Origin of the sequence: Roseateles terrae, assembly GCF_014192155.1 — a bacterium.
GTDB lineage: Bacteria > Pseudomonadota > Gammaproteobacteria > Burkholderiales > Burkholderiaceae_C > Roseateles > Roseateles terrae.
The window spans coordinates 920,282-976,727 of the sequence record NZ_JACHXO010000001.1; the positions used below are offsets into that span (position 1 = coordinate 920,282).

Consider the following 56,446-nt stretch of genomic DNA (forward strand, 5'->3'; position numbering starts at 1 on the left):
ACCGTCGCGCAGCCGAGCTCTCGGCCCACCAGCGACCCATCAAGTGTTTCAATCGGTACGCGGCGCAACAAGGCGAGCAGCGCGCCGATGATGAACTCGGCTTCTGCCGATGCCGTCGCGGTCGGCGCCCGCACGACCTCGATGTTTGCAAGTCGACACGCTTCCGTATCGATGTTCTCCGCACCTGCATTGATGCGGCCCACAGCCCGCAGCCGCGGGGCGTGTTGGATGAGCGGGAGATCCAGGGCGACGGAGGCGGGCAAGAGAATTGCCTGGGCCTGCCGGACCTGATCTCTTAATGCGACCGGATCTGCCGCAAGCTCCGGCGCCACCTGGAGCGGATGGCGTTCGGCCAGCCATTCCAGGATGTCTGCTTCCAGCGGTTCCAGGACGAGCACTGACATGAGGGGATTGGAGATGTTTGTTTGACTTTCTTGCAATGCTGCCATGCAACAATGCCAGCGCAACAACCGTGGGAGTTTACGTAAATGGCCCTGATCAACAAGGCAATCTTTCCCGTCGCAGGTTTGGGGACGCGCTTTCTGCCCGCCACCAAAGCCCAGCCCAAGGAGATGTTGCCGGTGGTGGACAAGCCACTGATCCAATATGCAGTGGAAGAAGCCTATGCTGCGGGCATTCGTCAGATGATCTTCGTGAACGGCCGCAACAAGCGCGCCATTCCCGATCACTTCGACACGGCCTTCGAGCTGGAAACCGAGCTCGAAAACGCCAACAAGCGTGAACTGCTGTCCCTCGTGCGTTCGATCAAGCCGGACGACATGGAGTGCATCTACATCCGCCAGCCGAAGGCCATGGGCCTGGGCCATGCGGTGCTTTGCGCCCAGTGCGTGGTGGTGAACGAGCCTTTCGCGGTGCTGCTGGCCGACGACCTGATGGTCGGCAAGCCGCCGGTGCTCAAGCAGATGGTGGACCAGTTTGCCGAATGGCAGGCGTCCATCCTCGCCGTGCAGGAAGTGCCGGCCGAGCACACCAAGCGCTACGGCATCGTCGCCGGCTCCGCCATCAGCGACCGCCTGATGGACCTGACCCACATGGTGGAGAAGCCGGCACCGGAAGAAGCCCCGTCGCGCCTGGGCGTGGCCGGCCGCTACATCCTGACGCCGGGTGTCTTCCGCGAGATCGCCACGCAGCCGCGCGGCGTCGGTGGTGAGATCCAGCTGACGGACGGCATCGCCGCCCTGATGCGCCGCGAGAAGGTGTTTGCCTATCGCTATGAAGGCAAGCGCTATGACTGCGGCAGCAAGGAAGGTTTCCTGCAGGCCAACGTCGAACTGGCCCTGCAGCATCCGGAACTGGGTGCTTCGTTCCGCGAGTACCTTCAGGCGCTGGATTTCTGAACCACTGGTTCTTGATCCGCTGTCTCCTAAGCCGTTGCATGACGGTTCAGTGACCTAGAAAAAAGGCCACGCAGTGCGTGGCCTTTGTCATTCTTGCTGCAACGCTGTGCGGCGGCTGTGCGCCGCATGCGGCATGCACCGCCGCTGGCCAGCGCCGGTGATCAGCGACGGCGCAGCACGTGGATGAACTCCTCGCCTTCCGTGACCTGCTCGACCAGCTCATTGCCGGTCTGGCGGGCGAAGGCCTGGAAGTCGCGATTGGAGCCGGGGTCGGTGGCGACCACCTTCAGCAGCTGGCCGCTTTCCATTTCCGCCAGGGCCTTCTTGGCCTTGAGGATGGGCAGTGGGCAGTTGAGCCCGCGTGTGTCGAGTTCCTTGTGGATGGTGTCCATGGATCAATCCTTGTCGCAGGCGATCGATTCTACGACCGGGGCGCCATCCAGCGCGGCTCCAGCCCCTGGCCGCGCAGCCAGTCGGCCAGCGCCTGACCGGTGCCAGCCGGCCAACACTCGAGTTGCTCGGGCGGTGTGAGTGTGTAGTCCACCAGTTCGGGTGAGAGCTTCACCGCCCCACGGGCGGGGACGTGATAGGCGATGAGCACCTGGTTCTTCTTCTGGAAATCGTAGACACCGATCAGGGTGCAGCCGAGGGCTTCCAGCGAGGTCTCTTCCAGCACCTCGCGGCGAATGCCCTCTTCCGGCGTTTCGCCCGCTTCCATGAAGCCGGTGATGAGACCGTAGAACGGCATCGGCCAGGCGGCATTGCGGGCCAGCAACACCTGGCCCTGCTGGTCCACGCACTGCACCACGGCGGCCAGCACTGGCGTCGGATTGTTCCAGTGGGTGAAGTCGCAGGCCGGGCAGCGCAGGCGGGTCTTGGGGCCGCCGTCTTCCGGCAGCTCGATCCACTGAAGTTCAGTGGCGCATTGAGGACAGAACCGGAAGGTCATGGGCGGGGGCGCTCCAGATCAGGATGAAGAACTCCGCGGAAGGCGCCGCGGAGCGCGGTGGCGTGGCGTGGCGTGGCGTGGCGTGTCGACGGCGCAGCTTGCCTGTGAATCAGGCCGGGAAGACGCCCGTGGACAAATACCGATCGCCGCGGTCGCACACCACAAACACGATGGTGGCGTTGCTCACATGGCGCGCGGTCTGCAGCGCAACCCAGCAAGCGCCTGCGGCGGAGATGCCGGCGAACAGGCCTTCTTCACGCGCCAGGCGCCGTGCCATGTCTTCCGCATCGGACTGGCTGACGAGCACCAGCTCGTCCACGGTCTCAGGGCGGTAGATCTTGGGCAGATACGCCTGCGGCCATTTGCGGATGCCGGGGATGCGCGAGCCTTCGGACGGCTGTGCGCCGATGATGCGGATCTCGCTGTTCTGTTCCTTGAGGAAGCGGGACGTGCCGGTGATGGTGCCGGTGGTGCCCATCGCGCTGACGAAGTGGGTGACGCGGCCCTGGGTATCGCGCCAGATTTCCGGGCCGGTGGTCTCGTAGTGGATGCGCGGGTTGTCGCTGTTGCCGAACTGGTCGAGCACCCGGCCCTTGCCGTCCCGCTGCATCTGCTCGGCGAGGTCACGGGCGTATTCCATGCCGCCGGAACGCGGGGTCAGGATGAGTTCAGCACCAAAGGCCTTCATCGTCTGCGCGCGTTCGATGGAGAGGTCTTCCGGCATGATCAGCACCATGCGGTAGCCGCGGATGGCGGCGGCCATGGCCAGCGCGATGCCGGTATTGCCGGAGGTGGCTTCGATCAGCGTGTCGCCGGGTTTGATTTCCCCGCGTTCTTCGGCGCGGCGGATCATGCTGATGGCAGGCCGGTCCTTCACCGAGCCGGCCGGATTGTTGCCTTCCAGCTTGGCCAGCAGCACATTGCCGCGCGCGGCCAGCTCTGGGCCCAGCACGCGCTGGAGCCGAACCATCGGCGTGTTGCCGATCACATCCTCCAGCGTCGGATAGCTGGGTCCCTCGAAAGCAGGTGCGTCACTCATGGGCCGCATTCTCTCAGTGAGCCTATGGCTTTGCATGGCATAATGGCTTTCTTTTCTGACGTCGCCCGGATGGCGAAATCGGTAGACGCAGGGGACTCAAAATCCCCCGCCGCAAGGTGTGTCGGTTCGAGTCCGACTCCGGGCACCACACGACGCAGAAACTGTGGCCGCAGCGATGCCGGCCCACCATCCCCAGCTCTTTGCGGCCTTCTCTTTTCGGCCTTCTCTTTTCGGTCTTCTCTCTCCGGCCTTCGCTTTTCGGCCTTCTCTTTTCCGAATTCATCCGCTCGTCCTAGCACAGCGAGAATTGCCCGGAGATCGCCCCGGTCGCACCTGCCCGGCGCCCATCGACCGCACGGGCCGGCTCTGCTCCCGGCTACACTGTGTTGCGGAAATTTCCCGACGCAGGAGCCATCGGACCAATGCCATTCATTCCTCCGGTCACCAAAGCCTTGATGCTGCTGTGCGTCGGCCTCTTCTGTCTGTTCAGCCTCTTGCCGCAACTCGCGCCCTTGCAGAATGCACTGGCCTTGTGGCCGTTGAACACCGGTCTGTTCAACGTCTGGCAGCCGCTCACTTACGGGTTCCTGCATGGCGACCCGCTGCACCTGTTTTTCAACATGCTGGGCCTGTGGATGTTCGGCTCGGAGCTGGAAACGGTCTGGGGCGGCAAGCGCTATTCGCAGTTGCTGGCGGCCAGCGTGCTCACAGCGGCCGTGGCGCAACTGGTCTTCACCCTGGTCGTGGGCACCGCAGCGCCGACGGTGGGCATTTCCGGCGGCCTCTTCGGTCTGCTGCTGGCCTATGGCCTGATGTTCCCGGACCGGATCATCATGCCGCTGTTCCCGCCCATTCCGATGAAGGCCAAGATCTTCGTGGCCATCTTCGGCGCGCTGGAACTGCTGCTGGGCATCACCGGTTCCACCGGCATCGCCCACTTCGCCCATCTGGGCGGCATGCTCGGCGCCTGGCTGATGATCAACTACTGGCGCGGCGGCCGCCGTCGCTGACCCGCTTTGCACGCCCCTGGCGTTCAGACGCCTGGGGCGGGTGCGCTTTCAGCGGGCAACGCGCTCACCGACGCCTTGTTTCAGCCAGCGCTTCCTCGAGCGCCTCGCGCGGCGTCGGGTACTTCAGCTTCAGTCCCAGCTCGCGGGTCAGGCGGCGGTTGATCAACCGGCGCGACTCGCCCAGGAAGCTCATCTGCATCGGTGAAAAGTGGCTGGCGGCTTCGTCCCGCGCAATGCGCACCGGCACCGGCAGGCCGCTCATCTGCGCCACCATCGTGTAGTAATCCCCCATCTTCATTTCACTGCTGTCGCTGGCGTGCACCACGCGCTGCGGGCGGCCTTTGAACAGCGCGCGCAGGCAGGCCCGCGCCAGATCGTCGGCATGAATGTGGTTGGTGTAGACATCGTCCTCCGGTCGCAGTACCGGCATGCCGCGGGCGACTCGGTCGCGCGGGTCGCCGCCGTCGCGGTCCAGGGCATAAATGCCGGGCACGCGCAGGACGGTCACGGCACAACCACTGCGCCGCCCCCAGGCGCGCAGTTGGGCTTCCGCATCCACCCGTCGCCAGGCCCGGTCGTTGCGGGGATTGACGGTGCGGGTTTCGTCAAACTGCGCCCCGCCACAATCGCCGTACACGCCGGTAGTGCTGGCATACACCAGATGCAGCGGCGGCGCCTGACGCGACAGCGCTTCCAGCAGGTGACGGGTACGCCCGTCCTGATGGCCCTCGCGTCCCGGCGGCGCGAGGTGCAGCACCCGATCCGCCAGTCCGGCCAGCCGCGCCAGCGTGGCGGGTTCATCCAGATTGCCCACCAGCGGAATCGCCCCGAGGGCGCGCAGTTCCGGCACCCGCGCCGCCTGACTGGTCAGCGCATAAACCGTCCACCGGCCTTGCAGCAGACGCAAGACGCGCTGCCCGACATCTCCGCATCCGACGATCAACAGGCGCTCGCGACGCTGGCGGGTCTGACGGGAAGTCGTGTTGTGGAACATGAAAGCATCGGGAGGTCTGAGGAAGCCGCGAGTGTAGAAGCGTCCACGGGCCCGCAAGGACGCGGGGCATCAGGCAAAATGGCGGATTGGCCAGGTGCTGCCTGGCGTGTGTTTTCTTTTTGCCTCACCTCTTTGCCATCATGAGCTTTCAGGTCACCGTCCTGCCCAGCGGCCGCGTCTATTCCGTCGATGACGACGAAACCCTGCTGGGCGCCGCCATCCGCCAGGGCATTGGCCTGCCCTACGGTTGCAAGGACGGCGCCTGTGGCTCCTGCAAGAGCAAGCTGGTGGAAGGCAAGGTCACGCACGGCGAGCATCAAAGCAAGGCCCTGTCAGATGAAGAAGAAGCGCAAGGCTTCGTGCTGACCTGCTGCGCCCGCCCGCATACCGATTGCACTGTGGAAGCCCGTACCGTGCCGGGCGCCGGCGAGTTCCCGGTGCTCAAGCTGCCCAGCCGCGTGCTGACCATCGAGAAACCCGCGGCGGACGTGGCTGTGGTCCGGCTGCAGCTGCCGGCCAATCAGCAACTGCAATACCGCGCGGGCCAGTACGTCGAATTCATCCTGCGGGACGGCGCCCGCCGCAGCTATTCCATGGCCAATGCACCGAGCCGCCTGGGCACGCCGCCCGCCATCGAACTGCACATCCGCCACATGCCGGGCGGCAAGTTCACCGACCATGTCTTCGGCGCTCTGAAGGAAAAAGACATCCTGCGCATGGAAGGCCCCTTCGGCAGCTTCTTCCTGCGCGAGGACAGCGACAAGCCCATCCTGCTGCTGGCCTCCGGCACCGGCTTTGCGCCGATCAAGGCCATCATCGAGCGGCTGCAGGACGAAGGCATCACCCGCCCGGTGCATCTGTACTGGGGCGCCCGCGCCCGCGCCGACCTGTATCTGCACGATTGGGCCGAGCAGGCAGCCGCGGCGATGCCCAGCCTCACCTATATCCCGGTGCTGTCCGAGGCCAGGGCGGAAGATGGCTGGACAGGCCGCACCGGCTTCGTCCACCAGGCCGCGATGGCGGACTTCCCCGATCTCTCCCACCATCAGGTGTATGCCTGCGGCGCGCCGATCATGGTGGAGTCTGCGCAGCGCGATTTTGTCGCGCAGTGCAAGCTGCCGACGGAAGAGTTTTACGCGGACGCCTTCACCTCCGAAGCGGACAAGCACGCCGCCTGAAGCGGCGCTGATCTGGCGCACCTGCTGGCCGCACAGACAAATCCCGACTGTCGTCGCGGAGGGTGCTGGAAGCGGCCGGCCGGTCCATACTGACGGTCATGAAGCATTTCCCGCCGCCCTACTCCAGTGCCGCCCAGTTTGAGCAGCAGCTCTCCGATCTGGGTCATACGGTCATCGCGCCGGAGAGTCTGACGCACTGGCTGCACTGCCAGGCCAACGACCTGCGGCAACTGCAGACCTACTGGAACGACCTGCCCCCGGACACCTACCTGCGTGATGGCGGCCGCTACCGGTTCCGCCGCCACAGCAGCTTCGTCGTCGACGCGCAGGCGGATCCGGCGGTGCGTCTTGCGCCGCACCGGGCCCACTGGCAGCCTCTGGACTACAACGCCTTGCACGGCGGCATCGAACGCATGTTCGAGCCGATGGCGCCCGCTGCCATCGACCTCCCCATCTGGCCCCGCTTGCTGCTGGGCCTGGCGAGCGTCGCCGACCGCCTCAAGGGCGCCCGCCCCTGGTTCGTTGAAGCGCACCAGTTCCGCATCGACACGGCGGGCGGCATTGGCCGGCCGACACCCGAGGGCGCCCACCGCGACGGCGTCGATCTCGTCGCGGTCTTCATGCTGAGCCGCAGCGGCATCAAGGGTGGCGAGTCCCGCGTTTTTGAGGCGGACGGTCCCCGCGGCCAGCGCTTCACGATGATGGAGCCGTGGACCCTGCTGCTGCTTGACGACGAGCGTGTCATCCACGAAACGACGCCGATCCAACCCATGGATCCGCACCACGCAGGCCACCGGGACACCCTGGTGGTGACCCTGCGCGCTGACTCGTTCATGGGACCTTGACCGTACAAAAACCTCCCCAAGCGATGCAAAAGTTGCATCAGCCGCCACTCACCGAAGCGCCCCGGAAAACCGGCATCTCCTACACTTCCGACACCCGCATCGCGCCACAAGCGCCCCCGCGGCCTCCCGGCCCGACTTCCCGCAAGCCTGGCCATTTCTTCAAAGCATCACAAGTGCAGGCCCTCGTATGAACGCCCTCACCGACATCGCCCGTGCTCTGGCAGCCGGCGCCACTGATTCCCTCCCCACGTCGCTTTTTGGTCTGCCCGACCAGGCTCCGCATGAGCAGGTGCTGCTGGCGGCCGATCCGGAAACTGGCCTGCGCGCCATTCTGGCCGTGCACAGCACCGCCCGCGGCCCGGCCTTTGGTGGCTGCCGCTTCTGGAGCTACGACAACGAGCTGGCGGCACTCAACGATGCCCTGCGCCTGTCCCAAGGCATGAGCCTGAAGAATGCCCTGGCCAACCTGCCTTTTGGCGGTGGCAAGGCGGTCATCATCAAGCCGGCGGGCGACTTCGACCGCCCCGCGCTCTTCGCCGCCTTCGGCCGCGCCGTGCAATCGCTCAACGGTGCCTATATCACCGCTGAAGACGTCGGCACCACCACCGCCGACATGAAGGGCATGATGGCCACGACGCAGTACGTGTCCGGCATCCCCCGCGAAGGTGCCTTTGGTGGCGACCCCAGCCCCAAGACCGCTTTCGGCGTCTTCGTCTCCATCGACGAAGGCGTGCGCCGCGTCATGGGCCGCGACTCGCTGGAAGGTGTGCGCGTCGCCCTGCAGGGCCTCGGCGCTGTGGGCTGGCACCTGGCCGAATACTTGCACAAGGCCGGCGCCAAGCTCGTCGTCGCCGATGTCAACGCTGAGAAGGTCAGCCGCGCCCAGGCCGAATTCGGCGCCACGGCCGTCAGCGTCAGCGACATCCTTGGCGCGGACGTCGATGTCGTCGCCCCCTGCGCCCTGGGCGCCGTGCTGAACAGCACCACCATCCCGGCCCTGCGCGCCCGCCTCATCGCCGGCGCCGCCAACAACCAGCTGGCCACCGCCGCCGACGGGGACGCCCTGCAGGCCCGCGGCATCACCTATCTGCCGGACTACCTGGTCAATGCCGGCGGCATCATCAGCGTCGCCCGCGAATTCCGCGGTGAAGGCGAAGAGACCGCAGTCATGAACGAAGTCGCGCAGATCCGTGGCCGCGTGTCCGAACTGCTGGACCGCATCAAGACCAGCGGCCAGACCCCCGCACGCGAAGCCGACGCCTGGGCGCGCTCGCTGCTGGTCAAGCCGGCCAAGGCCTGATGAATCCGCCGCGCAGACGGCGGTAGGAGACAAAAAGAAAGGGGCTGCCCATAGCGGGCAGCCCCTTTTGACGTTGGTGCGACTATTCGCCGAGGTAAGCCGCGCGCACCTTCGGATCGCTCAACAGCGCACGGCCTTCGCCCTGCATCGTCACCAGACCCGACTCCATCACGTAACCGCGATTGGCCAGCTCCAGCGCCCGGCTGGCGTTCTGCTCCACCAGCAGCACGGTCACGCCCTGCTGGTGAATGTCGTTCACCACCTCGAAGATCTTGTCCACCATGATCGGGGACAGGCCCATCGACGGCTCGTCCAGCAACAGCAACTTCGGGCGCGCCATCAGCGCACGCCCCATCGCCAGCATCTGCTGCTCGCCGCCTGACATGGTGCCCGCCAGCTGGCTGCGACGCTCCTTCAGACGCGGGAACAGCGCGAACACCTTCTCGATGTCGTCCTGGATTTCCTTGTCCCGCCGGATGTGCGCGCCCATCTGCAGGTTCTCGGTGATGGTCATGCGGGTGAAAGTGCCGCGGCCTTCCGGCACCATCACCAGCCCCTGCTTCACCAGGTCCCAGGCCCCCCGGCCCTTGATGGACTGGCCCAGGAACTTCACATCGCCAGTCTGCAGTCCCTGCAGCCCGGTGATCGCCTTCAGCGTTGTTGTCTTGCCCGCGCCATTGGCGCCGATCAGGCTCACCAGCTCGCCCTGTCGCACCTCGAAATCCACGCCCTTGACGGCCTGGATGCCGCCGTAAGCGACTGCCAGCCCCTGGACCTGGAGCAGGATGTTGTCTGCCATCTTGTTCGTTTCCTTGTCAGTCTGGCCGCGTCAGTGCGCCGCATGCGCCGCGTGGGCGCCCAGGTAAGCCTCGATCACCTTCTCATTGCGCTGCACGTCTGCCGGCGTGCCTTCCGCAATCTGCTTGCCGTAGTCCAGCACCGTCACCCGGTCGCACAGGCCCATCACCAGCTTCACATCGTGTTCGATCAGCAGGATGGTGCGGCCGTCATTGCGGATGCGGTCGATCAGCTCGCGCAGCACCACCTTCTCGGTGGCGTTCATGCCGGCGGCCGGCTCATCCAGCGCAATCAGCTTCGGGTCGGTCGCCAGCGCACGGGCAATCTCCAGGCGGCGCTGGTCGCCGTAGGACAGGGTGCGGGCCTTGAAGCGGGCATAACGCCCGATGCCCACATAGTCCAGCAGCTCCTGCGCGCGAGCGGCAATCGCCGCTTCTTCCGCCTTGAAACCCGGTGTGCGGAAGACCGCACCGAAGAGTCCGGAATGGGTGCGCACATGGCGGCCCACCATCACGTTCTCCAGCGCCGTCATGTCGGCGAAGAGACGGATGTTCTGGAAGGTCCGGGCGATGCCGGTCTTGGCCACCTGATGCACCGCCTGCGGACGATACGGCTGGCCGCCCAGCTCAAAGGTGCCAGAGTCCGGCGTGTACAGGCCGGTGATCACATTGAAGAAGGTGGTCTTGCCGGCACCGTTCGGGCCGATCAAGCCATAGACCTGGCCTTTTTTGATGTCCAGACCGACTTCGGACAGCGCCTGCAGGCCGCCGAAGCGCTTGGACACACCAGCCACTTTCAGTACGGATTCACTCATGGGTTCTTGCTCCTGCGGGTGTCACTGGGCTGCTTTGGCGGCGGCTGCGGCGGCGGCCGCTTCATCCGCCTGCGACTTGCGCAGCACTTCGCCATGGTCCTTGGCCGGCCACAGGCCGCGCGGACGCACCAGCATGATCACGATCATCGCCAGCGCAATCAGCAGCTGACGCAGGATGGCCGCATCCAGGCGACCATCGGTCATCTGCTGCAGCGGGCCGGCGACATAACGCAGCGCCTCCGGCAGCGCGGCCAGCAGCAGCGCACCGACGATCACGCCCGGGATGTGGCCGATACCGCCCAGCACCACCATGGCCACGATCATCACCGACTCCTGCAGGCTGAAGGACTCCGGCGACACAAAGCCCTGGAACGCACCGAACATCGAGCCCGCCACGCCGCCGAAGGTGGCGCCCATGCCGAAGGCCAGCAGCTTCATGTTGCGGGTGTTGATGCCCATCGCCTTGGCGGCGATTTCGTCTTCACGGATGGCCATCCAGGCGCGGCCGATGCGGGAGTTCTCCAGGCGATAGCAGATGATCACCGAGCCGATCACCAGCGCCAGGAAGAGGTAGTAGTACATCGAGACCGACTGGACATTGAAGCCGAGGATCTCGTGCGACTTGCTGAACTCGAAGCCCAGGAAGTGGATGCCGTCGATCTGGCCGATGCCGCGCGGGCCGTTGGTGACGTTCAGCGGATATTCCATGTTGTTCAGGAACACCCGGATGATTTCACCGAAGCCCAGCGTGACGATGGCCAGGTAGTCCCCGCGCAGCTTCAGCGTGGGAGCGCCGAGCATCACCCCGAAGAAGCCTGCAATCAGCGCCGCCAGGGGAATGACCACCAGCAGCGGCATGTGCAGCCCTTGCGGGAAGGAGGCAGCGATGTGCTCGAAGTTGTCGGTCAGATGCGGACTGTTGAGTAGCGCAAAAAGATAGGCGCCCACCGCATAGAAGGCGACATAGCCCAGGTCCAGCAGACCGGCATAACCGACCACGATATTCAGCCCGAGGGCCAGCAGCACATACAGCAGTGCCAGGTCGATGATGCGCACCGGCGCATTGCCGCCCTGCTGCGCCACCAGCGGCAACGCCAGCAGCAGCACACCCGCAATCAGGAAAACAAACAGCTTGTTCTTTTGACTTTGCATGTTGGGCACCTCAGGCTCGATCGGCCACGCGCTCACCCAGCAGGCCGGACGGTCGCAGGGTCAGCACCAGGATCAGGGAGAGGAAAGCGAAGATGTCGGAGTAATGGCTGCCCAGCACGCCGCCCGTCAGGTCGCCGAGGTAGCCGGCGCCGATGGCTTCGATCAGGCCCAGCAGCACCCCGCCCAGCATGGCGCCGGAGAGGTTGCCGATGCCGCCCAGCACGGCGGCGCAGAACGCCTTCAGGCCCGGTGTGAAGCCCATGTCGTGCTTGACGGTGCCGTAGTTGGCGGCCCACATCAGGCCCGCGACGGCGGCCAGTGCGGCGCCGATGACGAAGGTCATCGAAATCACCGCATCGGGCTTGATGCCCATCAGCGAGGCCACGCGAGGGTTCTCCGCGGTGGCGCGCATGGCGCGGCCGACGCGGGTGTGGTTCACCAGGAAGACCAGACCGGCCAGCATCACCACCGTGACCACCAGAATGACGATCTGCGTCATGGTGATGGTGGCGCCGAAGACGGGGATCGGGTCATTCGGCAGCAGCTGCGGGAAGGACTTGGGATTCGGCTTCCAGATGATCATGGCCAGCGTCTGCAGCAGCAGCGACATGCCCATGGCCGTGATCAGCGGCGCCAGCCGCGGCGCATTGCGCAAGGGCCGGTACGCGATCTTTTCAATCACAAAGTTGAGCAAGGTACACACGACCACCGCGCAGACCAGCGCGACAAGCATGAGCGCCCAGCCGGGCAGGCCACTGTCGGCCAGCACCGTCACGACGGTCCAGCTCACGATCGCCCCGACCATCAACACCTCGCCGTGCGCGAAGTTGATCAGGCTGATGATCCCGTAAACCATCGTGTAGCCCAGTGCCACGAGCGCATACATGCTGCCCAGCACCAGACCATTGATGATCTGCTGAATAAGTATCTCCATAAGGCCCCAGCAATCTGTTTGAAGAACGCGTCTTGGAATGACCGGCGCAAAGGTGCAACCCTCGTGCCAACCGGGACGTTTCAAGGGTATTCACCGACCGAAATCCCCCTGGGGACCCCGCTCGATGCGATGCTTGCAGTCTCGGTGACGCCAGGGTGGGCGAAAATCCGCACAAACCGCCTCAACTTCTGGGCGATTCCCCGCCAGTCCCCGCCATGAGTGGACGTGGGCTGCACGAAGGTCGGTCTTTTCGGCACACTTGCGGCCCTGAGCTCCTCCGCCACACTTGAGTGGCGGCGGGCTCGTGTGGCGGTCATTCTGCCAGCGCTGACCCTGGGTTCCATGCGGTTTCACCCCCGGGGAATCACACCCCCCAGACTGCTTGTTTTCCTCGTCTTTCTGACTTCTTTCTGCCGAACCCGTTCCCTTGCTGTTCCCACACTCCCCCTCGGACCCGGCCGTGACGTCCGCCGCTTCCGCCCGTGATCCGGTGCCTCGCCCCGCCAGGGATCGCGCGCCGCGGCGGTGGCGGCATCGGCTCTCGACCGCGCTGAGCCGCCCGAGTTTTTATCTCTATCTCACCGGGGTGCTGATGGTGCTGGGCCTGGTGCTGGGCCACCGGTGGAGCGAGCGGGCCAGCCTGGACCAGCTCTCGGCACTGGCGACCGAACGGCTGGAGCTCTATGCCGCCAACCTCTCCACCGAACTGAGCCGCCACGCCTATCTGCCCAGCCTGCTGGCCATTGATGAGGATGTGGGCCGGCTGCTGGAGCATCCGGGGGACGAGCGACTGCGGCATCAGGTCAGTCAGTCCTTCGCACGGGTCAATGTGCGGGCCGGCACCACCCAGATTTTTGTGGCGGATGCCGAGGGATCGGTGCTGGCGGCCAGCGAGCCTCTGCTAGCACCGCCGCGCCTGGCGGAGGCGGTTGCGCAGGAGCGGCATCACATCTTTGCGTCGGATGCCAGTCCCGTGGATGGCACGGCCACCGGCAGCACCAACTTCTTCCTGCTGCAGACGGTGCGACGCCAGCAGCGGGTGCTGGGCGTCATCGTCGTCAAGCTGAACCTGGCGCCCCTGGAGGCCACCTGGGTGGACCTGGGCCTGCGCTCGCAAGGGGAGCGGATCCTGGTGGCGGACGACCAGGGCGTGGTCATCATGAGCAGTGTGCAGGCCTGGAAGTATGCGGTGCTGAGCGAAGCGGACGAGGCCCAGCGCGCGCAGCTTCAGGCCAGTGCCCGTTATCCGCAGGCCGTGGGGCCCAACCTCGGTCTGCCTGCTGTCCTGGAGGCCTACAACAGCCTGCTGGTGCAGGCGCCTCCGCCGGCGAGCACCACGGTGTTGGCGCAGGAGCGGCAGCTGCTCCCGCTGGGGCTGCGGCTGCTGGCCCTGTCCGACCTGACGGAAGTACGGCGCCAGGCGCGTCTCGCGGCGTGGAGCGGCGCGGCGTTTGGCGCGGCAGTCGGCATGCTGGCGCTGTATCTGGCGGCTCGTCGCCGGGCGGTGCGGCAGCTCTTCGTCGCCAAGACCGAACTGCAGGACGCCCATGCACGGCTGGAACGCACGGTGGATGAACGCACAGCGGAACTCCGCCAGTCCAACGATGCGCTCAAGGAGCAGATCGCCCAGCGGGAGCAGACCGAAGGGGAACTGCTGCAAGCCAGCAAGCTGGCCGTGCTGGGGCAGATGTCGGCCGGCCTCTCCCACGAGGTGAATCAGCCGCTGACGGCCTTGCGCGCCCTCGCCCGCAATGCGCAGCGCCTGCTACAGAACGGCCGCACCCAGGCGGTGGCGGACAACCTGCAGGCCATGGACGACATGGTGGAGCGCATGGGCCGCATCACCCGGCAGCTCAAGAGCTTCGCGCGCAAGGCCGAAGGGGTGGACTCGCCCTCCCCGCTGCTGGCCAGCGTGCGCAACGCCTATCTGCTGCTGGAACACCGCACGCGCGGCCAGCCGTTGTCCTTTGAAGTGGACGTGCCGGAGAGCCTGCGGGTGCGGGCGGAGGCCAACCGTCTGGAGCAGGTGCTGGTGAATCTGTTCGCCAATGCGCTGGACGCGATGCTGGAAGATTCGAGCAGTCCAATGCTGCTGCGGGTGCAGGTGGAACCGCTGGACGGCGGGCAGCGGGTGCTGGTCAAGATTCAGGACAGCGGCCCGGGCCTGGACGAAGCTCTGCTGCCGCGGCTGTTCGAACCGTTTTTCACCACCAAGCCGGCGGGCGAAGGCCTGGGGCTGGGCTTGGTGATTTCATCGAAGATCGTGCATGAGTTTGGTGGCCAGCTTCGCGCTCGCCGGCTGGACCCGGGTATGAGCCTGGAGTTCGACCTCGCGGTCGACACCTGGAATGTGGAGGAACAAGGGCATGTTTGAAGGCTACAAGGTCGTGTTTGTGGAAGACGACCTGCCAGTGCGGGTGAGCCTGACACAGACGCTGGAACTGGAAGGACTCGAAGTGCTGCCCTGCCGCAGTGCAGAAGAAGCGCTGCCGCACATCCAGCCGGGTGCTCAGGTGGTGATGGTCACCGACGTGCGCCTGCCCGGCATGGACGGACGGGCCTTGCTGGACCATGTGCGGGCGACGGACCCCGGCATTCCGGTCATCCTGATCACCGCGCATGGCGACGTGCAGATGGCCGTGCAGGCGATGCGCACGGGTGCGTATGACTTCATTGAAAAGCCGTTCGCGCCGGAGCGATTGATCGAAGCGGTGATGCGGGCGCTGGACCTGCGCATGCTGCGGCATTCCGCGGAAGAGCTGCGGGCACAGTTGCAACGGGCCAGTGGCATTGAGGCGGTGCTGCTCGGGCGCTCGGCGGCGATGCAGCAATTGCGGCGGCAGATTCTCAATCTGGCGGGCACCTCGGCCGATGTGATGATCCTGGGCGAGACGGGCACCGGCAAGGAACTGGTGGCGCGTTGCCTGCATGACCAGAGTCCAAGGCGGGATCGTCACTTTGTGGCGATCAACTGTGGCGGCTTGCCGGAGGCGCTGTTCGAGAGCGAGCTGTTCGGGCATGAGCCGGGCTCTTTCACCTCGGCGGCGAAGCGGCGCATTGGCAAGATCGAGCATGCCAATGGTGGCACGCTGCTGCTGGACGAGATCGAGACGATGCCCGTGCCATTGCAGATCAAGCTGCTGCGGGTGCTGCAGGAGCGGCGGATCGAGCGGCTGGGGTCGAATGAAGAGTTGCCGATCAATGTGCGCTTCATTGCGGCGAGCAAGGCGGACCTGAAGGAGCTGGGCGATCGCGGGCAGTTCCGGAACGACCTGTACTACCGGCTCAACATTGCGACGCTGCAATTGCCGCCGCTGCGGGAGCGGCGGGAAGACATTCCGCTGCTGTTTGAGCATTTCGTGGCTCAGGCCTGCGCGCGGTACGAGCGCCCCGCCCCGGAACTCACGCCAGAAAAGCTGCGTGAGTTGATGGCACACGACTGGCCTGGCAATGTGCGCGAGATCCGCAATGCAGCCGACCGATTTGTGTTGGCGCTGGATGATCTGGACAGCCAGGCGGCACTGCAGGATCTGCCGAGCCTGAATCTGGCGCGGCAGATGGAGCTGGTGGAGAAGGCGTTGATTGAGCAGGCGCTACGACGCACGCAAGGCAAGGTGCCGGCGGCGATGGAGCTGCTGGGGACGCCACGCAAGACGCTCTATGACAAGCTGCATCGGCATGGGATTCAGCTGGATGATTTCCGCTGATGTCACTCGTCGTGAATGGGCCTGGGTAGTGGCGCGCGCCATCCATGGAAGATGGCCATCATGCGCAGGAACATGCACAGGCCGGCACCTGCCAGCACCGGATAGACCGGCGGCAATTGGAAGGCATGGCCGAGCGCCACGACCGCTCCCGCCATCAGGGCGGCCAGTGCGTAGAGGTCGGCGCGCAGCACAAAGGGAATCTCCCCGCTGAGCACGTCCCGGATCATGCCCCCGCCGATGCCGGTGATCATGCCCATCAGCGCACTCATCACCGGATGAATGCCGAACTGGATGGCCTTCTGGGTGCCGACGACGGCAAAGAGCGCCAGGCCGAGCGCGTCCAGAAACTGCATCAATCGCTGGTAATGGACGATGTGGGCGGACCAGAAGAACGTCGCCAGCCCTGACAGCACGGCAATGACGAAGTAGTGGATCTCCGTCATCGCGGCGGGCGGGATGGCGCCGATCAGCACGTCACGGATCATGCCGCCGGCCACAGACACCACAAAGGCCAGGAAGAGCACGCCAAAGAGGTCGAAACGCTTACGCACGCCGACCATGGCGCCGCTGACGGCAAACGCAATGGTGCCGAGCCAGTCGAGCAGTTCAAGAATGATGGCCTGGAGGTCGTAGCCCATAAAGCAGCTGGGAGGACGGGAGCGTGATTGTCCCCCAGCCTTGGTGGCGCCAGCGGCTAGACCAGACCCAGAGGCCCGGGAAGGCCCGACGGACGCAGACGCTCCACCGATGCTTCGGAAGTGGATTCATCGAACTTGCGAGCAAAAAGGATCGGCCCGTCGCCGTAGGCACTCCCTTCCGGGTGCCAAGGATGGGCGAGCAGCGCGTCTACATCCTTGGGGCCGAGCACATCGGGGCTGGCCGCCCCGGGTCGCCAACAGGTGAAGGTCAAAGCACGGGCCACCTTCGAGGCGAATCTTGAATTGCCGACAAGCGTCTGAATCAAGGTTTCGTCTGCACAGGAAATGCCCCGGATGAATCGCACGAGCGCGGGACGGGCCGCCACCTCAGACAGGAGGGTTTCACAGCAGTCCCGCGTCAGCGCCCACCACTGGCTCCCGCCAAATGGCCTGAGGTCCGCAAAGGCCGGTCGGTAATCGCGTTGGGCGCGTAGCAGCCCGTGGCGCAACAGGCGGCGCTGGATCTTGCCAATCAGCGTCGGTGGGAACCACCGGGCCGTGAGGCGCTCTTCGCTCTTGTTGGCTTCCACGCTCGGAATGGGCACGAGGTTGATGAACTCCCGGTCCGGGTTCGCTGCGAAAAAGGTTTGCAAGGCTTCGGCGGACCGCAAAGGAAGATCCATGCCGCTGAGCAGCACGAGACGGTCATACCGCTGCGGCGCAGCGAGAGCGGCGCGCATCAGGGAGAAGCTGGCTTCCAGCTGGGAGTAGTCCCCCCAATGCACGGCGACCCGATCGGCGCCGGTGCAGAAGTGCACGCCCAGCGCGCGGAGGCTGTCGAAGGGAGCGGCGTCTGCCTTGGCATCGACATGAATGAAGATGCCGGCATTGGGATGCGACAGCAACTCGACCAGACGACGCAACTGTGCCGGCGCGGTGTGCGCCTGGATCAGATAAGCAATGTTCACGGGGCCCTCGCGAGGTGGATCCGGCTTCTTCAGGAAGTGGGCCGCCTGCGCAGCGTCAGGCGAAGCCATCCCATGCGCCTTCGGGCGTCTTGATGGCCGGTTGTCTCAAGGCGAGGATACGCGGCAATCGTGACCAAACGTCACACGCAGCGCGCCAACCCGCATGAATAGGGGGCAAGGGAATGCCGGCTCGATCAAGAAGATCACCCGTATTGCCGACTGGTCTGGGGTCCGCCTCCCGGCGGCCAGAAAAACGAAATTGTCGGCTGAAACGGCCGACCCGCGGAGGACCTCACGCCGGATCGATGGCCGTGAGCGACGACCCTCAGCGGCGGCTGTCGGACTTCCCCAGCGTCCGGATGACTCATCGCCGGCATCCGCGGGGGCTCCCCCTCACACCTTTTGCGCCGCCTTGTCCAGCACCGCCTTGAGCTCGTCAATCGTCGCCGGCTTCACCAGATACGCCGCCGCACCGCGACGCAGCGCTTCCTTCGCATCCGCTGGATCCGACAGCCCGGTCAGCAGCACGATGGTGATCGGCCCGTGGCTCAGGGCCTCGGCAATGAAGTCCATGCCATGCCCGTCCGGCAGCGTCCGGTCCAGCACCATCACATCCGGCACACGCTCGGCAATACGGGCCCGCGCATCCTTCAGGGAGGCCGCCATGGCAGTCTCGTACCCTTCCATTTCCAGGAGGATGGACAGGGTTTCACTCGATTCAAGGTTGTCGTCGACCAGGACGGCGTAAGGCATGGCAGTCGGGTGGCACAACACGCCACCCCCTATGTGAAAGAGGGAACAGGAAGCGCCGGAGTGTCCCCCGGAAGCTGCCCACGGCAAACTTTCTCGTGCGAGAAACGGATCGGATTCGAGGGCAAATACCGCTCCCAACCCACTCCAAGGAGTGGTGCTGGCGCCCGTTCGACGCGCTTAAACTTGCCGCAGATACTTTCTTTCCCTCACCGACGCCACAGCCGCCCATGAAGAGTCCCAAGACCGCCCGCCCATCCACCAAGGTGACCCTGGGCATGGTGGCCGAGGCCAGCGGCGTTTCGCCCAGCACCGTCTCCCGCATCCTGAACGGCACCGCTGTCGTCAGTCAGGACAAAAAGGACGCCGTAGACCGCGCCATCGCCGAACTCGGTTTTGTGCCCAACCCCATCGCCCGGCTGCTGGCCGGCGGCCGCTCGCTCAGCGTCGGCGTGGTCACCCAAAGCCTGGACAGCCCGTATTACGGGGTTGCCCTTCGGGGCATCGAGGAAGTGCTCGCCGCCGCCGGTTATTGCCCGCTGTTTGCCAGCGGTCATTGGAGCGCCAAGGAAGAGCAGCGCTGCATCGACACCCTGCGCTCCCGCCGGGTGGACGGCATGATCGTGCTGACCGGCCGCCTGTCGGACGAGGCACTGCGCAAGATGGCCAAGGAGATGCCGGTGGTGGTGACCGGCCGTTCGCTGAAGGCGCCGGGGCTGTTTTCCCTGAATTTCAACGACTTTGAAGGCGCCCGCCTCGCCACCGACCATCTGCTGGCCCAGGGCCACCGCAAGATCGCCTTCATTTCTGGCGACCCGGTCCACCCGGATGCCCAGGAGCGCCTGCGGGGTTACCGCACCGCCCTGGAGGCGGCCGGCATCAAGTACAAGCCGGCGCTGGTGCTGCCCGGCCTGTTCCATGAAGACAGCGGCGTGCTGGCGGTGGAACAGCTGATCAACAGCCGGGAACCCTTTACCGCCATCTTTGCCGCCAATGACCAGATGGCCTTCGGCGCCTCCCTGGCGCTGTACCGCAGGGGCATCAAGGTGCCGGAGGATGTCTCCATCGTCGGCTTCGACGATCTGGCGGGCGCCGCGCACAGCATTCCGCCGCTCACCACCATCCACCAGGCCGGCCTGGAGCTGGGTCGCTGTGCCGCGCAGGCCCTGCTCGACCTGCTCGGCGGCACCAAGCCGACGGTGCAGCTGCCCGAGCCCAAACTCATCGTGCGATCGTCAACCCGGGCGGTCTGACAGCAGCCCCCTGACGCGCCTCCGCATTCCGTCTCCGCACTAACCCTGATCTCTGCCAGGCGGCTTCCGCATTACGATGAAAGCGCTTTCATAACAAGATCATTCACGGAGACACGCTCAATGCGGCGGTGGGTTCATTCTTTGTCAGCCTTGTCGCTGGCCCTGCTCGGCAGCGCCCTGGCGCTACCCCTGGCTCGCGCCGCCGACAGCACCGGCGCCGCAGCCCCGACGGTCACATTGACCGTTGCCGCCTTCCCCGCCATTGACGAGATCGTGCGCGCTGCCGTGCCCGCGTGGCGCGCGCAGCACCCGAACGTTGACGTGAAGGTGATCAGCCGCGAGGTCAACGACCATCACACGGCCATGACCACCGCACTGTCCACCGCCAAGGGACTGCCGGATGTGATGGCGCTGGAGGTGCCCTACCTGGGCCGCTTCTCGCAAGGCACCGGCCTGCAGGACCTCTCCCAGCCGCCCTATTCCCTGGTGCAGGACCGCGACCGCTTCGTCCACTACGCCTTCGACCAGGCGACCACCGCACAAGGCGCCGTGGTCGCCGTGCCCACCGACATCGCCCCGGGCACCCTGCTCTACCGCACCGACCTGCTCACCCGCGCCGGCCTCACCGAAAAAGACCTGACCACCAGCTGGGAAGGCTTTGTGCAGGCGGGCGTGCGCATCAAGGCCACCACCGGCGCCTACCTGCTGGCCCATGCACGGGACATGAAGGACATCCTCATCCGCACCGGCATCCAGCCCGGGGAAGGCCTTTACTACGACGCGCAATCCCGTCCGCTGGTCACTTCGGCCCGATTCGTCCGCGCCTTCGAGCTGGCCCGCGCGGTGCGCCGCCAGAAGCTGGATGCGCGGGTGGCGGCCTGGTCCTCTGACTGGACCGAGGGTTTCAAGCGCGGCGGCATTGCAGCGCAGATGTCCGGCTCCTGGCTGGCCGGCCACTTGAACAACTGGCTGGCGCCCGACACCCGCGGCCGCTGGCGTGCCGCCCAGTTGCCGGAAGGCGCCTTCGCGGCCTACGGCGGCACCTACTTCGCCATGCCGCGTCTGTCCGATCCCTCACGCAAGGCGCTGGCCTACGAGTTCATCCGCTTCATGACCCTGAACCGCGACCAGCAGCTGGCGGCCTTCAAGTCCCAGGACGCCTTCCCGGCGCTGGTGGACGCGCAGACGGACCCCTTCTTCGACCAGACCCTGCCCTTCCTCGGCGGCCAGAGCGCCCGGCGCGACTGGCGTGACGCGACCCAGCACATCCGCGCAGTGCCGGTGCACAAGCAGGATGCCTTTGCTCGCGAGGTGATCGACACCGAGCTGGACAAGGTGCTGGACCGCAACAAGGACATCTCCACCGCTCTGGCCGATGCCGAGCGACTGCTGCAGCTGCGCGCGCACCGCTGAAAGGATTCCGACTCATGCGCCTTGCCCTGCCCGCCTGGATGCGCCTGTCGCCACGTTATGCGCCATATGCGCTGCTGGCCCCGTTCCTGATCCTCTTCGTCGTCTTCGGACTCTTCCCGCTGCTGTTCTCGCTGTACCTGTCCTTCCACAGCTGGGAGCCCACCAGCGGCCTGGGCGCCATGCACTGGGTCGGCCTGGACAACTTCCGCTTTGCGCTGGCCGATGCCTGGTTCTGGAAGTCACTGGGCAATACCGCCTGGCTGGCCGTGGCCTCCGGCGTGCCGCAGCATCTGGTGGCCATTCCGCTGGCCACCTTCCTGCACATTGCATTTCGTCGCTCGCGCAATGCGGTGGTGGGTGCGTATTTCCTGCCCTACATCACCTCGTCGGTGGCCATTGCCATCCTCTTCAGCTCGCTGTTCTCCACCGATTACGGCCTGGTCAATCTGGCCATTGCCCATCTGCGGGAATGGCCGCTGGTCGGCGCCCTGATGCCGGCGCAAGCGGTGGACTGGCTCAACGACCCGGACTCGCTCAAGCCCGCCATCGCCACCCTGGTGTTCTGGCGCTATGTCGGCTTCAACGTGGTGCTGTATCTGGCCGCCTTGCAGACCATTCCGCCGGACCTCTACGAGGCCGCCACGATGGACGGCGCCGGACGCTTCCAGCAGTTCTTCCACATCACCCTGCCCAGCCTGCGGCCGATGATTTTCTTCGGCGTGACGCTGAGCATCATCGGCGGCCTGCAGCTGTTCGAGGAGCCCTTCATCCTCACCGGCGGCAAGGGCGGCTCGGACCAGGCAGGCATGACTGCCGCGGTCTACCTCTACCGCAATGCCTTCGACTTCAACGACTTCGGGGCCGCCAGTGCCATGTCCTGGCTGCTGTTCCTGATCGTGGCCGCGCTGACGTGGCTGACCCACCGCGCCTTCCGCCGCAAGGACGACTGAGCCCCATGAGCACCACGATGCCCACCCCGATCGATGCGGGCCTGCGCCGCCGCCCGGCCTCCGCCCCCGCCGCCATGAGCACCTGGGCCGCCTACCTGCTGGTGGGGGTCGGTGCGCTGCTGATGCTGGCGCCGTTCTACTTCATGTTCGTGTTCGCCACCCATTCGCGTACCGAGATCTTCAACCTGCCGCCGCCGATGTGGTTCGGGGGCGACCTGCTGCACAACATCGAGCTGCTGACCAAGAAGGTGCCCTTCTGGCGCAACCTCGGGCTGAGCCTCTATGTGGGCCTGTGCAACACCGGCCTGACGCTGCTGTTCTGCTCGATGGGCGGATATGCCTTCGCGATGTACGAGTTCCGCTTCAAGAAGGCGCTGTTCGGTCTGGTGATGGGCACCATGCTGCTGCCCAGCTTCATGAACATGATCCCCAGCTTCATGATCATGGACCTGCTGGGCTGGATCGACCAGCCGCGCGCCCTCTACATCCCCGGCGCGGCCAGTGCCTTCGGCATCTTCCTGATGCGTCAGTTCATCTCGGCGTCGGTGCCGCGTGAACTGGTGGAAGCCGCCCGCATCGATGGCTGCGGCGAACTGGGCATCTATGCCCGCATCGTGCTGCCGCTGCTCAAGCCGGCGTTGGGCACGCTGGGTCTCATCACCTTCATCTCCTCCTGGAACAACTTCATCGGGCCGCTGGTGGTGATGCGCTCGCCCGACATGTACACGCTGCCGCTGGCGCTGCGAAGCATCCAGAGCCCGGTGGACACCGAATGGGGCGCGATGATGGCCGGTTCCGCCATCGCCACGCTGCCACTGATCGTGCTCTTTGTCCTGTGCTCCCGTCAGCTCATCTCGGGCCTGACCGTCGGCGCAGTGAAGTGAGCCCCCCTCCTCGAACCTGCATGCACCGATGACGACCTTCAACGTCAGTGCCGTGGCAACCGCCCCGGCCCCTACTGCCTCCACGACCCGACCCGCCGCCGCATCGGCAGGTTGCGCCCCCGGTGGACTGCCCACCGCGGCGGCCCGCCAGTTCCCCGCCGACTTCGTCTGGGCGGTCGCCACCAGCGCCTTCCAGATCGAAGGCGCGGCCGACCGGGATGGCAAGGGCCCGTCCATCTGGGACACCTTCTGCCGCCAGCCCGGCGCCATTGCCGACAACAGCCATGGCGACATCGCCTGCGAACACTACGACCGCTGGGAAGCCGACCTGGACCTGATCCAGAGCCTGGGCGCCCAGGCCTATCGCTTCTCCATCTCCTGGCCGCGGGTGCGTGCCACCGGCGACGGCCCGTGGAATGAAGCCGGCCTGGCCTTCTACGAGAAGCTGGTGGACGGCATCAATGCGCGCGGCATGAAGGCCTATGTGACGCTCAACCACTGGGACCTGCCGCAGGCCCTGCAAGACATCGGCGGCTGGGGGAACCGCGCCACCGTGGACCGCTTTGTTGAATATGCCGAAGCCATCGGCCGCCGGATCGGCCACAAGGTGGCCTCCATCGCGACGCACAACGAGCCTTGGGTGGTGGCGCAGCTGGGCCATGAGGTGGGCATCTTCGCGCCTGGCCTGAAGGACCGCCGCCTCGCGGCCCAGGTCTCGCACCACCTGCTGCTCAGCCACGGCCGCGCCGTGCGGCGCCTGCGTGCCCTGGAGCTGCCGGCCTCGCTGGGCATCGTGCTCAACCTCTCGCCGATCTATCCCGCCACGGACACCCCGGAAGACCGGGCCAAGGCCCGCCTTGAAGACGGCAAGCTGCGCCGGTGGTACATGGACCCGCTGTTCAAGGGCCACTATCCGCAGGACGTGCTGGATCACCTGGGCGATGACGCACCGCAGGTGGAAGACGGCGACATGGCCGACATTCAGCAGCCGATCGATTTCGTGGGGGTGAACTACTACTCCCGCGGCATGGCCAGCGCCGACAACAGCTTCGATTCAAAGACCAGCGGCCTGCCGCTGACCGCCATGGGCTGGGAGGTCTATCCCCAGGGCCTGACCGACCTGCTGGTCTGGCTGCACCGCGACTATCCCGAAGCGAAGCGGCTGTACGTGACCGAAAACGGCGGCGCCTTCCCTGATGTCGTGGGCGCCGACGGCCGCGTGCACGATGCCGACCGCACCAGTTATCTGGACACCCACATCGCCGCCGTCGGAGACGCCATCGCCCAGGGCGTGCCGATGGGCGGCTACATGGTGTGGAGCCTGCTCGACAACTTCGAATGGGCCTCCGGCTACGAGAAGCGCTTCGGCATCGTCCACGTGGACTACGCCACGCAGAAGCGCACCCCCAAGGACAGCGCCCTGGCCTTCCGCGATTTCGTGCGCGGACTCAAGCCGGCGGCCCAGGACTGAGACAGGCACCTCATGGGACAAGTCACACTACGCGGCCTGCGCAAGCGCTATGGCGATCACGAGGTCATCCAGGGCATCGACCTGGAAGTCCGCAACGGCGAGTTCATGGTGTTCGTCGGCCCGTCGGGCTGCGGCAAGAGCACGACGCTGCGCATGATCGCCGGCCTGGAAGAGATCGACGGCGGTGAGCTGCTGATCGACGGCGTCCGCGCCAATGAGCAGCGGCCCGCTGATCGCGGCGCGGCGATGGTGTTCCAGAGCTATGCCCTGTATCCCCACATGACGGTGGCGGAGAACATGGGCTTCGCGCTGAAGATGGCCGGCGTGCGCCGCGCTGAACGGGACGAGCAGGTGCGACGCACCGCCGAGGTCCTGCGCATCACCGACCTGCTGGGGCGCACGCCGAAGCAGCTGTCCGGCGGCCAGCGCCAGCGGGTGGCCATCGGCCGCGCCATCGTCCGCAAGCCCAAAGTCTTCCTGTTCGACGAGCCGCTGTCCAACCTGGACGCCGCCCTGCGGGTGGACATGCGCATCGAGCTGACCCGGCTGCATCAGCAACTCGGCACGACGATGATCTATGTGACCCACGATCAGGTCGAGGCGATGACCATGGGGGACCGCATTGCCGTGTTCAACAAAGGCCGCATCGAACAGGTGGGCACGCCGATGTCGCTCTACCGGCAGCCGGCCAACGCCTTTGTGGCGGCTTTCCTCGGCGCGCCCCGCATCAACCTGGTGGAACGTCCGCCAGCGGACGCACCGGCAGCAGCCCGCCAGTGGTGGGACCTGCTGGGCGGCAGCGGATGGAACGGTGCCATGCGCCTGGGCATCCGGCCCGAGCATGTGAGCGTCTGGCCGGCCGCGCAGGCGCCTTCGGACCGCCCCAGCGTTCCGGCCACTGTGGTGCTGGCGGAACACCTCGGGGATGTGTCGCTGCTGCATCTGCAGGTGGAAGGGGTGCGCGATCTGCTGGCCGCCAAGTTGCCGATGGCCCGCATCCCCCTGCGCAACGGCGATGCCGTGCGGCTTGGCGCGGATACGCCGGAGGCACTGGCCTTCGACGCCCAGGCCCGCGCACTCGCGGCGTGACGTGTCCGCTAGGGAAAGTCAGTACATCGCCCCGACACGAAGCAGATAAATTTCGACCCATTCTGAAAGCGCTTTCACAGCCGGTCGTTGCGACGTTGTAAAGAGCGTTTCATTTCGCCGATCGATCGGCTCCAGCCGCCGCGAATCGTTACTGTCCCCAACAGGCACGGTTCTGAACGACTGAGACTAATAACAGGAGACAACAATGACATCCGTGCCCTATTCGCTGACCCACGCGGCTCGCCATCAAGCCCGCCCCGTGGCCACCGCCTGCGCCCTGCTCTTCTTCGCTGCCGCGCATGCGCAGGCTCAGACCCCCCAGGCGCCTGCCGCCCCCGGCAGCGCTGCATCGGCTGCAGCCACGGACGCCAAGACCGATGCCCAGCTCGGCACCGTCGTCATCACCGGCATCCGTCAGTCGCTCGACACCTCGCTCAACCTCAAGCGCCAGCAGCGCGGTGTGGTGGACGGCATCGTGGCTGAAGACATCGGCAAGTTCCCCGACACCAACCTCGCCGAATCGATGCAGCGCATCTCCGGCGTGTCCATCGACCGCTCGATGGGTGAAGGCTCACGCGTCACCGTGCGCGGCGTCGGCCCCGACTTCAACCTGGTGCTGCTGAACGGCCGCCAGATGCCGGCCTCGTCGATCGAAGCCACCTCCGCCTCCAACTCCCGCGCCTTCGACTTCGCCAACCTGGCGTCCGAGTCGGTGTCCGCGCTGGAGGTGTACAAGACCAGCCGTGCCAGCACGCCCACCGGCGGCATTGGCGCGACGATCAACATCAAGACCGCCCGTCCGCTGGACACCAAGCGCACCGTCGCCAGCATCGGTCTGAAGGCCGTCCATGACGAAGGCAATTCGCGGCTGCCCGACACCATCAAGGGCAGCAGCGTGACGCCGGAAGTCTCCGGCATCTACAGCACCACCTTCGGCGACGGCCGCTTCGGCCTGGCCCTGTCCGGCAGCTTCCAGCGCCGCGACGCCGGCTACAACAGCGCCGGCGTGCCCGGCGGCTGGCTGCCGATCAAGGGCGATGAAGTCACCTACGGCTCGATTCCCCTGCCCGGCCAGCCCGGTGCCGACCGCATCACCAACCGGCCCGGCCCGAATGACGTCTATTCGATTCCGCAGAACGTCAACTACAACATGAACGGCGTGCGCCGCGAGCGCACCAACGGCCAGATCACCTTCCAGTTCGCGCCCACCCGCGACCTGACGACCACGCTGGACTACACCGCGTCGCAGAACAAGGTGCACACCCGCCGCAACGACATGTCGGCCTGGTTCAGCTTCGGCCCGTCCAGCAGCTCCTGGACCAACGGCCCGGTCGCGGCTCCGCTCACCTACACCGAGCTGATCGCCGGCGGCAATGCCGACGTGGCGATGGCCGGCAGTGACTTCGCCACCAAGAACACCAACAAGTCGCTGGGCTTCAATGTCGACTGGAAGGCGTCCAACCGGCTGCGCTTCGAATTCGACGCCCACCACTCCACCGCCGAATCCGGCGCGGACAGCCCCTGGGGCAGCAACAACGTCATCGGCACCGCCAGCTTCAATCGCGGCCAGACGACGGTGGACTTCAGCCAGGACCTGCCCATCCTGATCATGCCGACCACGCAGCGCGATGCGACGCAGCAGCAGGTCACCGGCTCGTCCTTCCGCAACAGCTACATGAAGAGCCAGGTGGACCAGCAGCAGGTCCGCGGCAGCTGGACCATCGACGACGACTCCAAGCTGGACTTCGGCGTCGGCCTGTCCAAGGTGCGCAACCGCTCGGCCTATTCCTTTGTTCAGCTGGACAACTGGGGCGGCACCGAGAACGGCTGGCTGAACTATCCGGACTCGGTCTGGATTCCGCAGGACCTGCGCAATTTCTTCGGCAAGATCAATGGCGTGAACGACCCGCGCCTGTTCACCCAGTTCTTCACCTTCGACTTCGGCAAGATTCGCCAGCTGGCGTCGGACTCGTGGGGCGATCCGTCCAAATACCTGGCGACGGACACCTTCTCCACCGACCGCCGCACCACCGAGAAGTCCACCAGCCTCTACGGCGAATACACCCGCGACTGGGAACTGGGCGTTCCGATGAGCGCGACCGTCGGCATGCGGTATGAGCGCACCAAGGTCGACTCCAGTGCGCTGGTGCCCATTGCCACCGGCATCTCCTGGGGTTCCAACAACGAGCTGACCGTGCTCAAGGGAGCGCCCGGCTTCACCGCCCTCAGCGGCAAGTACAGCTACTGGCTGCCCAGCATCGACTGGCAGGCCGACCTGACCGACAAGGTCAAGCTGCGCGCCAGCTACGGCACCAGCATCGGCCGTCCCGGCTGGGATGCGATCCAGGGCGGGCAGACCCTGAACGACCTGGCCCGCCTGAGCGGCGGCACCGGCGCGCAGGGCAATCCCAGCCTGAAGCCGCTGAAGGCCAAGAACATCGACTTCTCGCTGGAGTACTACTACGCCAAGTCCAGCTATGTGGCGGCCGGTGTCTTCCGCAAGAACATCAGCAACTACATCGGCTCGACGCTCGAGACCGCCTCGCCCTTCGGCCTGCACACCCCCGTGGGCGGCAAGTACTACAACGAAGCGGCGTCCACCGGCGGCTGCGGCACCGACATCACCTGCATCCGGGACTACATCCTGAACCGCTACAACGGTCAGCCCGGCGTGACCAAGACCGGTGACAGCAACGGCCATGCGCTGGGCACCATCACCGGCCAGGCGGACGATCCGGTGGCGACCTTCCAGATCACCACCCCGGCCAACACCCAGTCCAACAGCCTCAAGGGCATCGAGCTGAATGTGCAGCATGCCTTCGGCAACTCCGGCTTCGGGGTGGCGGCCAACTACACCAAGGTGAGCTCCGGCCTGAAGTACGACAACATGAGCTTCACCCAGCAATATGCGCTGGTGGGCCTGAGTGATTCGGCCAACCTGGTCGGCTTCTATGAAGACGCGAAGTTCAGCGTGCGAGTGGCCTACAACTGGCGCGACAAGTTCCTGGCCGCCGTGAATGACGGCAATCCGCTGGGCCGCTCGGCGCCTATCTTCACCGAGCCCTACTCGCAGGTGGACGTGAGCGTCGGCTACAACTTCACCGAGAAGCTGAGCATGCAGGCGGAAGTGATCAACCTGGGCGACTCCATCCTGCGTCAGCATGGACGGACCGAGCAGGAGGTGTACGCGGTCACCCAGACCGGCCGTCGTTATATGCTGGGACTTCGCTACAAGTTCTGATCCCGCGTTCCGCGGGTGATCCCTCCGACGCCCCATGCAGCCCATCCGAGAACTCAGCGGCCTGACCCCGGGCCAGACCCCCACCGGCCTGACCGAGGCCGCGACGCCGGTGGTGATGCGGGGGCTGGTGTCCCACTGGCCGGTGGTGACCCAGGCCCTGCGTTCGGATGCGGCGGTGGCGGACTATCTGCAAGGCTGCTGGCGCGGTGCGCCGGTGGCCATCATGACGGGTCCGCCGGAGATCGATGGACGGATCTTCTACAACAACGATCTCACCGGCATGAACTTCGGCCGGGCGGATGCCCCGTTGCCGGCCCTGCTGCAGGAACTGCTGCGGGTCCGCACCGAGGCGCGGCCGCCCTGCTATTACGTGGGGTCCACCACGCTGGAAGACTGCCTGCCAGGCTTTCAGGCGCAGAATGCCTTGAGCCTGCAGGCACTGGCGGCGCCGGGGGAACAAGCGCCAGATGCGCTGGCCAGCGTGTGGCTGGGCAATCGCAGCCGCATCGCCCCGCATTACGATCTGCCGGACAACATCGCCTGCGTGGCGGCAGGCCATCGCCGTTTCACGCTGTTCCCGCCGGAGCAACTGCCCAATCTCTATGTGGGCCCGATCGACTTCACCCCGGCCGGTCAGCCGGTGAGCCTGGTCGATCTGAAGCATCCCGACTTCGAGCGCTTTCCGCGTTTTGCGCAAGCGCTGGCCCATGCCCAGGTCGCCGAACTGGCGCCCGGGGATGCGATCTACATTCCCAGCATGTGGTGGCACCAGGTCGAGGCGCTCGACCCGTTCAACCTGCTGATCAACTACTGGTGGCGACAGTCACCGGCCCATATGGATCCGCCGGTGCTGACGCTGATGATGGCGCTGCTGTCCCTGCGGGAACTCCCCGAGCCGCAGCGTCGGGCCTGGCAAGGCTTGTTCGATCACTACGTGTTCAATGCCGGACCGGACACCGCCTCGCACATCCCGGAAGCGGCCCGCCATGCGCTGGCGCCGCTGACGCCTCAAGGTGCGGCGAACCTGCGCAGCCATCTGATTCATCGCTTGCAGCAGCGCTGACGGTCCGGCGATCGCGTGCCACGACGGGGGTGCCCTGGACGGCGAATGACGCCCATGGTGTCGATGGCGGCGGCCGCAGCGGCGGCAAGGACGATGGGCACCCCGCCCGCCCGACGCCGCCTACGCCACGCCCCCAAAGACTCAAGCTGTCAGCTCGAAACTCGCGATGGCGCGCGGAGGCAAGGTCACCACCGTTGCCATCCCGTCGATGCGCAGCACGAACTGCGGCGCGTGCTCGGTGCGGTTCATCACCACCACGGCCACGCGACCGTCTTCATTGAGCGCGGCCGTGCACGCCAGGAGCTCGGTACTGGCCGAGCACAACACCCGCTGCGCGCCGGGACGGATGAAGCGGCTGAAGTGCCCCAGGTAGTCGAAGGACGCCTGCGGCTCCAGGCGGCCCCGCGCTCGGTCGGCGAGCATCGGCGCGCTGCAGAAGTTGCCCACATGGTTCGGGCCGCCGGTGTCGTCCAGCAGCAGGTTCCAGTCGATCCAGCCCACGGTCCAATGATTGAGGTCGCTGAGGATGCTGCGCGCATAACGCTCGGCCGGTGCCCATTCCCCGCGATGCGGTCCGCCTTCCTGGCAGCCCTCCGTGAACAGCAGCTGCTTGTCTGGATAGGCATCGTGCAGCAGGCCGACATGGTCAAAATGGTCCTCCACATACCAGTGGAATCCGCAACCCCAGACATAACGGGCCGCTTCCGGATCGCTGTAGACCACGTCGGCACGCTGCACCATCTGGTCCCGGTTGTGATCCCAGATGACGATGCGGATGTGGCCCAGCCCCGCCGCGTGGAGCGCAGGACCAAGATGGTCGCGGACGAAATCCCGTTCCTGCTCGGCGGTGTAGACGCAGGAATCCCAGCGCTGGGTGGCGTCCGGCTCGTTCTGCACCGACACGCCCCAGATGGGCACGCCTTCCGCCTCATACGCCTGGATGAACCGCACGAAGCACTGCGCCCAGGTGGCGGCATGTTCCGGCAGCAGCGTGCCGCCGTTGTTCATCTCGCCATTGCTCTTCATCCACGCCGGTGGACTCCAGGGGGACATCAGCAGCTTCATCGGCCGTCCCGCCACCGCCATCGCGGCCTTGATCATCGGCAGCAGCGCTTCGCGGTCGCGGTCGATGTTGAAGTGCTGCAGAGTGGCGTCACCCGGCACTGCGGCGTGCGCATAGTTGCCCAGTGAGAAGTCGCAGCTGTTCATGTGCACCCGGTTGAACGTGTAGCCATGGCCCTGCACCGGATCAAAGTAGCCTCGCAGCAAGGCCTCACGCTCGGCCGGCGGCAACTGCCGCCAGGTGACCGCTGCCGCTTCGGTGAAGGCGCCGCCGAAACCTTCGATGCGCTGAAAGCGCCGCCCGGTGTTCACCACCAGCTTGGGCATGCGTGCGGTGGGCGCATCGGCCAGCAGTTCGGCCACTGGCTGCAGGTTCAGGGCTGCTTGCGGCTGCAGCCGCGTGCTGCTGGCCAGGTCGGCGCCTTTGGCAGTCAGCGTCCAGTTCAAGGTCTGAGGCAAGGTTCCGGTCGAGGGCCGGGTCAGGGGCGCAGGGGTCATTGGGGTGTCTCCGTCATGCTCGTTCTTTCAAAGCCGTCAGCTGATCCGCTTGAAAGCGCTTTCAGCTCATGCGAGCATAGCGGTCATGGGGAGACGGTCAAGCCAGGAGAACGCGCGTCACCTGCCGCAGTAAAACCACACCGCCGGCTCCCTGTTGCATCGATGGTGCGATTTGCGAATGGGCGCGCGCATGGCAATCGGCATGCCCACGCTGACATCCTCCCAGGAAGCGGCGTAAAAAATTTTTGAGAAGCGTGCGCCCGGCTGGTGCACACCGTGGGGCGAGTCCTCCAATTCGGTGATCCCGGGGCCGAGTGGCAGCCTTTGTCTCCATAATGCGTTGTATGACTGCGCCGCCGGGCTCCTTGGAAGATCCCTGCGGCGCACGTGCTTGAGCGCAACGCGGCGCCCCAGGCATCGACTGCGCCCAGTGGCGCTTTTTCGCTCACACGGATTCAATGACTTCGACCGACGCCGACCTGCTGCCCCGCCTTCGCCACAGCACAGGACCGCTGCACGACCGCATCGAAGCGCTGCTCCAGCTGGAAGCGCCGATGCCCCTGGATCGATACGGCCGCATCCTGCGCGGTTTTCATGAGTTTCTTCACCTGTGGGAACAGCGAGTGCATTTCGCACTACCGCAGCCCCTCAAGCCCTGGTTCCTGGAGCGCCGCCGTGCGCCCCTGGCCCAGCAGGACCTCGACGCTTTGGCCGTGCCGGATGCGCCAGACCTTCGCCAGTCCGCCCGGGCCGCGCAAGCGCTGATCCGCCTGGACAGCCCAGCCGCCGCCATCGGCGCGCTGTACGTCCTGGAAGGCAGCGCTCTGGGGGGACAGGTGCTGGTGCCGCAACTCACCCGTCACCTGGGCCTGCGTCCGGACCACGGCACGCGTTACTTCCACGGCTTTGGTGAGCGCACAGGCGCCATGTGGCGGGAATTCCGTCAGCTCGCCCAGCAGCATGCGGGCACGGACGCGGCTTCGCAGTCAGACGCGCTGCGCGGCGCGGCGCAGACCTTCGAGGCGCTGCTGCATACCTTCGCTGCGCTCGACGGACAGACACTCACCGACAGTTCGGCGCAGACGCCGCCGCGGATGAAGGCTTCATCGCCACCGTCTCCCCCGCTCCCGTCCACCACGTCGCCGGACGCCGTCCAGCGACAGTCTCAAGCCTTGGCCTGATCCGCCATGCCCACCCAGTTGACTTCAGACCAGCTGGCGCAATGCGCCAATGAGCCCATCCGCATCCCCGGAGCGATTCAGCCACACGGCTGGATCGCCGTGGTGACCCTGCGTACCGGCGACCTGCTGGCCTACAGCCAGAACTGGCAGACGCTGCTGCAGCGCGACGCCGCAGACCTTCCGAGCCTTGTGGAAGACACCTTGCGTGAGGCCATTGAACTCCGGCACACCCTGGTGGACGGTGAGGGCCCGGTGTCCTGCGGCGTTGTGCTCATCGACGGGCAGCGTCTGCACGTCTCCGGCCACCGGATGGGCGACGTCGCCTACCTGGAGGTCGAGACCGATACGCTGGACGCAGGCACCCGCGCGCCCATCTACAGCCTCGCCCGTCATCTGGTGCCCAGGATGCAGCTCACCGATTCGGTGGAGCAGATCTGCCGCATCGTGGTCCAGGAGATGAAGCGTCTGACCGGCTTCGGCCGCTGCCTCATCTATCGCTTCAACCACGACGGCCATGGGGAAGTGCTGGCCGAAGCGCTGGAGCGTGGGTACGACAGTTATGCCGGCCACCGCTTCCCTGCGGCAGACATTCCCGCGCAAGCCCGCGCGCTTTACCGCACCAACCACATCCGCCTGATCGCCGACGCCCACTACGTGCCGGTGCCGGTGCAGTTTGTTGATGGCCGTGACCCCACGTCGCTCGACCTCTCCCAGTCCGCCTTGCGCAGCGTCTCGCCGGTGCATCTGGAGTACATGCGCAATATGGGCACGCTGGCATCGATGTCGGTGTCCATCATCGTGCGCGGCGAGTTGTGGGGACTGGTCTCCTGCCACGACCATCAGCCGCGGCATCTGTCCTGGCAGACCCGCATGGCGTGCGAGCATCTGGGGCAGCTGCTGTCACTGCAGATCGAGGCCAAGGAAGAAAACGAGCGGGTGACCGAGCAGTTGAGACTGCGCCAGCTCACCCTCTCCATCGTGGCCCACCTGGCGGACAGCGACGCGACCCTGCAGCTGCTGATGCAGGAGCCGGGTCCGCTGTTGCGACTGGGCCGCGCGTCCGGTGCTGCGGTGATCCTGAACGAATCGGCCTGGTCGGTGGGCGAAGCACCGCCGGCCGCGGTGCTGGTGGAGCTGGGCCAGTGGCTTTCCGCCCGCATCGACGAGGTGGTCCATTGCGATCGCCTCGCAGTGGATGCACCGCATCTGGCAGACGATCTGGGCGGCATCGCGGGCCTGCTGGCCATTTCCATCTCCAAGCTGCACCGGCATTACATCGTCTGGTTCCGGCCGGAGATCGTGCAGACCATCGTCTGGGCCGGCGACCCGCGCAAGGAAATGCATGTCGGCCCGGATGACCGGCTGCACCCGCGCCGAAGCTTCAGCAGCTGGCAGGAACAGGTGCGTGACCGTGCGCTGGCCTGGACACCGGGCGAGATCCATGCAGTGCAGGAACTGCGGCAGGCGCTGATCGGCATCGTGCTGCGCCGCGCCGAGGAACTCGCCGAAGTGGCGATGGAGCTGGGGCGTGTCAACAAGGAGCTGGAGGCGTTTTCCTATACCGTCTCCCATGACCTGCGCGCCCCGATGCGCCATATCTCCGGCTTCGTCGACCTGGTGCTGGAAATGGACGGCAGCGGCCTGACCGATCGTTCCCGCCGTTACCTCGCGCATGTGAAGGAAGCCTCCGCGCATGCGGGCCATCTGGTGGATGCGCTGCTGGACTTCTCCCGCATGGGCCGGGCGGCGCTCAAGCCGGTGTCGGTCAACACCGCCCACCTGGTGGACGACCTGATCGCCGAGCAGACCACGCTGGCCAAGGACCGCACCATCGAGTGGGACATTGAACGACCCCTGCCCCGGCTGTGGGCGGACCCGGTGCTGATCCAGGTGGCCCTGCGCAACCTGATCGGCAATGCGGTGAAGTACACCCGCCCGCGCCATCCGGCGCGCATCCGCATTTCAGCGCTCAAGACGCAGGACGGCGTCGGCCTGTCGGTGCGGGACAACGGCGTCGGCTTCCAGATGAAGTACGTGAACAAGCTCTTTGGCGTGTTCCAGCGGTTGCACCAGACCGACAGCTTCGAAGGCACGGGGATCGGGCTGGCCAGTGTCCGCCGCATCGTCGAGCGCCATGGTGGCCAGGTGGAAGCCTGGGGCCAGCCGGATGAAGGCGCCCGCTTCAGCCTCATTCTGCCCAATCGCGACTATGCCGCGGTGATGGCCTCCGCCCCCTCTGGCACGACAATTGCCCCTGTCGCATTCCCCGAGCTTTCGCCGCCCGGCAGTGGCACGACCTCCAACGCTCTCACCCTTCCCCTCGCTGATTGACATGCTCAAGCCCATCCTCCTTGTAGAAGACGACGCCCGCGACCTTGAGTTGACGCTGGTGGCGCTTGAACGCAGCCAACTGGCCAATGAGGTGGTCGTTGTGCGCGATGGTGCGGAAGCGCTGGACTATCTGAACCGCGAAGGCGTGCATGCGGATCGGCCCGAAGGCAATCCGGCGGTGATCCTGCTGGACCTGAAGCTGCCGAAGGTGAACGGACTGGAAGTGCTGAAGTCGGTGCGCGCCACCGAGTCGCTCAAGAGTGTGCCGGTGGTGATGCTGACCTCCTCCCAGACGGAGTCGGACGTGGTGCAGAGCTATGCGCTGGGCGTGAATGCCTACGTGGTCAAGCCGGTGGAATTCAAGCAGTTCGTCACCGCCATTGCCGACCTGGGTGTGTTCTGGGCGGTGTTGAATGAGCCGCCGCCTGGGTCGCTGCGAGCCAGCCGCCGTTATGAGTGATGTCGCGGCAGTCGCTGCAACCGCCGCAGCCGCTCCTGAACTAAGCCCGCCCCTGGAAATCCTGCTGCTCGAAGACTCGGCGTTCGATGCGGAGCTGTTGCAGGCTTCGCTCGAGACGACCCATCCCAGTGCGCGCGTGACCTGGGTGAAGGATGAAGCCAGCCTGCTCGGCGCGCTGGAGACGCAGCGTTTCGACCTGATCATCTCGGACTACCAGCTGCCCGGCTTCACCGGCAGCGATGCGCTGACGCTGGCCATGACGAAGGCGCCAGGCACGCCCTTCATCTTTGTCTCTGGCGTCATCGGCGAAGAGAACACGGTGGATCTGCTCAAGCGCGGCGCTACCGACTACGTGATGAAGGGCCGGCTGGCCCGGCTGCCGGTGGCGATCGACCGCGCCTTGCGGGAAGTGCGCCAGCGGGAAGCGCAGCGCATTGTGGAAGCACAGCTGCGGGAGGCCGATGCGCTTTACGCGCGGGTGGTGGATTCGCTGCAGGAATATGCGGTGATCCTGCTCGACACCGAAGGCCGCATCCGGGACTGGAACCGCGCTGCCACGACCATCTTTGGCCACCCGCTGGAGGCCATCCGCGGCATGTCCGCCGAAATCCTGCTGACGCCGGAAGACCGTGCGGCCCAGGTGCTGGACCACGAACTGGCCAAGGCCCTGACGCAGGGCTCCATCCGCGACGACCGCTGGCTGATGCGCCGGGACGGCTCGCGGCTGCGAGCCGAAGGCACCGTCACGCCGATTTACGCCAGCACGGGAGAGCCTTCCGGCTTCTCCAAGATCATTCGTGACGTGACGCTGGCCTTCGAAGCGCGAGAAGCGCTGCGTGAGGCCAAGGAAGAGGCCGAGCGCACCAGCGAGCTCAAGGAGCAGTTTCTGGCGGTGCTGTCGCATGAGCTGCGGTCCCCGCTCAGCGCCATCACCGGCTGGGCGGACATCCTCACGAATTTCTCCGATGCGCATCCGCTGCTCGGCAAGGCGGCGGCGGTGATCCGCCGCAATGCGCAATTGCAGGCCCGCATGATCAACGATCTGCTGGACATGAGCGCGGTGGTTGCCGGCAAGCTGGTGCTGCAGCCGTCGCCGGTCAATCTCTCCGCGCTCGCCGATGAGGCGGTACTGGCGGCGCTGCATGAAGCGCAGGCCAAGGGCGTCGCCCTGACCTGCCGCACCACCGGACCGGTCTGGGTGCATGGCGATACGCATCGGCTCTCGCAGGTGCTGACCAACCTGATCAGCAACGCCATCAAGTTCACCGACGGCGGCGGCTCGGTCGATGTCGAGGTCCGCAAGGAAGACGGTCAGGCGGTGCTGCGAGTGAAGGACACCGGCCGCGGCATTTCGCCCCAGTTCCTGCCCTATGTGTTCGACCGCCTTCGTCAGGAAGACGGTTCGTTCACCCGCAAGGCGGGTGGCCTGGGCCTGGGATTGGCCATTGCGCGGGCCATTGCGGAGCTGCATCAGGGCCGCATCCGCGCCGCCAGCCCGGGCCATGGCCATGGCTCGACCTTCGAGCTGAGCCTGCCGGCCATGCAGGGCAAGCCGCAGGTGCGCCCGCCCACGACCGAGCCGATGGCCCTGTCCGAGGACGCGCTCTCCGGCGTGCGGGTGCTGCTGGTGGATGACGAGGAAGATGCGCGCGAGGTGGGACAGGTAGCGCTCAGCCGCATGGGCGCCAAGGTTACGGTCGCTTGCAGTGCCACCGAGGCGCTGGAGATGATTCAGGCGCAGCAGTTCGATCTGCTGGTGTCCGACATCGGCATGCCGGAGATGGACGGACGATCCCTCATCCGCGCAGTACGACGCCTGCCCAACCGCAGCGCCAAGGAGCTGCCGGCCGTGGCGCTGACCGCCTTCGCCATGGTCTCCGACCGCCAGGAAGGTCTGGCGGCCGGCTTCCAGGGCTACGTGGCCAAACCCATCGAGATGGGTCGCCTGACCCGTGCCATCCGCGAGGTGCTGGATGGCAAGGCGTTCACGGGCATCGAGGAAGAGACCGAGAACCAGAACGACTGAGCTCCGATCAGAACCGCTGCTTCTGCATGAATTCGTCGAATCCCGATTCGGCAAAGCGGAACCAGAGGTTCTGGTCTTTACGGAAGGCGGCGTAGTCCTCGTAGACCTTCTTCCAGTTGGGATTCTTGGCGGAGATCTCGCTGTACAGCGCCATCGACTCCTTGAAGGCCTGGTTCATCACATCGGTCGGAAAACGCATCAGCTTGGTCTTGGCGGCCGCCAGTTCCTTGAGTGCGCCCGGATTGACCACGTCGTACTTGGCCTGCATGTTCACATGGGTGTAGGCCGAGGCCGCTTCGATGATGGCCTTGTATTCCGGGGTGAGGCTCTCATAGGCCTTGGTGTTGATGAAGAAATCGACCTGCGGGCCGCCCTCCCACCACCCCGGGTAGTAGTAGTACTGCGCCACCTTGTAGAAGCCCAGCTTGAGGTCGTCGTAGGGGCCGACCCATTCCGCAGCGTCGATGGTGCCTTTTTCGAGTGCGGAATAAAGCTCGCCGCCGGGCAGGTTCTGCGGCACCCCGCCCATGCGCTCGATGATGCGGCCGGCGAAGCCGCCGATGCGGAACTTCAGGCCCTTCATATCCGCCATCGACTTGATTTCCTTGCGATACCAGCCCGCCATCTGCGCGCCGGTGTTGCCGCCGGGGAAATTGATGATGTTGTAGTTGCGGTAGAACTCCCGCATCAGCTTGAGACCATTGCCCTGGTAGGTCCAGGCGGTCATCTGGCGGGAATTGAGGCCGAACGGGATCGACGCGCCAATGGCGAAGGTCTCGTCCTTGCCGAAGAAGTAGTAGGCGGCCGTGTGGGCGATCTCCACCGTGGCCTTCTGCACGCCGTCCACCACCTCAAAAGCCGGCATCAGCTCGCCCGGGGCATGCACGCTGATCTGGAACTTGCCGCCGCTGAGTTCACTGACCTTTTTGGCGAAGGATTCACCGGCGCCAAACAGGGTGTCGAGCTGCTTGGGAAAGCTGGAGGCCAGGCGCCAGCGCACATTGGCCTGGGCATGCACGATCGCCGGTGCGGTGCCCGCAGCCAGCACGCCCGCCATGCCGGCACCCTTGACGAAGGAACGTCGTTCCATGAGGGAAGTCTCCTGGGTTGTTGTGTCCTGGAGGTTCCCCCACGGGGTGGCGGTTCGTCAATCGAGGGCTGCCCGGGGAGCCCGCCCCCGAGGCACGATCAGGAGCCGGCCAGCTTCATGTTGGCGATCAGTACCGAGCCGACCGTCTTGGCACCCAGGTTGTAGGTGTCCGCGCCGATGCCCACGATCTGCTGGAACATGTCCCGCAGATTGCCGGCGATGGTCACTTCGTTCACCGGGAAGGCGATTTCGCCGTTCTCCACCCAGTAGCCGCTGGCACCGCGCGAATAGTCGCCGGTCACATAGTTGACGCCCTGCCCCATCAGCTCGGTGACGAACAGGCCGGTGCCCAGCCGACGCAGCATTGTGGGCAGGTCGTCGCCCGGGGCGGTGCAGCGGCTGCGCATCACCAGGTTGTGCGAGCCGCCGGCATGGCCGGTGGTCTGCAGGCCCAGCTTGCGGGCGGAGTAGGTGGAGAGGAAGTAGCCCTTGAGCGTGCCGCATTCCACCACGGTCCGCGGACGGGTGATCACGCCTTCATCGTCGAAGGGCGCGCTGCCCTTGCCCTTGAGGATGTGGGGGTCTTCCATCACGTCGATGTGCGAGGCCAGCACCGGCTTGTCCAGGCTGTCCAGCAGGAAGGTGGCGCGGCGATACAGCGCACCGCCGCTGGTGGCCTGCACCAGGGCACCGAGCAGGCCGGCAGCCACCGGGGATTCGAACAGCACCGGCACATTGGCCGTCTTGACCTTGCGGCCCTTCAGGCGCGCCAGGGCACGCTCCGCCGCATAACGGCCGATGGATTCGGGGCTGGACAGGTCGGCGGCGTCGCGCATGGAGCTGTACCAGGCGTCCCGCTCCATGCCGGCGCCGCGGCCGGCAATGGGCGCCACCGACAGCGAATGGCGCGAGCTGGCATAACCGCCGCGGAAGCCCCGGCTGTTGCCGGTGAAGAAATGGGACTGCTGCGCGGAAACGGCCGCGCCTTCGGAATTGGTGATGCGCGGGTCGGTGTCGAGCGCGGCGCGTTCGCAGCGCAGCGCCAGTTCCGCAGCGGCTTCCGCGTTGATGTCCCACGGGTGGAACAGATCCAGCGCCGGGCGGCTGGCTTCGTCCAGCGACAGTTCTTCGTCCGTCGGCAGGCCGGCGAACTCGTCTTCGGCGGTGAAGCGGGCGATATCGAAGGCGGCGCGGACGGTGTCCTTCAGGGCCTTGGGCGAGAAGTCGGAGGTGCTGGCGTTGCCGCGGCGCTGTCCCAGGTAGACGCTGATGCCCAGGGACTTGTCACGGTTGCGCTCGACATTCTCCAGCGCGCCACGCCGCACCGACACGGACAACCCGCAGCCTTCCGACACTTCGGCGCCGGCATCCGACGCACCCAGCTGTTTCGCCTCGGCGAGGACATCCTCGATCAGTTGGCGAAACTGGTCCTGGCTGTAGGCAAAACCTTGTTGGGCTTGACTCATGAGATCTCGAATCTGGTGCAAAGAACTATCATACGGGCCCTGCGCCTGTCCTGGCTCAGCCGGCGGCCCCACCTGATTGCCACATGTACGAAGAATACGAAGACCCCGACGACGAACGCCCCAGCAAGAGCCAGCTCAAGCGGGACATGGCCGCCCTGCAGGCCCTGGGCATCGAACTGCTGTCCCTGCCGGAGAAACGCGTCGCGGCACTGAACCTGCCCGAAGCGCTGATGGACGCACTGGCCGAAGCCCGGCGCATCAAGGGCGCCCATGAGGGCAAGCGGCGCCAGCTGCAGCTGATCGGCAAGCTGATGCGCAATGTCGACCCCGAGCCGATCCGCGAGGCAGTGGCCGAATTCAAGCTCGGCCGCGCGCAGGACAGCCTGCAGCTGCATCAGGCCGAGCGCTGGCGCGTGCGGCTGGTCGAGGAAGACCCGGCACTGCAGAGCTACATCGAGACCTTCCCGGACACCGATGTGCAGCAGTTGCGCAGCCTTATCCGCGCCGCCCGCAAGGACCGTGCTCAGGCGCCTGAGCAGCGCAACGGCCGCGCCTGGCGCGAGCTGTTCCAGATGATCAAGGCCCAGGTGCTGGCCGAGGCCAGGGCCAGCGGCGCGCAGGTCGACGAGGATGCGGACGAAGAAGACAACGAGGACGACCGCGATGACTGATCCGCGTCCGCAGGACGCAGCGCCGGGCGCACACAGTGCTGATGCGGGCACGCCCGCGGCGGTGCGCATCGGCATCGTCTCCATCAGTGATCGCGCCTCCCGTGGCGTGTATGCCGACCAGGGCGTCCCCGCACTGCAGGACTGGCTGTCGCGTGCGCTGATCAATCCGCTGCAGTTCGAAGCGCGGCTGATTCCCGATGAGCGGGCGGTCATCGCCCAGACATTGCGGGAGCTGGTGGACGACGCCGGCTGCCACCTGGTGCTGACCACCGGCGGTACGGGCCCGGCGCCCCGCGATGTGACACCCGAAGCCACGATGGACGTGGCGGACCGCGACATGCCGGGCTTTGGCGAACAGATGCGCCAGATCTCGCTGCATTTCGTGCCGACGGCCATCCTGTCGCGGCAGGTGGCGGTGATCCGCGGCCAGTCGCTGATCATCAATCTGCCTGGCCAGCCCAAGGCCATTGCCGAAACGCTGGGCGGCCATCCGGCTGCCAAGGGTATCTTTGCCGCCGTGCCCTACTGCATCGACCTCATCGGCGGCCCTTATCTGGAAACGCGGGACGAGGTCTGCGCCGCTTTCCGACCCAAATCCGCCCAGCGCCCGGCGCGCCAGGGCTGATCATCGAGATCCAACACCCATGAAAATCACCAAGGACACCATCGCCACCGTCGACATCAAGGTGGCCGACAAGCTCGGCCGCGTGATCGAGAAGACGGACGAGCCGATGGCGCTGCTGATCGGCGGCTATGGCAACACCCTGCCGGCCATCGAAGCCGCGCTGGAAGGCCAGGAAGCCGGCTTCCAGACGACGCTGCAACTGACGCCGGCGAACGGCTTTGGCGAGCGCGACGAAAGCCTGATGCTGACCATCCCGAAGAAGGACTTCCCGCCCGGCGTGAAGGTGGGCGGCCAGCTGGAAGTGCGCCCCGGCGAAGGCGCGGACTTTCGCGTGTTCACCGTGGCCAAGATCAAGGGCGACACGGTGCATCTGGACGGCAACCATCCGCTGGCCGGCCAGCATCTGCAGGTCAGCCTGAAGGTGCGGGAAGTGCGCGAGGCGACGGCCGAAGAGATCGAGCATCGTCATGCGCACGGTGCGCATGGGCATCACCACTGAAGCCTGATCACTGAAGGCTCATCACTGAAGACAGAGGGCGCCCCGAGGGGCGCCCTTGTTGTTCGTGGAGACTGCAGGCGGCAGCTGGCGGCAGCTGGCGGCCGCTGGCGGCAGTTGGCGGCGGTTGGCGCCGGGCCGCAGGGGCCTTCCAGATGGCTGCGGGCGGCGAGGTCTGACCTCGCCCCGGCGTCACTTCACCAGCCGCTCCAGCTCTCCCGCGTCAAAGCGTTCGCCCTGCTGCGCCCCGGCCGGCACACAGTCCTTGCGCTGCTGCGCTTCGGAGAGTGCGGTGATGGCCTGCCACAGCAGCGCGATCTGGTGCTCCTGCGAGGACGCGTTGTCGATCAGGCCTTTCATCGCCTGCGCCATTGGATCGTCGCCCTGGCTGACGCCGTAGGCAGAGAATCCCATGCGCGCTGCTGCTTCTTCGCGGCGGGCATCGGCTTTGGCCTCGATGATGCGGGCCGGGTTGCCTACCGCAGTTGCGCCCGCGGGCACCGGCTTGGTGACCACCGCGCCAGAGCCGACGCGTGCGCCCTCCCCGACGGTGAAGCCACCCAGCACGCAGGCATTGGCACCCACGATGACACCGCGCTCCAGCGTCGGATGCCGTTTGGCCCCCTTCACCAGCGAAGTCCCGCCCAGGGTCACGCCCTGGTAGATGGTGACCTCGTCGCCGATCTCCGCCATCTCACCGATGACCACGCCCATGCCGTGATCGATGAAGACCCGGCGGCCGATGGTCGCGCCCGGGTGAATCTCGATGCCGGTGAGGAAACGCGCGACATGGGAGGTGAAACGGCCCATCCAGCGGAAGCCCCGGGTCCAACAGGCGTGCGCGAAGCGGTGCAGGACGATCGCATGCAGACCCGGATAACAGGTCAGCACTTCCCAGGCCGAGCGGGCGGCGGGGTCGCGTTCGAGGATGCAGGCAATGTCTTCGCGAAGACGTTGGAACATGGCAGTGGCAGCGCCTGGGCTGTCCGAAACAGGGTTGAAGAAGGAGACCGGGATCACACCCCGGGCAGCGCCGGGGGAACGAGGGGGCAGGCAGTTTAGCGAAGGGCGCCGGGCGCTGGTGGCGTGAGGACTTTGAGACGTGCCCACGGCCGGCGCACACCTGCGGCGCCGAACGACTCGGGCGTGCCGGGCGTGTCGGACGTGTCGGACGTGTCGGACGTGTCAGCCGCCGCTGCGATCACATTGTTTGTCGATGGCCCGGGCGATGCCACGCAGGATGTGCACCTCTTCCTGCGTCAGCGCCGCCCGGTTGAACAGCTGATTCAGCCGTGGCATCAGCTTCTTCGGCGCCGCCGGATCCAGGTAGCCCAGCTTGACCAGGCTGCCTTCCAGGTGACGCAGCAGGCCCTGCACCGCCTGGGCGTCCGCCCGTTGCGGATCCGCGGTTCGGGCCTGTACGTCATAACCGCCCAGGGCCTGGCGCCAGTCGTAGGCCAGCAGTTGCACCGCCTGAGCCAGGTTCAGCGACCCGTACACCGGATGGGTGGGAATGGAGAGCACGGCGTGGGCACGGTAGACGTCCTCATTGCTCATGCCATAGCGCTCCGAGCCGAACACGAGCGCCAGGCGATGGCCCTGGCCGTCGGGCAGGGTCGCCAGCTCCTGGAACAGCTCGCGCGGGGCGCGGGTCGGCGGGCCGAAGTCGCGCGGCGTCATGGCGGTGGCACAGACGAAGGTGCAGCCGTCCAAGGCGTCTTCCAGACGGTCCACGATGCGGGCGCGAGCGAGGATGTCGGCGGCCCCGCTGGCCATGGCCACGGTATCTTCCTGGCTGAGGACATCGGCGAACCGGGGACGGACAAGGACCAGATCTTTAAAGCCCATCACCTTCATGGCCCGCGCCGTCGCCCCGACATTCCCGGGGTGGCTGGTTTCGATCAGAACGAAGCGGGTCGGATCGGCGGCCACAGGAATCGTGCCGTTTTCGGCGCTGTCGGAAGGGTGGGACGGCTGCGACATAAGGGAAACCACGAACTCTGTGCCAAAATGGCAGATTATCCGCGCCGACGGCCGGTCATCAGCAGGGCGCCTCAACAGGCCACACCGCTGTTGGCCACCGTGACGACCTGCAAGGGTCGGCGCCACGCTCTTTCTTCCCCGTCAGTCCACCTCCCCAGTTCAGGAATCGTCCCGCATGACGCAAGTTGCTCTTCATCCCATGCTCAACGTCGCCATCAAGGCGGCCCGTGCTGCAGGCGCCATCATCAATCGCGCCTCCATGGACCTGGACATCCTGAAGATCAACACCAAGTCGCCCAACGACTTCGTGACCGAGGTGGACCAGGCTGCGGAAGCAGCCATCATCGAGATCCTGCTCCAGGCGTATCCGGAGCACGGCATCCTGGCCGAGGAATCGGGCCGCACCCATGGCGCCCGTCACTCCGAATACCAGTGGATCATCGATCCGCTGGACGGCACCACCAACTTCATCCACGGTTTTCCGGTCTACTGCGTGTCGATCGCCCTGGCGCATCGCAACGTGGTGCAGCAGGCGGTGGTCTATGACCCCACCCGCAATGACCTGTTCTACGCGACCAAGGGTCGCGGCGCCTTCCTGAACGACCGTCGCCTGCGGGTGTCGCGTCGCACGCGGATGAGCGATGCGCTGATCGGCACGGGCTTCCCGTTCCGCCGTGGGGACAACTTCAAGCGCTATATGAAGATGTTCGAGGAGATCATGACGCAATGCGCGGGCGTGCGTCGCCCGGGCGCGGCGGCGCTGGACCTGTGCTATGTGGCGGCTGGTCATTACGACGCCTTCTTCGAGACGGGTCTGAACCCGTGGGACGTGGCTGCAGGGTCGCTGATCGTGACCGAGGCGGGTGGCCTGGTGGGCAACTTCACTGGCGAGCCGGACTTCCTGTTCCAGCGCGAAATCCTGGCGGGCAGCCCGAAGATCTATGGCCAGGTGGTGCAGACGCTGGCGCCCTACTCCCGCGTGATTACTGCGGACGATCTGGAAGCCGATGCGGCAGCGGCACAGCAGCCGGATGGCGGAAAAGCCAAGATCAAGGCCGGCAAGACGGCGGAAGGCGCTGAAGCAGCACCGAAGAAGCGCGGTCCGGTGCGGATCAAGAAGGCCGATGCGGATGCAGGCGAAGATTCGCCTTTGTGAGTCTTGACGATGGGGGAGCCCCCCCATCCGCTAGTGAGAGAGCCCTCCTTGGTGAGGGCTTTTTTGCGAGTGCGTCCGGCGCTTTGCGTGGCTGTTGGGCGCCAACCGATGGCTGGTGTCGGTGCTCGAACGTCTCAAAACGCTTTCAGCCGAACCGATCGAGCGGGTTTACCGAGACGGGGCCGTGAGAGATGCCATGCGCTTTCATCCCATCAACTGGCAAGCCACCAACATTCCTATCAACAAGACAGACTTGGCAGGCCTTCCCGCGCATGGCTACGACCACCCGGAGTTCGAACTCCACCAGTTCCAGGTCTCCAAGGGCAAAGGCCGAATCGTCGGCTTTTTCGATGAGAACTGGGTCTTCAACATCGTTCTGTTGGATTCATTGCACGACCTGCAACCCTCCAGGAGCTTCGATTACGCGGTGGACCCCAGTGGGCCGCTGAGCTGCGAACTGACGAGCCTTCGTGAAGCGTTGAAGCAGCGCATCAGACAATGCCAGACAGATAGCTGCCGTGCCGCGCAGCAGATCTCCGATCTGGCAGATGCCCATGATCGCGACGCTGAACGGTTTGAGATCCTGATGGTCAAGGTCAAGGACGCTACCCAACTCCAGTGGGCCAAAAGCCTGGTGGCGCAAGGAAAAGCCGCATCCCTGGCGGACATATTTGAAACGGGCCTGCTTGCCGTGGACGCGCAAACCGCCTGAGCGCCCCACTTCGGGGGTGTATTCGTCGTTTTGATTCGGGGGGAACTCAGTTGCTGTCACCCTCTTTGGCGGGCCTATCGTCACCAGCAGTCCGACGCTGCCCTACACTCTCGCTCCGCAGACCCTTCACAAGCCCTCGGTCCGAGGGCTTTGTTCATTTTTCGAGCCCGATGAACAGCGCCGCCGCCCCCGACGATTTCTCCCAGCACACGCCGATGATGGCGCAATATCTACGGATCAAAGCTGAGTATCCGGAGACGCTGGTGTTCTACCGCATGGGAGACTTCTATGAGGTCTTCTTCGATGACGCGCGCAAGGCCAATCAGCTCCTGGATGTCACGCTGACCACCCGCGGCCAGAGCGCGGGCGCTCCCGTGGTCATGGCGGGTGTCCCCGTCCACGCCCTCGAAGCCTATCTGGCCAAGCTGATCAAGCTTGGCGAAGCGGTGGCCATTGCGGAGCAGGTGGGTGAAGTCGGCGCCAGCAAGGGGCCCGTGGAACGCAAGGTCGTCCGCGTGGTCACCCCCGGCACCGTCACCGACACCGAATTGCTGGCCGACAAGCAGGACTCCATCCTGCTGTCCGTCACCGCCCAGGGCAAGACCTTCGGACTGGCCTGGCTGTCGCTCACCCAAGGCCAGCTCGGCCTGGGTCAATGCGACGAACGAGAGCTCGGCTCCTGGCTGGCGCGCCTGTCGCCGGCTGAAGTGCTGGTGGACCGGGACAAGCACCCCGCCGCCGTCCTGGCTGCCCGTCTGCCCATCACCAATCGCCCCAGCTGGCAATTCGACGCGCAGCTCGGCCTGCGCAAGCTTTGCCAGCAGCTGTCCGTCGCCAGCCTGCAAGGCTTCAATGCGCAGGAATTGACCGCCGCCCATGCCGCCGCGGCCGCGCTGCTGTCCTACGCCGAGCACACCCAGGGTCGCGCGCTGTCGCATGTGAAGAGCCTGCAGGTGCAGCGCGCCACCGACCTGCTGGATCTGCCACCCGCGTCGCAGCGCAATCTGGAGCTGACCCAGACGCTGCGCGGCGAGACCTCCCCCACCCTGCTGTCGCTGCTGGACACCTGTCGCACCGGCATGGGCAGCCGTGCGCTGCGGCACTGGTTGCTGCATCCGCCCCGCGACCGAGCGCCGGCCAAGGCCCGTCAGGAAGCCATCGCCGAACTGCTGACCACCGGCTTCGAGCCGCTGCGCGAAGCCTTGCGTCAGGTGTCGGATGTGGAGCGCATTGCCGCTCGCATCGCCTTGCGGCAAGTGCGTCCGCGCGAGCTGGCAGGTCTGCGCGCCACACTGCAGATCCTGCCCGAGCTGGCGCAGACGGTGCCGACGGGCGCCCCGCTGCTGGACGAATTGGCTCAAGGCCTGGGTGCTTCGCCCCACCTGGCCGAGCTGCTCATCCGCGCCATTGCCGAAGAACCTGCGGTGCTGCTGCGGGACGGCGGCGTGATCGCCACCGGCTTCGATGAGCAGCTGGACGAGCTGCGCGCCATCCAGAACAACTGCGATGCCTTCCTGCTCGACCTGGAAACCCGCGAGCGCGCACGGACCGGCATCAGCAACCTGCGGGTGCAGTTCAACAAGGTGCATGGCTTCTACATCGAAGTCACCACCAGCGGTCTGGACAAGGTGCCGCTGGACTATCAGCGCCGCCAGACGCTGAAGAACGCCGAGCGCTTCATCACCCCCGAGCTCAAGACCTTCGAGGACAAGGCCCTGTCCGCGCAGGAGCGAGCCCTGGCCCGCGAAAAATTGCTGTTCGAAGCCGTCATCGACCAGTTGACCGAAGAACTGCCCACCCTTGCCCGGCTGGCCCGCTCCCTGGCCGCGCTGGACGTGCTGGCCGCGCTGGCGGAACGTGCTGCCACGCTCAACTGGTGCCGCCCGGACTTCGTCAGCCACCCCTGCATCGACATCCAGGGCGGCCGCCACCCGGTGGTGGAAGCCCGGCTGCGCGAGACCGGCGGCGGTGAGTTCATGGCCAATGACTGCCGCCTGGACGCCCGCACCAAGCTGATGGTGATCACCGGCCCCAACATGGGCGGTAAATCGACCTTCATGCGTCAGGTCGCCTTGATCGCCCTGCTGTCGGCCATCGGCTCCTATGTACCGGCCACCAGCTGCCGCCTCGGCCCGATCGACGCCATCCACACCCGCATTGGCGCGGCGGATGACCTGGCCAATGCCCAATCCACCTTCATGCTGGAGATGACCGAAGCGGCTGCCATCCTCCACAGCGCTTCGGAGCAGTCCCTGGTGCTGATGGACGAGATCGGCCGCGGCACCTCCACCTTCGACGGTCTGGCACTGGCCGGGGCGATCGCCACCCATCTGCACGACAAGTGCCGGGCCTTCACCCTGTTCGCCACCCATTACTTCGAGCTGACCGAGTTCCCGGCCAAACATCCGCAGGCGGTCAACATGCATGTGTCGGCGGTGGAGAGCGGCGAGGACATCGTCTTCCTGCACGAGATCCAACCCGGTCCCGCCAGCCGCAGTTACGGTGTGCAGGTGGCACGGCTCGCCGGGATGCCGTCGCCGGTCGTGCGTCAGGCACGGGCGGCACTGGAAGCCCTGGAAGCACGCGCCAGCGAAGGCGAAATTCAGATCGACCTCTTCGCCCCCCCGCCCGAGCCTGCCCCATCCGCCAGCGCCGAGGTGGAATCCCCACTGCTCGACGCCCTGCGGGACGTCGACCCGGACGCACTGAGCCCCCGCGAGGCGCATGCGATGCTGTATCAACTCAAATCGATGGCCAGCCAGCGCCACTGAGGGCAGGGCTTTGCTGAAGGACTGACTGACCACTTCCATGAGCACCGCCCCGTCCCACCCCCACCCCCCTGCGCATGCGCAGCCGCAGACCCATCCGCATCCGCACGCGCCTGTGCACGGCCAGGCGCCGGCGTTGAAGTCGCGCACCCTGGTCTTCTCCCACGCCAACGGCTTTCCCGCCGGCTGTTACCGGGTGCTGTTCGAGCACTGGGAAGCGGCGGGGTGGACGGTGCATGCGCTGCCACGCCTGGGCCACGACCCCCGCTTCCCCGTCACCAGCAACTGGCCGCATCTGCGCGACGAGCTGCTGCATTTCATCGACGACCAAGTGAAGCCGGACGACCCCGTGGTGCTGGCCGGTCATTCGCTCGGTGGCATGGTGTCGCTGCTGGCAGCCTGCAAGCGCCCCTCCCTGACCGCCGGCGTGGTGCTGCTGGACTCACCGGTGGTGGATGGCTGGCGGGCACATAGCGTGCGGATGGCCAAGGCGGCCAAGTTCATTCACCGCGTCTCGCCCGGCAAGGTGTCCCGCACGCGGCGCCATGAATGGCCCAGTCTGGACGACGTGCACCAGCATTTCGCCGCCAAGAGCAAGTTCGCGCGCTGGGATCCCCGGGTGCTGAAGGACTACATCGACAGCGGCTTCGACCGCCTGGAGGACGGCCGCATCAAGCTCGGCTTCAGCCGCGACATCGAAACCCGCATCTACAACACCCTGCCGCACAACCTGCCCCGCATCCTGCGCAACCATCCGCCGCGCTGCCCGGTGGCATTCATCGCCGGCACGCAATCAGAGGAACTGCGCCAGGCCGGTGCCGCGGGATCCAAAGCCCTGGCCCGCGACCTCTTCCGATGGTTTGAGGGCACCCACCTCTATCCCTTCGAACGGCCCAATGACACGGCGGCGCTGGTGCTGTCGCTGATCGACGAAATGCGGCTGACGGGCGGCGCTTCCGGCTCGCCACCGGCCGCCTCCACGGCCTCGCCAGGCGCTGTCGGCTAAGAGTGTCATGTCACCAACAGCGCCCTTGCCCCCGGCCGGGGTCGGGCCTTGGGACACGCATATAATGCCGCTTTACCACCACGGCGTTTTTGGGTGTTTCGATGTTGGGCCCGCCTTTTCCGGGCGTGCCATGCGAGGGAACCAGGGCGCTGCAAGACAATGACCAAGTACGTCTTCGTCACCGGCGGTGTCGTGTCCTCCCTCGGCAAGGGCATCGCATCCGCCTCTCTCGCCGCGTTGCTCGAATCCCGCGGCCTCAAAGTCACCCTCATCAAGCTGGATCCCTACATCAACGTGGATCCGGGAACGATGTCCCCCTTCCAGCACGGGGAGGTGTTCGTGACGGACGACGGCGCCGAGACCGACCTGGACCTCGGCCACTACGAACGCTTCATCACCACGCGGATGAAGCGCAGCAACAACTTCACCACCGGCCAGATCTACATGTCGGTGCTGGAGAAGGAGCGCCGCGGTGATTACCTGGGCAAGACCGTGCAGGTCATCCCCCACATCACCAATGAGATGCAGGAATACATCCGTCGCGGCGCCGGTCACGGCACGCCGGACGCGGTGGACGTCGCCATTGTGGAAATCGGCGGCACGGTGGGGGATATCGAATCCCTGCCCTTCCTCGAAGCCGCGCGTCAGATGAGCCTCAAGCTCGGCCCGACCAACGTCGCCTTCGTGCATCTGACCTACGTCCCCTGGATCGCCGCCGCCGGCGAGCTCAAGACCAAGCCCACCCAGCACACCGTGCAGAAGCTGCGCGAGATCGGCATCCAGCCGGACGCGCTGCTGTGCCGTGCCGACCGCCGCATCCCTGACGATGAACGCGAGAAGATCTCGCTGTTCACCAACGTCCCGGAATACGGCGTGATCTCGATGTGGGACGTCAATACCATCTACAAGGTGCCCCGCGTCCTGCACGAGCAGGGTCTGGACCAGCTGATCTGCACCAAGCTGCAGCTCAACACCAAGTCCACCGACCTGAAGCGCTGGGACACGCTGGTGCATGAGGTCGAGAATCCCAAGACCGAAGTCACCATCGCGATGTGCGGCAAGTACACCGACCTGTCGGACAGCTACAAGTCGCTCAACGAAGCCCTGCGCCACGCCGGCATCCACAACCATGCCCGCGTGAACATCGAATACGTCGACTCGGAAACGCTGGACGACGACCGCGTCGCCCAGCTGTCGAAGTACGACGCCATTCTGGTGCCCGGCGGCTTTGGCAAGCGCGGCGTGGAAGGCAAGATCCGCGCGGCCCAGTACGCTCGCGAGACCCGCACCCCCTACCTGGGCATCTGCCTGGGCATGCAGGTCGCAACCATCGAATACGCGCGCCATCTGGCCCACCTGGACGGCGCCAACTCGACCGAATTCGAGCCCGAGTCGCCGCATCCCGTCATCGCCCTGATCGATGAGTGGCAGGACGCCGACGGCACCATCCAGAAGCGCGACGAAAAGTCCGACCTGGGCGGCACCATGCGTCTGGGCGCCCAGAGCTCGGACGTCAAGCCCGGCACGCTGGCCTATGAAATCTACGGCCCGGTGGTGACCGAGCGTCACCGCCACCGCTACGAGGCCAACGAGCACTATCTCGACCGCCTGCAGGACGCCGGTCTCGTGATTTCCGCCATCACCCAGCGCGAGAAACTCACCGAAATCGTCGAGCTGCCGCGCACGGTCCACCCCTGGTACATGGGCGTGCAATTCCACCCGGAATTCAAGTCCACCCCCTGGGGCGGCCATCCGCTGTTCACTGCCTTCATCAAGGCCGCCCTCGAGCACAAGACCAAGGGCGCCCACGCGGGCAAGGCCTGATCGCCCTGCCCTGACCGCCGTCCCACCCGAAAGCGCCCCATGCCCGCCTTCATCATTGCCGACGTGACCGTGACCGATGCCGACCAGATGGCGGCCTACCGTGAATGGAGCACCAAGGCGATGAAGGAACATGGGGCGGAAGTGCTGGTGCGCGGCGGCGAGTTTGAAGTGCTCGAAGGCCCCTGGACGCCAAGCCGACTCGTGGTGCTGAAGTTCAGCGACCGCGAGGCCGCCAAGCGCTTCTATCACTCAGACACCTACCAGCACGCCAAGACCCTGCGTGAGAACGCCGGGGTCATGCGCATGATCGTCGTCGACGGCGTCTGACGCCCTCACCGGCCGTCCCTTCCCAGGGCTGTCGGGTGACGATTGTTCAGCGGTGGTAACCGATCGCTGGCACCATGCGCGGCGCAAAAGTTTTTTTACTTTGGAGACTGTTTCATGAGCGCGATTGTTGACATCGTTGGACGCGAAATCCTCGACAGCCGGGGCAACCCCACCGTCGAATGCGACGTGCTGCTGGAGTCTGGCGTGATGGGCCGTGCGGCCGTTCCGTCGGGCGCCTCCACCGGTTCCCGTGAAGCCATCGAACTGCGGGACGGCGACAAGAGCCGCTACCTGGGCAAGGGCGTGCTCAAGGCCGTGGAACACATCAACACCGAGATCTCCGAGGCCGTGCTGGGCCTGGACGCTTCGGAACAGGCCTTCCTGGACAAGACCCTGATCGACCTGGACGGCACCGAGAACAAGAGCCGCCTGGGCGCCAACGCGATGCTCGCCGTCTCCATGGCCGTGGCCCGCGCCGCTGCCGAAGAATCCGGCCTGCCCCTGTACCGCTACTTCGGCGGCATGGGCGGCGTGCAACTGCCGGTGCCGATGATGAACGTCATCAACGGCGGCGCCCACGCCAACAATTCGCTGGACCTGCAAGAGCTGATGATCGTGCCGGTGGGCGCGCCCAGCTTCCGCGAAGCCCTGCGCTGGGGTGCTGAAGTCTTCCACGCGCTGAAGAAGATCATCGACAGCCGCGGCATGCCCACCGCCGTGGGCGACGAAGGCGGCTTTGCCCCGAACGTCGAGAGCCACGAAGCCGGCCTGCAGCTGATCCTGGAAGCCATCGACAAGGCAGGCTACACCCCCGGTGAGCAGATCGCCCTGGCCCTGGACTGCGCCGCCAGCGAGTTCTACAAGGAAGGCAAGTACGTGCTGGAAGGCGAAGGCGGCGTGCAGCTGAGCGCCGAGCAGTGGACCGACATGCTGGCCACCTGGGTCGACAAGTACCCCATCATCTCGATCGAAGACGGCATGGCCGAAGGCGACTGGGACGGCTGGAAGCACCTGACCGAGCGCCTGGGCGACAAGGTCCAGCTGGTGGGCGACGACCTGTTCGTCACCAACACCAAGATCCTGAAGGAAGGCATCGACAAGCGCATTGCCAACTCGATCCTGATCAAGATCAACCAGATCGGCACCCTGACCGAAACCTTCGCCGCCATCGAGATGGCCAAGCGCGCCGGCTACACCGCCGTGATCTCGCACCGCTCGGGCGAAACCGAAGATTCGACCATCTCGGACATCGCCGTCGGTCTGAACGCCGGCCAGATCAAGACCGGTTCGCTGTCGCGCTCGGACCGCATGGCCAAGTACAACCAGCTGCTGCGCATCGAGGAAGACCTGGGCGATGTCGCCGTGTACCCGGGCCGCGCTGCGTTCTACAACCTGCGCTGATCGCCCGCCCGCTCGCGAGCCCGAAGCGATGCCTGAAAGGGCATCCCAAAGGGCTTGTTGACTTGGGTTCGAAACAACGCCTCCCTCGTGGGGGCGTTTTTTTTGCATGGCCCACCCATATGCGGTAGGCCAGCCATCAAGGCTTGCGATGCACTCCGGCTAAACTTCGGCCCGTGAAAGTCCTGGCCATCGTCCTGACCGCCTTCCTGGTCGCTATCCAGGCCCAGCTCTGGCTGGGCAAGGGCGGCCTTGCCCGCGGCGTTCAGTTGCGCGCCGAACTGCAGCAGCAGCAGGAAGCCAACGAAAAAGCCCGTGCCCGCAATGCGCAGCTGCAGGCGGAACTGCTGGATCTGCGCGAAGGCCTGGAGATGGTCGAAGAAAAGGCCCGGATGGAACTGGGCATGGTCAAGCCGGACGAAGTGTTTGTCCCGCTGCGACGCTGAACGCCGATGCTGCCTGACGTGCTGAAAGCGCTGCTCGACCTGGCGCTCACCCCTGCCTTTACCGCCCTCGGCAGCCCGATCTCCTGGCTGGAGCTGGTGGCCTTTGTGCTCGCCCTGTGGATGGTGGTGTGCAACATGCGGGTGCAGGTGCTGGCCTGGCCGCTGGCACTGACCAGCTCCCTCCTCTACTTCGTGCTGTTCTGGAGCGGCAAGCTCTATGGCGAGGCCAGTCTGCAGCTGCTGTTTGCAGGACTCGCCCTGTGGGGCTGGTGGCAATGGCTGCGTGGCCGCACGGCCGACGGCCACACGCTGCATGTACGCACCCTGAGCTGGCGCGGACGATGGCTGGCGCTGGGCCTGACCCTGGCCGCCTGGCCGCTGCTGGGTCTGTTCCTGCAACACCGCACCGATTCCCCGCTGCCTTACTGGGACGCGCTGCCGACGGTGGCCAGCATGACCGGCCAATGGTTGCTGGGCCGCAAATACCAGGAGAACTGGCCGGTGTGGGTGCTGGTCAATCTGGTGAGCGTGGCGCTGTTTGCCTTCAAGGGCTACTGGCTGACGGTGGTGTTGTATGCCGTTTTCGTGCCGATGTCGGTCGCGGGCTGGCGCGCCTGGCAGCGCCAGCGGGGCACGGCCGTTCCGGCCTGAGGCCCGATGACTGCGTCGCCGCCACTGCACATCGCCCTGCTGGGTGCGGAGAGCACCGGCAAAAGCCAGCTGGGGCTGGCTTTGCAGGAGCATCTGCGCCTGAACACCCGGCTGCGTCCCGCCCTGGTGACCGAATATCTACGCGAGTGGTGCGACCGGGAAGGCCGCACGCCGCGCCCGGAGGAGCAGGCCGCGATTGCGCAGGAGCAGCAGGTACGGGCGGAGCGCGCAGCGCGGGACCATGACATCGTCCTGCACGACACCACCCCGCTGATGACCGCCGTCTACAGCGATCTGCTGTTCCAGGACGCCAGCCTTTATCCGTCCGCGCTGGACTTCCAGCGCCGCATGGATGCCAACCTCGTCATGGCCCTGGACCTGCCCTGGGCCGCCGATCCGCAGCGCGACGGGCCGCATGCCCAGGCGCCCACCGATCGACTCATCCGCCGAGCCTTGCTGCATGCACGGCTGGATTACAGCGTCGTTGGCGGACACGGGCCGGATCGCCTGATGCAGGCGCTCAATGCCCTGGGGCCGTTGCTGCGCCCGCACGTGTCCACCGGCGACGGCATGTTCAGCCGCCTGATGCATCGCGCCGACAGCCTCGGCGGCGAATGGCGCTGTGAGCATTGCGACGACCCGGCCTGCGAACACGCGACCCGTCTGCAACGCCGCTGACATCAAACCTTAGGCACAATCGCCGCCGAACCGGCCTCGCAAATGTTTGCGGAGCCCCGCGTGACCGCCTGGAGCCTTTGATGATCGCTCGACTCTCCCGCCTGCTGCCGGTGTTGCCGGCCACCCTTGGTGCCGTTCTGCTGGCCGCGTGCGGCTCGATGTCCTCCGTGCCGTCGGCGCAGGGACCTGCGACGGATGCATCGTCGGCGTCCCGTTCCAGCGTGTCGGTGAAGGTGCTGGCCATCAATGACTTCCATGGCAACTTGCTGCCGTCTCCCGGCGGCATCCGCATCAAGGATCCGTCCCAGTCGGACAAGCTGATCACCATTCAGGCCGGCGGCGCGGAACGACTGGCCACGATGGTGGAACAGCTCAAGGCCAAGAATCCCAACCATGTGTTTGTCGCCGCTGGTGATCTGGTGGGGGCCAGCCCGTTGTTGTCCGCCTTGTTCCATGACGAGCCGACGATCGAGTCGCTGGGCCTGATGGGGCTGGACCTGTCCGCCGTCGGCAACCATGAATTCGACCAGGGCCTGCCGGAGCTGCTGCGCAAGCAGCAGGGCGGCTGCCATCCCAAGGACGGCTGCAAGGGCCCGACACCCTTCACCGGCGCCAAGTACCAATACCTGGCGGCCAGCACCGTTGACACCGCCACCGGCAAGACCGTGCTGCCGGCCTACAGCATCAAGCGCTTTGACGGCGTGCCGGTTGGGTTCATCGGCCTGACCCTCAAGGGCACCCCGGAGCTGGTCAGCCCCAGCGGCGTGCGGGGCCTGTCCTTCCAGGATGAGGCCGAGACGGTGAACCGCCTGGTGCCGGAACTGGTTCGCCAGGGTGTGCAGACGGTGGTTGTGCTGATCCACGAAGGCGGCGTGCCGGTGGGCGGCTACAACGAATGCCCGGGGATCTCGGGGCCGATCGTGGACATCGTGAAGAAGCTGGATCCGCATGTGGGTCTGGTGGTGTCCGGCCACACCCATCGGGCGTACAACTGCCGCATTGACGGCCGCCTGGTCACCAGCGGGGACAAGTACGGCACCTTGATCAGCGAGATTGACCTGACCCTGGACCGCGCGACCGGCCGCCTGACCGAAGCCCGCGCCGACAACCTGATCGTTCGTCCGGAGACGGCCAAGGATCCGCGCCAGACGGCGCTGATTGCGTCCTACCAGACGCTGGCCGGCCCGCTGATCGACCGTCCGGTGGGCTTCCTCGCCCGCACACTCAGCAAGGAAGGCGACGACCGGAACGCCGGTGGCGGCAGCACCGTCGGCCAGGCGGTGGCGGATTCGATGCTGGCGGCGATGCGTGCGCCGCAAGCCGGTGGCGCGCAGCTCGCCGTGACCAACATTGGCGGCGTGCGCACCAGCATCGTCCGTCGGCCAGATGGTGTGGTGACGTTTGGCGACCTGTTCGCCGCCCTGCCCTTCAGCAACACGCTGGTGCTGATGGAGTACACCGGCGCCCAGTTGCAGCAGGCGCTGGAGGAGCAGTGGCAGGACAAGGACGACCGCTTCATGCCGCTGCAGGTGTCGCAAGGCCTGCGATATGAGTGGGACAAGCGCCGCCCGCAGGGCCAACGCATCGTTCCCGGCAGCCTGACCTTGAATGGCCAGCCGATCCTGCCGCAGCAGCGCCTGCGGGTGGTGGTGAACAGCTTCCTGCAGTCGGGCGGCGACGGCTTCCCGACGCTGTCCAAGGGTCAGCAGGTGCTGGTGGGGCCGGATGACGTGCAGGCGCTGGAAGCCTACTTCAAGAGTCATGGCAGCACGCCAGTCGCTCCCACCGCGCTC

50 protein-coding genes and 1 tRNA gene (2 of these 51 cut by a window edge) are annotated in these 56,446 nt (G+C 65.8%); 34 read left to right on the top strand and 17 right to left on the bottom strand.

Annotated elements, in window-relative coordinates:
• On the bottom strand, positions 1–404 hold the beginning of the coding sequence (locus FHS28_RS03785) for an NAD(P)-dependent oxidoreductase (protein WP_088449018.1). The gene continues 574 nt to the left of window position 1, outside the view; only the first 404 of its 978 coding nucleotides appear in the window; its start codon is at positions 402–404; its stop codon lies beyond the left edge, outside the window.
• Positions 405–488: 84 nt separating this feature from the next.
• Here FHS28_RS03785 and galU point away from each other — a divergent pair, with 84 nt between their 5' ends.
• Positions 489–1,358 carry a UTP--glucose-1-phosphate uridylyltransferase GalU gene (gene galU, locus FHS28_RS03790; protein WP_088449017.1) on the top strand — a complete coding sequence of 290 codons (870 nt, stop codon included), beginning with the start codon at positions 489–491 and terminating at the stop codon, positions 1,356–1,358.
• 161 nt (positions 1,359–1,519) lie between these two features.
• On the opposite strand, the gene FHS28_RS03795 is transcribed toward galU, so the two are convergent.
• The 3 genes from FHS28_RS03795 to cysM form a co-directional block, all read right to left on the bottom strand.
• Positions 1,520–1,750 carry a sulfurtransferase TusA family protein gene (locus FHS28_RS03795; RefSeq protein WP_088449016.1) on the bottom strand — a complete coding sequence of 77 codons (231 nt, stop codon included), beginning with the start codon at positions 1,748–1,750 and terminating at the stop codon, positions 1,520–1,522.
• 29 nt (positions 1,751–1,779) lie between these two features.
• Positions 1,780–2,307, bottom strand: coding sequence for an NUDIX hydrolase (locus FHS28_RS03800; protein ID WP_088449015.1), 528 nt, complete (start codon positions 2,305–2,307; stop codon positions 1,780–1,782).
• 109 nt (positions 2,308–2,416) lie between these two features.
• Positions 2,417–3,346: a cysteine synthase CysM gene (gene cysM / locus FHS28_RS03805; protein WP_088449014.1), complete on the bottom strand. Its 930-nt coding sequence runs from the start codon at positions 3,344–3,346 to the stop codon at positions 2,417–2,419.
• Positions 3,347–3,409: 63 nt separating this feature from the next.
• Here cysM and FHS28_RS03810 point away from each other — a divergent pair.
• Together FHS28_RS03810 and FHS28_RS03815 are read left to right on the top strand one after the other, a co-directional pair.
• Positions 3,410–3,494: transfer RNA gene (locus FHS28_RS03810), tRNA-Leu, on the top strand.
• A 274-nt stretch (positions 3,495–3,768) separates the two neighbouring features.
• Positions 3,769–4,356 carry a rhomboid family intramembrane serine protease gene (locus FHS28_RS03815; RefSeq protein WP_088449013.1) on the top strand — a complete coding sequence of 196 codons (588 nt, stop codon included), beginning with the start codon at positions 3,769–3,771 and terminating at the stop codon, positions 4,354–4,356.
• Positions 4,357–4,420: 64 nt separating this feature from the next.
• On the opposite strand, the gene FHS28_RS03820 is transcribed toward FHS28_RS03815, so the two are convergent.
• Positions 4,421–5,350 carry an SDR family oxidoreductase gene (locus FHS28_RS03820; RefSeq protein ID WP_088449012.1) on the bottom strand — a complete coding sequence of 310 codons (930 nt, stop codon included), beginning with the start codon at positions 5,348–5,350 and terminating at the stop codon, positions 4,421–4,423.
• Between the two features lie 140 nt (positions 5,351–5,490).
• Between FHS28_RS03820 and FHS28_RS03825 the strand changes: the two genes are divergently transcribed.
• The 3 genes from FHS28_RS03825 (at position 5,491) to FHS28_RS03835 (ending at position 8,673) form a co-directional block, all read left to right on the top strand.
• Positions 5,491–6,528, top strand: a complete 1,038-nt coding sequence (locus tag FHS28_RS03825) for a CDP-6-deoxy-delta-3,4-glucoseen reductase (RefSeq protein ID WP_088449011.1) — start codon at positions 5,491–5,493, stop codon at positions 6,526–6,528.
• Between the two features lie 98 nt (positions 6,529–6,626).
• Complete coding sequence (locus FHS28_RS03830; RefSeq protein WP_088449010.1) at positions 6,627–7,373, top strand: 2OG-Fe dioxygenase family protein; 747 nt, start codon at positions 6,627–6,629, stop codon at positions 7,371–7,373.
• A gap of 187 nt (positions 7,374–7,560) precedes the next feature.
• Entirely contained in the window at positions 7,561–8,673 is a 1,113-nt protein-coding gene (locus FHS28_RS03835; protein ID WP_088449009.1) for a Leu/Phe/Val dehydrogenase, read from the top strand.
• Positions 8,674–8,755: 82 nt separating this feature from the next.
• Here FHS28_RS03835 and FHS28_RS03840 read toward each other — a convergent pair whose 3' ends face one another.
• From FHS28_RS03840 to FHS28_RS03855, 4 genes are read right to left on the bottom strand one after another with little or no spacing between them, the layout of a single operon-like run.
• Positions 8,756–9,472, bottom strand: coding sequence for an ABC transporter ATP-binding protein (locus FHS28_RS03840; protein WP_088449008.1), 717 nt, complete (start codon positions 9,470–9,472; stop codon positions 8,756–8,758).
• Between the two features lie 30 nt (positions 9,473–9,502).
• A complete protein-coding gene (locus FHS28_RS03845; protein ID WP_088449007.1) occupies positions 9,503–10,285 on the bottom strand; it encodes an ABC transporter ATP-binding protein in 783 nt (260 codons plus the stop codon).
• Between the two features lie 21 nt (positions 10,286–10,306).
• Positions 10,307–11,437: an ABC transporter permease subunit gene (locus FHS28_RS03850; RefSeq protein ID WP_088449709.1), complete on the bottom strand. Its 1,131-nt coding sequence runs from the start codon at positions 11,435–11,437 to the stop codon at positions 10,307–10,309.
• 10 nt (positions 11,438–11,447) lie between these two features.
• Positions 11,448–12,371: a branched-chain amino acid ABC transporter permease gene (locus FHS28_RS03855; protein WP_088449006.1), complete on the bottom strand. Its 924-nt coding sequence runs from the start codon at positions 12,369–12,371 to the stop codon at positions 11,448–11,450.
• A 460-nt stretch (positions 12,372–12,831) separates the two neighbouring features.
• Between FHS28_RS03855 and FHS28_RS24540 the strand changes: the two genes are divergently transcribed.
• A complete protein-coding gene (locus tag FHS28_RS24540; RefSeq protein WP_184294111.1) occupies positions 12,832–14,745 on the top strand; it encodes a sensor histidine kinase in 1,914 nt (637 codons plus the stop codon).
• Positions 14,738–16,078 carry a sigma-54-dependent transcriptional regulator gene (locus FHS28_RS03865; RefSeq protein WP_088449004.1) on the top strand — a complete coding sequence of 447 codons (1,341 nt, stop codon included), beginning with the start codon at positions 14,738–14,740 and terminating at the stop codon, positions 16,076–16,078. The genes FHS28_RS24540 and FHS28_RS03865 overlap by 8 nt, the downstream gene beginning before the upstream one ends.
• 2 nt (positions 16,079–16,080) lie before the next feature.
• On the opposite strand, the gene FHS28_RS03870 is transcribed toward FHS28_RS03865, so the two are convergent.
• The 3 genes from FHS28_RS03870 to FHS28_RS03880 form a co-directional block, all read right to left on the bottom strand.
• Complete coding sequence (locus tag FHS28_RS03870; RefSeq protein WP_088449003.1) at positions 16,081–16,716, bottom strand: trimeric intracellular cation channel family protein; 636 nt, start codon at positions 16,714–16,716, stop codon at positions 16,081–16,083.
• A 56-nt stretch (positions 16,717–16,772) separates the two neighbouring features.
• The gene (locus FHS28_RS03875) at positions 16,773–17,753 is read right to left on the bottom strand and encodes a beta-1,6-N-acetylglucosaminyltransferase (protein ID WP_088449002.1); all 981 of its coding nucleotides are present in this window, start codon (positions 17,751–17,753) and stop codon (positions 16,773–16,775) included.
• Positions 17,754–18,077: 324 nt separating this feature from the next.
• Positions 18,078–18,437, bottom strand: a complete 360-nt coding sequence (locus FHS28_RS03880) for a response regulator (protein WP_088449001.1) — start codon at positions 18,435–18,437, stop codon at positions 18,078–18,080.
• Between the two features lie 227 nt (positions 18,438–18,664).
• On the opposite strand from FHS28_RS03880, the gene FHS28_RS03885 reads away from it, so the two are divergent.
• The 8 genes from FHS28_RS03885 (at position 18,665) to FHS28_RS03920 (ending at position 29,798) form a co-directional block, all read left to right on the top strand.
• Complete coding sequence (locus tag FHS28_RS03885) at positions 18,665–19,687, top strand: LacI family DNA-binding transcriptional regulator (RefSeq protein WP_088449000.1); 1,023 nt, start codon at positions 18,665–18,667, stop codon at positions 19,685–19,687.
• Positions 19,688–19,828: 141 nt separating this feature from the next.
• Positions 19,829–21,100 carry an ABC transporter substrate-binding protein gene (locus FHS28_RS03890; protein WP_246409463.1) on the top strand — a complete coding sequence of 424 codons (1,272 nt, stop codon included), beginning with the start codon at positions 19,829–19,831 and terminating at the stop codon, positions 21,098–21,100.
• Positions 21,101–21,114: 14 nt separating this feature from the next.
• The gene (locus FHS28_RS03895) at positions 21,115–22,050 is read left to right on the top strand and encodes a carbohydrate ABC transporter permease (protein ID WP_221193695.1); all 936 of its coding nucleotides are present in this window, start codon (positions 21,115–21,117) and stop codon (positions 22,048–22,050) included.
• 5 nt (positions 22,051–22,055) lie between these two features.
• Positions 22,056–22,934: a carbohydrate ABC transporter permease gene (locus FHS28_RS03900; protein WP_246409466.1), complete on the top strand. Its 879-nt coding sequence runs from the start codon at positions 22,056–22,058 to the stop codon at positions 22,932–22,934.
• 28 nt (positions 22,935–22,962) lie between these two features.
• Positions 22,963–24,405 (top strand): GH1 family beta-glucosidase, encoded by a 1,443-nt coding sequence (locus FHS28_RS03905; RefSeq protein WP_088448998.1) that lies wholly within the window; start codon positions 22,963–22,965, stop codon positions 24,403–24,405.
• 12 nt (positions 24,406–24,417) lie between these two features.
• Positions 24,418–25,494: an ABC transporter ATP-binding protein gene (locus FHS28_RS03910; protein ID WP_088448997.1), complete on the top strand. Its 1,077-nt coding sequence runs from the start codon at positions 24,418–24,420 to the stop codon at positions 25,492–25,494.
• A gap of 205 nt (positions 25,495–25,699) precedes the next feature.
• Complete coding sequence (locus tag FHS28_RS03915) at positions 25,700–28,735, top strand: TonB-dependent receptor (protein WP_088448996.1); 3,036 nt, start codon at positions 25,700–25,702, stop codon at positions 28,733–28,735.
• Between the two features lie 34 nt (positions 28,736–28,769).
• Entirely contained in the window at positions 28,770–29,798 is a 1,029-nt protein-coding gene (locus tag FHS28_RS03920; protein ID WP_088448995.1) for a cupin-like domain-containing protein, read from the top strand.
• Between the two features lie 141 nt (positions 29,799–29,939).
• Here the strand turns inward: FHS28_RS03920 and FHS28_RS03925 are convergent, their stop codons facing one another.
• Entirely contained in the window at positions 29,940–31,358 is a 1,419-nt protein-coding gene (locus FHS28_RS03925) for a glycoside hydrolase family 30 protein (protein ID WP_088448994.1), read from the bottom strand.
• 458 nt (positions 31,359–31,816) lie between these two features.
• On the opposite strand from FHS28_RS03925, the gene FHS28_RS03930 reads away from it, so the two are divergent.
• From FHS28_RS03930 to FHS28_RS03945, 4 genes are read left to right on the top strand one after another with little or no spacing between them, the layout of a single operon-like run.
• Complete coding sequence (locus FHS28_RS03930) at positions 31,817–32,539, top strand: biliverdin-producing heme oxygenase (protein ID WP_088448993.1); 723 nt, start codon at positions 31,817–31,819, stop codon at positions 32,537–32,539.
• Positions 32,540–32,545: 6 nt separating this feature from the next.
• Positions 32,546–34,870 (top strand): ATP-binding protein, encoded by a 2,325-nt coding sequence (locus tag FHS28_RS03935; RefSeq protein ID WP_088448992.1) that lies wholly within the window; start codon positions 32,546–32,548, stop codon positions 34,868–34,870.
• A gap of 1 nt (position 34,871) precedes the next feature.
• Positions 34,872–35,330, top strand: coding sequence for a response regulator (locus FHS28_RS03940; RefSeq protein WP_088448991.1), 459 nt, complete (start codon positions 34,872–34,874; stop codon positions 35,328–35,330).
• Entirely contained in the window at positions 35,323–37,356 is a 2,034-nt protein-coding gene (locus FHS28_RS03945; RefSeq protein WP_184294113.1) for a hybrid sensor histidine kinase/response regulator, read from the top strand. Before FHS28_RS03940 ends, FHS28_RS03945 begins: the two co-directional genes overlap by 8 nt.
• 7 nt (positions 37,357–37,363) lie before the next feature.
• Here the strand turns inward: FHS28_RS03945 and FHS28_RS03950 are convergent, their stop codons facing one another.
• Positions 37,364–38,446 (bottom strand): TRAP transporter substrate-binding protein, encoded by a 1,083-nt coding sequence (locus FHS28_RS03950; RefSeq protein WP_088448989.1) that lies wholly within the window; start codon positions 38,444–38,446, stop codon positions 37,364–37,366.
• Positions 38,447–38,544: 98 nt separating this feature from the next.
• Positions 38,545–39,912 carry a metalloprotease PmbA gene (gene pmbA / locus FHS28_RS03955; protein WP_088448988.1) on the bottom strand — a complete coding sequence of 456 codons (1,368 nt, stop codon included), beginning with the start codon at positions 39,910–39,912 and terminating at the stop codon, positions 38,545–38,547.
• An 83-nt stretch (positions 39,913–39,995) separates the two neighbouring features.
• On the opposite strand from pmbA, the gene yjgA reads away from it, so the two are divergent.
• Genes yjgA through FHS28_RS03970 form a run of 3 tightly spaced genes read left to right on the top strand, consistent with a single transcriptional unit; the run spans position 39,996 to position 41,707 of the window.
• Positions 39,996–40,583: a ribosome biogenesis factor YjgA gene (yjgA, locus tag FHS28_RS03960; protein WP_088448987.1), complete on the top strand. Its 588-nt coding sequence runs from the start codon at positions 39,996–39,998 to the stop codon at positions 40,581–40,583.
• Positions 40,576–41,208, top strand: a complete 633-nt coding sequence (mog, locus tag FHS28_RS03965; protein ID WP_088448986.1) for a molybdopterin adenylyltransferase — start codon at positions 40,576–40,578, stop codon at positions 41,206–41,208. Before yjgA ends, mog begins: the two co-directional genes overlap by 8 nt.
• A gap of 19 nt (positions 41,209–41,227) precedes the next feature.
• Positions 41,228–41,707, top strand: coding sequence for an FKBP-type peptidyl-prolyl cis-trans isomerase (locus FHS28_RS03970; protein ID WP_088448985.1), 480 nt, complete (start codon positions 41,228–41,230; stop codon positions 41,705–41,707).
• Positions 41,708–41,896: 189 nt separating this feature from the next.
• Here FHS28_RS03970 and cysE read toward each other — a convergent pair whose 3' ends face one another.
• Entirely contained in the window at positions 41,897–42,667 is a 771-nt protein-coding gene (gene cysE, locus FHS28_RS03975) for a serine O-acetyltransferase (RefSeq protein ID WP_088448984.1), read from the bottom strand.
• Between the two features lie 222 nt (positions 42,668–42,889).
• Positions 42,890–43,687 (bottom strand): RNA methyltransferase, encoded by a 798-nt coding sequence (locus FHS28_RS03980; protein ID WP_088448983.1) that lies wholly within the window; start codon positions 43,685–43,687, stop codon positions 42,890–42,892.
• Positions 43,688–43,862: 175 nt separating this feature from the next.
• On the opposite strand from FHS28_RS03980, the gene FHS28_RS03985 reads away from it, so the two are divergent.
• From FHS28_RS03985 to FHS28_RS04035, 11 genes are all read left to right on the top strand, one after another.
• The gene (locus FHS28_RS03985; RefSeq protein ID WP_088448982.1) at positions 43,863–44,843 is read left to right on the top strand and encodes an inositol monophosphatase family protein; all 981 of its coding nucleotides are present in this window, start codon (positions 43,863–43,865) and stop codon (positions 44,841–44,843) included.
• Between the two features lie 115 nt (positions 44,844–44,958).
• Complete coding sequence (locus FHS28_RS03990) at positions 44,959–45,555, top strand: hypothetical protein (RefSeq protein ID WP_184294115.1); 597 nt, start codon at positions 44,959–44,961, stop codon at positions 45,553–45,555.
• A 170-nt stretch (positions 45,556–45,725) separates the two neighbouring features.
• Positions 45,726–48,326 (top strand): DNA mismatch repair protein MutS, encoded by a 2,601-nt coding sequence (mutS, locus tag FHS28_RS03995; protein WP_246409469.1) that lies wholly within the window; start codon positions 45,726–45,728, stop codon positions 48,324–48,326.
• 37 nt (positions 48,327–48,363) lie between these two features.
• The gene (locus tag FHS28_RS04000) at positions 48,364–49,329 is read left to right on the top strand and encodes an alpha/beta hydrolase (protein ID WP_088448980.1); all 966 of its coding nucleotides are present in this window, start codon (positions 48,364–48,366) and stop codon (positions 49,327–49,329) included.
• A gap of 159 nt (positions 49,330–49,488) precedes the next feature.
• Positions 49,489–51,153, top strand: a complete 1,665-nt coding sequence (gene pyrG / locus FHS28_RS04005; protein ID WP_088448979.1) for a CTP synthase — start codon at positions 49,489–49,491, stop codon at positions 51,151–51,153.
• Positions 51,154–51,192: 39 nt separating this feature from the next.
• Entirely contained in the window at positions 51,193–51,480 is a 288-nt protein-coding gene (locus tag FHS28_RS04010; RefSeq protein WP_058935435.1) for a DUF1330 domain-containing protein, read from the top strand.
• Positions 51,481–51,594: 114 nt separating this feature from the next.
• Entirely contained in the window at positions 51,595–52,881 is a 1,287-nt protein-coding gene (eno, locus tag FHS28_RS04015; protein WP_088448978.1) for a phosphopyruvate hydratase, read from the top strand.
• A 173-nt stretch (positions 52,882–53,054) separates the two neighbouring features.
• Complete coding sequence (ftsB, locus tag FHS28_RS04020; RefSeq protein ID WP_058935437.1) at positions 53,055–53,324, top strand: cell division protein FtsB; 270 nt, start codon at positions 53,055–53,057, stop codon at positions 53,322–53,324.
• Between the two features lie 6 nt (positions 53,325–53,330).
• Positions 53,331–53,975 (top strand): nicotinamide riboside transporter PnuC, encoded by a 645-nt coding sequence (gene pnuC, locus FHS28_RS04025; RefSeq protein WP_184294117.1) that lies wholly within the window; start codon positions 53,331–53,333, stop codon positions 53,973–53,975.
• Between the two features lie 6 nt (positions 53,976–53,981).
• Positions 53,982–54,653, top strand: coding sequence for an AAA family ATPase (locus FHS28_RS04030; RefSeq protein WP_088448977.1), 672 nt, complete (start codon positions 53,982–53,984; stop codon positions 54,651–54,653).
• A gap of 80 nt (positions 54,654–54,733) precedes the next feature.
• Positions 54,734–56,446 carry the 5' portion of a bifunctional metallophosphatase/5'-nucleotidase gene (locus FHS28_RS04035; RefSeq protein WP_246409472.1) on the top strand. The gene runs 42 nt beyond the window's last position, so the window shows 1,713 of its 1,755 coding nt (coding positions 1–1,713); its start codon is at positions 54,734–54,736; its stop codon lies beyond the right edge, outside the window.

What these genes read in the sequence shown, in the direction of transcription:
- galU (WP_088449017.1), top strand. Translation starts at nt 489, where the DNA reads ATGGCCCTGATCAACAAGGCAATCTTTCCCGTCGCAGGTTTGGGGACG.
- FHS28_RS03795 (WP_088449016.1), bottom strand. Translation starts at nt 1,750, where the DNA reads ATGGACACCATCCACAAGGAACTCGACACACGCGGGCTCAACTGCCCA.
- FHS28_RS03800 (WP_088449015.1), bottom strand. Translation starts at nt 2,307, where the DNA reads ATGACCTTCCGGTTCTGTCCTCAATGCGCCACTGAACTTCAGTGGATC.
- cysM (WP_088449014.1), bottom strand. Translation starts at nt 3,346, where the DNA reads ATGAGTGACGCACCTGCTTTCGAGGGACCCAGCTATCCGACGCTGGAG.
- FHS28_RS03815 (WP_088449013.1), top strand. Translation starts at nt 3,769, where the DNA reads ATGCCATTCATTCCTCCGGTCACCAAAGCCTTGATGCTGCTGTGCGTC.
- FHS28_RS03820 (WP_088449012.1), bottom strand. Translation starts at nt 5,350, where the DNA reads ATGTTCCACAACACGACTTCCCGTCAGACCCGCCAGCGTCGCGAGCGC.
- FHS28_RS03825 (WP_088449011.1), top strand. Translation starts at nt 5,491, where the DNA reads ATGAGCTTTCAGGTCACCGTCCTGCCCAGCGGCCGCGTCTATTCCGTC.
- FHS28_RS03830 (WP_088449010.1), top strand. Translation starts at nt 6,627, where the DNA reads ATGAAGCATTTCCCGCCGCCCTACTCCAGTGCCGCCCAGTTTGAGCAG.
- FHS28_RS03835 (WP_088449009.1), top strand. Translation starts at nt 7,561, where the DNA reads ATGAACGCCCTCACCGACATCGCCCGTGCTCTGGCAGCCGGCGCCACT.
- FHS28_RS03840 (WP_088449008.1), bottom strand. Translation starts at nt 9,472, where the DNA reads ATGGCAGACAACATCCTGCTCCAGGTCCAGGGGCTGGCAGTCGCTTAC.
- FHS28_RS03845 (WP_088449007.1), bottom strand. Translation starts at nt 10,285, where the DNA reads ATGAGTGAATCCGTACTGAAAGTGGCTGGTGTGTCCAAGCGCTTCGGC.
- FHS28_RS03850 (WP_088449709.1), bottom strand. Translation starts at nt 11,437, where the DNA reads ATGCAAAGTCAAAAGAACAAGCTGTTTGTTTTCCTGATTGCGGGTGTG.
- FHS28_RS03855 (WP_088449006.1), bottom strand. Translation starts at nt 12,371, where the DNA reads ATGGAGATACTTATTCAGCAGATCATCAATGGTCTGGTGCTGGGCAGC.
- FHS28_RS03865 (WP_088449004.1), top strand. Translation starts at nt 14,738, where the DNA reads ATGTTTGAAGGCTACAAGGTCGTGTTTGTGGAAGACGACCTGCCAGTG.
- FHS28_RS03870 (WP_088449003.1), bottom strand. Translation starts at nt 16,716, where the DNA reads ATGGGCTACGACCTCCAGGCCATCATTCTTGAACTGCTCGACTGGCTC.
- FHS28_RS03875 (WP_088449002.1), bottom strand. Translation starts at nt 17,753, where the DNA reads ATGGCTTCGCCTGACGCTGCGCAGGCGGCCCACTTCCTGAAGAAGCCG.
- FHS28_RS03880 (WP_088449001.1), bottom strand. Translation starts at nt 18,437, where the DNA reads ATGCCTTACGCCGTCCTGGTCGACGACAACCTTGAATCGAGTGAAACC.
- FHS28_RS03885 (WP_088449000.1), top strand. Translation starts at nt 18,665, where the DNA reads ATGAAGAGTCCCAAGACCGCCCGCCCATCCACCAAGGTGACCCTGGGC.
- FHS28_RS03895 (WP_221193695.1), top strand. Translation starts at nt 21,115, where the DNA reads ATGCGCCTTGCCCTGCCCGCCTGGATGCGCCTGTCGCCACGTTATGCG.
- FHS28_RS03900 (WP_246409466.1), top strand. Translation starts at nt 22,056, where the DNA reads ATGAGCACCACGATGCCCACCCCGATCGATGCGGGCCTGCGCCGCCGC.
- FHS28_RS03905 (WP_088448998.1), top strand. Translation starts at nt 22,963, where the DNA reads ATGACGACCTTCAACGTCAGTGCCGTGGCAACCGCCCCGGCCCCTACT.
- FHS28_RS03910 (WP_088448997.1), top strand. Translation starts at nt 24,418, where the DNA reads ATGGGACAAGTCACACTACGCGGCCTGCGCAAGCGCTATGGCGATCAC.
- FHS28_RS03915 (WP_088448996.1), top strand. Translation starts at nt 25,700, where the DNA reads ATGACATCCGTGCCCTATTCGCTGACCCACGCGGCTCGCCATCAAGCC.
- FHS28_RS03920 (WP_088448995.1), top strand. Translation starts at nt 28,770, where the DNA reads ATGCAGCCCATCCGAGAACTCAGCGGCCTGACCCCGGGCCAGACCCCC.
- FHS28_RS03925 (WP_088448994.1), bottom strand. Translation starts at nt 31,358, where the DNA reads ATGACCCCTGCGCCCCTGACCCGGCCCTCGACCGGAACCTTGCCTCAG.
- FHS28_RS03930 (WP_088448993.1), top strand. Translation starts at nt 31,817, where the DNA reads ATGACTTCGACCGACGCCGACCTGCTGCCCCGCCTTCGCCACAGCACA.
- FHS28_RS03935 (WP_088448992.1), top strand. Translation starts at nt 32,546, where the DNA reads ATGCCCACCCAGTTGACTTCAGACCAGCTGGCGCAATGCGCCAATGAG.
- FHS28_RS03940 (WP_088448991.1), top strand. Translation starts at nt 34,872, where the DNA reads ATGCTCAAGCCCATCCTCCTTGTAGAAGACGACGCCCGCGACCTTGAG.
- FHS28_RS03945 (WP_184294113.1), top strand. Translation starts at nt 35,323, where the DNA reads ATGAGTGATGTCGCGGCAGTCGCTGCAACCGCCGCAGCCGCTCCTGAA.
- FHS28_RS03950 (WP_088448989.1), bottom strand. Translation starts at nt 38,446, where the DNA reads ATGGAACGACGTTCCTTCGTCAAGGGTGCCGGCATGGCGGGCGTGCTG.
- pmbA (WP_088448988.1), bottom strand. Translation starts at nt 39,912, where the DNA reads ATGAGTCAAGCCCAACAAGGTTTTGCCTACAGCCAGGACCAGTTTCGC.
- yjgA (WP_088448987.1), top strand. Translation starts at nt 39,996, where the DNA reads ATGTACGAAGAATACGAAGACCCCGACGACGAACGCCCCAGCAAGAGC.
- mog (WP_088448986.1), top strand. Translation starts at nt 40,576, where the DNA reads ATGACTGATCCGCGTCCGCAGGACGCAGCGCCGGGCGCACACAGTGCT.
- FHS28_RS03970 (WP_088448985.1), top strand. Translation starts at nt 41,228, where the DNA reads ATGAAAATCACCAAGGACACCATCGCCACCGTCGACATCAAGGTGGCC.
- cysE (WP_088448984.1), bottom strand. Translation starts at nt 42,667, where the DNA reads ATGTTCCAACGTCTTCGCGAAGACATTGCCTGCATCCTCGAACGCGAC.
- FHS28_RS03980 (WP_088448983.1), bottom strand. Translation starts at nt 43,687, where the DNA reads ATGTCGCAGCCGTCCCACCCTTCCGACAGCGCCGAAAACGGCACGATT.
- FHS28_RS03985 (WP_088448982.1), top strand. Translation starts at nt 43,863, where the DNA reads ATGACGCAAGTTGCTCTTCATCCCATGCTCAACGTCGCCATCAAGGCG.
- mutS (WP_246409469.1), top strand. Translation starts at nt 45,726, where the DNA reads ATGAACAGCGCCGCCGCCCCCGACGATTTCTCCCAGCACACGCCGATG.
- FHS28_RS04000 (WP_088448980.1), top strand. Translation starts at nt 48,364, where the DNA reads ATGAGCACCGCCCCGTCCCACCCCCACCCCCCTGCGCATGCGCAGCCG.
- pyrG (WP_088448979.1), top strand. Translation starts at nt 49,489, where the DNA reads ATGACCAAGTACGTCTTCGTCACCGGCGGTGTCGTGTCCTCCCTCGGC.
- FHS28_RS04010 (WP_058935435.1), top strand. Translation starts at nt 51,193, where the DNA reads ATGCCCGCCTTCATCATTGCCGACGTGACCGTGACCGATGCCGACCAG.
- eno (WP_088448978.1), top strand. Translation starts at nt 51,595, where the DNA reads ATGAGCGCGATTGTTGACATCGTTGGACGCGAAATCCTCGACAGCCGG.
- pnuC (WP_184294117.1), top strand. Translation starts at nt 53,331, where the DNA reads ATGCTGCCTGACGTGCTGAAAGCGCTGCTCGACCTGGCGCTCACCCCT.
- FHS28_RS04030 (WP_088448977.1), top strand. Translation starts at nt 53,982, where the DNA reads ATGACTGCGTCGCCGCCACTGCACATCGCCCTGCTGGGTGCGGAGAGC.